Below are 57,671 nucleotides of genomic sequence, written 5' to 3' on the forward strand. Positions count from 1 at the left end.
CATCCACTTCGAAGGTAGGTTAGATGGTGTGCTAGATATTTAGCAACTTAGGCTGACACAGAATTCTGAACGCCCTCTTTTTCTTGATAGCCTTGCCCGTTTGAACGCATATATCCGTAGCTAAACTGTATGTAATTTATATCAGCTTTAGCCATAGTTATGTGTTGCTGTTTAGATAATGGCTCTGTAACGATAGTTAATTCATCTTTACTTACTTCAAACGCAGCTTTGTAATTAAAGCCATATCTTTGCCAAATTAACACCTTTCGTAAAAACCATAATCCCAAGAATAAAGGAATATATATAAAAAATAACCCGCTAACCCAGTCCTCTTCAACCCAAACATGACTATACAATGCAAGCGCACCCAATGCGATTGCAAATAAAAACTCAATGCCTAAATTTAGCCTAAATAATTTAGTCACTACCGGCATAGTGATTTTACTCGTAGGGGTTAGGGCGTCCTTTTCTGGTAAATTTACGAGCTTAAACCAAAACTTGTCATCTAATTGTATATCTAGCTTTTCGCTTTGCATTAATAATCTCAACAGTAAATTATAAAAAGAGCATGTAATATCAATTACATGCCCTTTTTTTAATATGCACGAACTAATCTTGCAGTAAATTAACCATATACCACTTGCCGTCTTTTAAACCAAAACGGCATTTGTTATACATTGTAGTTTTCTCATTATGTCGCTTATCATAAGTATCAAATTTATAATATATAAATACTTGCTCTGTATATCCCCACCTTTCATAAGTTTCTTCAACAACGCTATACTTAGTATCTAACAAGCTTTGATTCGACAAGACGAAAGTTTTTTATACCATCGTACTCTTTTCCGAAGTATTTTTTATGTGTACTGTCAATCAGTTTAGTGATTGCTTTATCTGCATTAGGAATATGATCAACGGGTGTAAATAGTTGCCTAAATAACTATTCATCTTTATTTTTTACTATTTCTACCGCTTTTAAGCAGTTTTCTTTTGGGATTGTTAAATCAAGCTCTGCGTGACACGTAAAGCTTGCTAATAACGACAATGGTATTAGGTATTTATTCATTATTTATCCTTAAAATATTAGGGTCTGAGCTATTCGATTGAGAAGCTAACCGTGTTACTTTTTCCAAACTGGTTACTTACCGAGTAGCGCCAGCCACTTAGTTGACGTGGCGTTTCAACTTTAATGGTTTTTTCATCTATATAAATGCTATTAACAGTCACATTTTTAAAATTAACAACCGTCTGCTCATTAAAATTTTCACCTATAAGAGTAATTGTTTCTCCAGCACTGATGCTTCGCTTTTCAGGTTTTAAAAGTGGGGATTTGCTCTTATTTACTTCAATTGGTTGGGCATCACTAATAACCTCATCATGAGCTAAATATACATAAGCCTCGCCTATCTTACTTGGCACCTCTACACTTATATATGTTTTGCTTGCTTCAATTTTAGCTATGGTAGGTTTTAAGTTAATAAGATCATCAGGGTATTGAAAAACAAGGACCAAATTTTTTGCATCTGCTGGTAAGCCATCTACTTCAAACTCTACTTTATCCCCAGCTCTAATAAAATCTCGAATAGAGTGCCCTTCAAAGGACATATTATAAACCCAGCGCACAAGTAAACGATTTTGATTAGGCCCTGTTAATTTAACAGTTTGAGATTTTTTACGACGTTGCGTATCGTAAATATCTAATATTAAATCGTCGTCATCATCTAAATCTAAGTGATCTAATTTTCCATCATCATCAAAATCAAGTGAATGGTTAAAATCACCAATTTCTATTTCATCATCTAAGTTATTACCATCAGCATCAAGGTCTATATAATTTGGGAAGCCATCTTTATCTAAATCTTCAATGCCTTCTATTTTATCAGAGAACGAATCATCGTCAGAGTCGACATCTTGCCAATTCGGTATTCCATCACCATCAAAGTCTATGTCAGTACTACTATTTAATAAAACGTGCTCTAAACCATCTAAAATACCATCTTGATCTTGGTCATTCTTAATAAGGTTACTGCCAAATGCACGTTCCTTCTCATCATCAAAAGCATCTACATCTTCGTCATAAAATAGAACCATACTGTAGATTAAATCAGGGCCACCACCGTAATTATTATCCATTACACTTAGTTGATAACGACCCGCCTCAAACATATGAAAATTAACAATATGCTTTCCAAATTTCTTATATTCGCTAATAACATACTTACTAATTACTCTGCCTTCTGAGTTTGATACATAAACTTGCGGGTCAAATCGTTTAGCTGCACTTTCGAATACAGCAGTGACCATAGTTCCATCATCAACGTTAAAACCATATAAATCACCTTTGTCTGTTCTTGATGAAATAACGCCCTTAACTTTAAAACCTTTACCAAGCTCTACTGCAGTAGCAACAGATGGGTTATCGTTAGGTTCTTTTTCAAAATAAACAGGGTATTGAGTTTTACTGGCATCAAACGGATAGTCATCTTGTTCATCAGGCACACCATCACCGTCTTCATCTTTATTTTGCCACGTACCTATATGGGTGGTTGGCTGAATGTTTTTTGCATGTGAATTTGGTGTATAGGTTAGCGTGCAAAAAGCACAGCTAACACTTAAAAGCGAAAGATATATTAGTGGTGTTTTCAAGAGTCCATCCTTGTTTAATTATCCAATTTTTATAATTTAGTGCTGATAACGCTAAAAGCTAAAAAAGATGTGTATTAAGTACTTATATAATAAATACTTACTTTACACATCCTTAAGATTAGCATAGTGCGCGTGGCTATTTTCCAACTAACTAAAACGTTATCTATTTTTAATTTTGGCATTGCAAAAATCACCAACTTAGCTTTTTGCATTACCTAAGTTGGTTATATTATATTTTTAAAATACATTAATTTGCATCAGACAGCCTTTCAACTAACTCAACACGACGGTTAAGCTCTCGCCCTAGTTCATTCTTATTAGTCGCTGCCGGAGAATAAGGCCCAACGCCTTGAGGGATTAACCTTGTTTTGGCAATGCCATAATCAGCTATTAACGCTTTAACTACCGCATTAGCCCTGCGTTTAGAAAGGTCTAGATTATATTCAGCAGATCCTTTGTCGTCTGTATGCCCAACTACATACAAGCTCAACTTTTTATTTTTTTCAAGAACTTGCGCTATCACATCTAGAGATTGCTTAGATTCAGGTTTTATAACAGCTTTATCATAGTCAAACAGTACACCATAAATAGACGCTTTACCCTTTTGCTTGAGCTGCTCTAGTACTTTATCGCTATTTGTTTCTATTAACCCTGTTATTAGTGGCTCGGTTCTCATAACTAAAAGCTGAATACGAGAATCACCTTTATAGTTGCCTATGAAAAACGCTACGTAAGTAGTCTGCCCTTCAAATGTGCTTTTCATAACTTGGTATCGAGGTTGACGCCAATAATTGTTAACACCTTTTAATGCAAGGATATCGCCTAATTTGCTTAAGTCCTCTCGAATTAATCTACTTCTGGTGTTATTACTGCAGGCACTTTTCTGGCAAGTGAAAACAGTTTCAAACCCTTCTTTTACCAGTGCACTCAGATAGTTGTGATAAATTTTAATAGTTGACACATTTTTCACAACATAAGTAATTTGTGTTAAATCGCCTACTACATCGAGCATTGGAAGCTTTCTGGTCTTTTTATCAGCAATACCAACAGGCAAGCTGAATTCTTCGTAATCAACTTGTTTGTAATCTTCAATATAACTACCTGGATAACGACTGATTAACGGGTGGTCAGCCGACCCAGTTTTATCTTTACGAGGAGACTTTGTTACTTTTTTTGAGTTGTTTTGTTTTTTAAAAGCATCAAAATCAGCGGTGATGAGGCCTGTTTCAATCTCTTTTATGTCCACAGTTGTTAATAATATTCGTGTAAGATTGTCATTTTGCCCTACGAATAATGAGATTGCGGCGTCAAGTTGTTCACCTCCCTTTGTTGCGAAAATATAATGCGGTTTATAGAATTGGCTACTGGGATCAAAATAACTAGATTTTTCAGCTAATCGCTTTTTATCGCTTCGTCTATCACCTGAATAACACTCACTTAAAGAACATCTGTAAATCACGTCAAAGCCAGCATCTTTTAATGCGCTTTCATAATTTTTTGTTACCTTCAACGAAGCAACGTTTCTTATCGTATATTCATAATGAGCTGTATCACCAATAAATTTTGCAAACTCAAACTGTTTAGATTTTTCTGCTTTAGGATCAAACTTTGTCATTAACTGAGTTTCTTCACCCGCTAGAGTAACTGAATCGTCTAGTTTTGCTTTTGGATACGGTGACAATAATGGCTTTGCTTGTACACTTGATGCACCAATTAGATAAATTATAAATACTTGGAGTACTTTTATTATTTTATTGTTCATTAAAATTCCTTTTTATAGTTTCTGCTCTAAAAAATTAGTTTATTTAGAATACGTTAAATATTCTGATACTTAAATTCGTAAATTAAAACTTACTATAGTCGTACGCATGAGTATATTTTTTCATATTATTGATAGATATTTTAATTTCATGCCTTTCCTTAGTTTTTTAAATAAATTAAACAATAAAGCCCAATAAAAACCCGATTGGGAAAAGGGATAAATAGGTTAATGTCCACCATGAAAAACGGTGTTTAGTTTTGACGTTATGCACTTGCGTTAAGTAATCAACAATTGCTCTATAGTCACTTAAATTAGAGGTATGTACTCCATAACGTTCGCCATTGACTGATTTAATTGCCAAATGCGTACTTATGTAAGGGCCAAATCAGAGCAGCGGCGTCAATGGAAAATAATTAATATATATCGCCTCTATATCTTTAAAAGCAATAAACACCTCACGCTCACCTTTAAAGTCCGGCATGGTTATAGCACTAGGCGTAACATAAACATCGGCGTTATAAAATGTTTTTTGTAACGAGGATTGCAATAGCACCAAACCAGAAAACAAAAACGGGGTAACGACAAACATGGTATTCAATGTTTGGTCAGCATTTGAGTAACTCGGTTGACCATCAATAAAAAAGGAGGCGACAAACGCCCCTAGTAACATACCTAAAAACGATTTTATTCGCGTATAAGGCACCCAGCGTTTGTGTGTAAAACATACTTGAAATGTATGCGTAAGCTTTTCAGATATAAAATTCATAATAGTCAAGCTAGTCTATGATATGAATAAGCGTCGAGCTCATCTGGCACACCGCCAGCGTCTTCATCTTTGTTTTGCCACGTGCCTACAAGTGGGAGTGATTGGATTGTTTTTGCTTGAACGGGCATTGTATAACTTAGCAAACTAAAGGCGCTGCTTACGTCCAAAAGTGAGAGATAAATAAGGGGTATTTTCAAGAATCCATCCTTGTTTTGTAATCCGTTGCTTAGCTCATAAACTTAAACTATTAAATGACTTAATACAAATAGCTTCAGAAAGAAAGGCTTAAAAACAAAAAAGCACCACTCAAGTGATGCTTTTTTATTAGTTAAATATCATCTAAACAACACGTCTTCGCGGTTAAACCATTTAACACAAAATGCCAATAGTGCACCGGCTATCAGCGCCGTAGCCAAAAATATTAATCCCACCAGCGTGTAATCGACTGTGCCTTTAATAATTTCTTTAATCGCTAAGGCGACGTTAGTAACCGGAATAAAGGCTGTTTTAGCGGTCAGTTCCATATTAGGCATAATAGAGATAATAATTGGGAAAAATACCACCATACTTAATGGCGTCATGTAATTTTGCGCTTCTTTAAACGAACGTGCATAGATTGATATAGCCAATGCTAATGCAGAAAAAATAGCTGCAATTGGTAATAATAATACAAAAATCATCAGTAAGTCAGAAATGCCTAATGTACTAAATGCGGCTTTAATAAACTCTAGATCAGCAAATGCCAGTGCTAATGCAATCCAACACCCCATACTAATGACGGTGATAGTAGTTGATGCGATTGAAGTTGTCAGTAGAGTAATAAATTTACCCAATACTAGCTCAGTACGAGTAATGGGGGTAAGTAGTAAGGTTTCTAAAGTACCACGCTCTTTTTCGCCAGCGCCTAAATCAATTGCTGGGTAAGTTGCCCCCATCAGTACTAACGGGATAAGTAAATAAGGTAAAAACCCACCTACTTTTTCACCTAAGTTTTCACGTTTGTCTGCAGTATCAACTTTAACCACATTAATTGGCTTTAAAATAGATTGCTGAGCGCTTTTATCAATACCAAAGCTCAATAGTTTACTTTCTTGAAGTGTATCGCTGTACTCTTTAGCAAGCTCTTTTACTCGCTCAAATAAGAAGTTAATTGATTTTGAATCATTAAATACAACTTGCCATTCACTTTGCTTTTTATCATCTAATGTTTGCACTGCATCGATTGGTAAGTATATGCCCATGTCGATATCGCCAGCAGTTACGCCTGCTTTTAGCTCCTCAACACTATTGAAGGTTTTATCGCCTTTATATAACTCAAAGCTTTTATGATAAAACACTTTATCAGTAAATTCTGGAGCAAAGTCGCCATTGATAATTGCATAGGTGTTTACCTTTTGCTCTGCATCAAGCGCGGCTTGTGAAGAAATAAACGCAACCACAGCAAATAACAACGGAAAAACCACTATCGGAAATACCACCACGAACAACAAGGTTTTTTTATCGCGTAGCAGCTCGGTTAATTCCTTTTTAAAAACTTCAAACATCTTGCTTCTCCGTTAATATGTTCATAAACGCTTGGTTCAATTCTTCGCTGTTACCCGCTTGTTTAAATTCAGCGAGGGTGCCATCAAAGCAACTTACACCTTCATTAATAACCGCTACACGATCACATAAAAGCGCAACTTCATCTAAATGGTGCGTAGAAAAAATAACCGGAGTGCCTTGTGCTTTTAAGCCTTTAATAAAGTTAATTACTGTTTGAGTGGTCATAATATCAAGCCCGGTAGTTGGCTCATCAAGAATAACAACGTCTGGATGATGCACCACAGCACGCGCAATGTTGGCTTTTTGCTTCATACCGGTTGATAAGTTTTCAGCACGTTTATCAATAAATTTATGCATATCGAGTAAGGTAAATAACTCTTCACAGCGTGCCTTGATTGCCTGCTTGCTCATGCCATGTAGCTTTGCAAAATATTCGATATTTTCTTTTACCGTTAAACGGCCATATAAACCAGTAGAGCCAGACAAAAACCCGATAGATTTACGCCCAATGAGTGGCTTTTTAATTATGTCATTTCCAGCAATAGTAATACTGCCATCATCCGGTTTTAATGCGGTTGAAATCATTCTTAAGGTGGTGGTTTTACCCGCGCCATTAGGCCCTAACAGCCCCAATACTTCGCCTTTTGCACAGCTAAAGCTGACATTTTTTACTGAATGAAAAAAGTCTTTATCTTCACGGGGGTCTATATCATCTATTTTATTTTTTTTATGATCTTTAGTGAGCTTAAACTTCTTCTTAAGCGCGGTGACTTCTATCATTTTCGTGTCCTTCGTTTCGGTCTAAAATAGTCCGTGTTGTCGTAAAATGATGAATTGTTATTCTCCTCACACCAACCAGGAACACCTAATAGAGGTAAGGGTGAAAGCTGTTTATTATCGGCTAAACAATCATCAGTTTTAATCATCTCATAAAGGCGCTGATCTAGGTACTGGTATTGAGTTACTAAATCTTTACAAAATATTTCATCCGGTACATTTACAAATAAGGCTTTGCCAGTCAGTCCAATATAAGGTTTGGTTAACATTTCATAATTGGCATGGCCAAATATGAAAGGTGCAATGGTTTTACCCCACTGCTCTCTATGTTCGATGAAGGCTGTTTTCCACTGGTGGTCTCTTAACCACTCTTTCCACTGTGATTCGCTAATAGCTAAAACCACACCGCATTCGTCAAACAAGGTCAGTGCGTTACGGTGTTTACTTCGTTGTTTTAACCCATGCAACGCTATTTCATCAACATGACGCTGATTAATAAGGGCTTTTGTTTTTGGAAATAAGCACCAAATAAAACCACCAAACAGATCATGCCAGTTTTGTTGTCGGGTGGGCACGTCCCCTGTTTCAAAAATGACTTGTTCATAATAGCGCTCAGCAAAATCAACCTTGGCATCATCGACAAAACGAATTGGCAGATTATTAGCATTGATGGCGTTTAAATACGGGGTAAAGTACGCAGGCTCAGGCCAGTCTGTTTGCTGATCTATTTTAAACAGCTGACGAAGGTGCTCAAATGCACCTCCATTTATACTCGTTACTTGAAATTGTTCTGGGGGAGTAAAACGCTTCATTGTTACCTTTACTGTACATTTTTATCAGCAACAGTTTACCGCAAAAACTGGTTCTAATTAACAGAAGTTCATATACTAACGCCACTTAGAACAAAAAAAGAGCCAATATGAAACGTTATTTTTCTTTGACCCTAATAACAACGGCAATTTTAGCCGGCTGTGCAACAACAAGTATCACATCTGATGATGTCGCTAAAGGCTACAACAGCATTCAAGCGGATGAAATTGCTAAGCATGTAAAAGTGTTAGCTTCTGATGAATTTGGTGGACGTGCTCCTTCATCTGAAGGTGAAAAGCTTACGCTTGATTACTTAACAAAAGAATTTACTGCTTTAGGCTTTGAGCCGGGTAATGGCGACAGCTTTTTCCAAGAAGTGCCGCTTGTATCGTTAGAAGCAGACTCTGATATGGTGCTTAATATTGGCGGTAAAGACTACCAATACAAAAAAGACATGGTTATGGGTAGTAGCCGTATTAGTGCGCAAGAAGGAATTGAAAACTCGGAGCTTGTATTTGTTGGCTACGGTGTTAACGCACCTGAATATAACTGGAATGATTACGAAGGCCTAGATGTTAAAGGCAAAACCGTTGTTATGCTGGTAAACGATCCGGGTTTTGCAACTAAAGATCCGGCTTTATTCACCGGCGATGCAATGACCTATTACGGGCGTTGGACTTACAAATACGAAGAAGCAAGCCGTCAAGGTGCTGCAGGCGCTATTATTATTCATGAAACTGCTCCAGCGTCTTACCCTTGGTCTGTGGTTGAGAACTCATGGAGTGGTGAGCAATTTGGTTTCGTAAAAGAAAACAATAATATGGACCGTGTTGCTGTTGAAGGTTGGGTTACTGTTGATGTAGCAAAAGAGCTTTTTTCTAAAGCAGGCCTTGATTTTGAAACCGCCAAAGCAAACGCTGCCAAAGGTGCTTACCATGTTGATATGGGCGATTTAACAGCCACTGTGAATGTAAAAAACACCATCAAAAAATCGGTATCTTATAACTTTATTGCCACTCTTCCTGGTAGTAAAACACCCGATGAGCATATTATTTACTCTGCGCATTGGGATCATTTAGGAACGGATAAAAACCGTAAAGGCGATCAAATTTATAACGGCGCACACGATAACGCAACAGGTACAGCCGGTATGATAGAAGTTGCCGAAGCCTTTACCAAACTAGGTAAACGCCCTGACCGTTCAATGACCTTTTTAGCGGTAACCGCTGAAGAGCAAGGTTTATTAGGCTCGAAATATTATGCTGCGAATCCAGTTATTCCAGCTAATAAAACCGTTGCAAATATTAATATGGACAGCTTAAACCTATTAGGTAAAGTAAAAGATATTAGTGTGGTGGGTATTGGTAAATCACAAATGGATGAGCTATTAGCAACTGCGGCCAAAGAGCAAGGCAGAACAGTATCGGGCGACCCTAAACCATCTTCAGGTGGTTACTACCGCTCAGATCACTTTGCCTTTGCTAATATGGGTGTTCCTGCCATGTATGCCGGTGGCGGTACACAAGCGTTTGATGAAGAAACTGCAAATTACCGTAAGCGTATGAGCTTAGTACTGCGTGGTTGTTACCATCAACCTTGTGATAGATACCGCGATGAGTGGGATTTATCAGGTGCGGTTCAAGATTTACAATTATTTTATAAAGTAGGTTTTGATATTTCACAACAAACTCAGTGGCCTACGTGGAATGAAAACTCAGAGTTTCAACGTAAAAAGTAACTACTGCGACAACACGTAAGTGATATTGATTATCATTTAATAAAATAGTACAGTGCGATCTCATTCTTTAATTAGGTCGTACTGTATGTTTTTAACATCCCATTTAGGAGTTATTTCGCCAGCTGCAAAACGTGTTTTTCATCAAAATAAACGCCTAATTTTACCTCTGTTAATTTTAGCCTGTTTAGTCCTGCCCGATTTACGCACCATAACAATTACTGCACTCAGTGATGCTTTTTTTCAAGTGAGTGTATTTGTTGCTGCGACCTTATTTATTTACTACTACGCGATTGATCATTTACCCCAACTAGAGCTTCGTTACCTAAATGCTAAGTCACCGGTATTAGAGGTCAGCTTTGCTGCTTTTTTAGGCATGTTACCAGGCTGTGGTGGCGCGATTATTGTGGTGACTCAATTTACAAAAGGCCAAGCTAGCTTTGGCGCAATTGTTGCTGTATTAACGGCCACTATGGGTGATGCCGCGTTTTTATTGTTAGCGACTCGCCCTACCGAGGGTTTAACCATCATGGCAATAGGGTTTGTGGTTGGCTCAGTAACGGGTTTAATCGTCAACACACTTCATAAAACAGGCTACTTATGCCCAACTGTTCAAAAGCACACACCACAGGTTACCCTTTTACCGACGAAAATAATTACGCTCAGTAAGCCTATTTGGTACATCGCTATTATTCCGGGGTTACTCATTGCCTTTTTACTCGCTTTTAATATTGATTTGAGCCAATTTGGGCAGTACACCACATTCACTGTTACTCATTTTGGCGCATTAATGGCGTTGTTTGTCGTATTTATGTGGGCGTTATCTTCAAAAGGTGAAAGCTATAAAGAAGTAACCTCAGAAGATGATATATGCAGTCCACCTTCAAAACTCACAAAAGTACTGCAAGATACTCATTTTGTAACCGCGTGGGTGGTTGCCTCCTTTATATTATTTGAACTACTGGTGACAGTGTTTGGCCTTGACTTAAAAACATGGTTTTTAAATTATGCTTATATGGCCCCGCTCATAGCGGTATTAATTGGTTTTTTACCTGGCTGTGGCCCGCAAATAATTGTTACCACTTTATATATTCAAGGGGTTATTCCGTTTAGCGCATTAGCGGCCAATGCCATTTCCAACGATGGCGATGCGCTTTTCCCAGCCATTGCCATGACACCTAAAGCGGCTATTATTGCCACGCTATATACCGCTATTCCCGCGTTATTAGTTGGTTATGGACTGTATTATTTTGTAAATTAATTTCTTACATAAAAAAGCTCAGCAATGGCTGAGCTTAAAATGTTTACAAGTTACTTAATTAAGCAGTGTGTAATTCAACTTCTTTTGGGTTAGTACCGTGATCGTTTTCACCTTCTTGCGAGTCTTGCGCTAAGAAGATAATTAGAATGATCCAACCAACCACAGGTACTAGCCAAAGTAATTGCCACCAACCTGAACGATTGGTATCGTGAAGACGGCGAGCACCTGCACTTAGTTGAGGGATCAATAAAGCTAGACTATAAATAGTTCCAATTATTGCTGTACTGGTCGCATAGTCAATTGCAGCAGTTACAAGCGAAAATATGAAGTTAAATAAGATAAACATCCAATAAGCCTTACGGCGGCTACGACCTGAAAAATCAGCATAGCTTCGCAATGCATTCATATAATGTTCCATAAAATTTCCTTAATGTTATTTTTTATATTCCCTAAAGGGCGTACAGCGTTACCTATTTGGTTACATTTGTATCTTAATTAAAAATATAAATTTATTAAAGAAAAAAACCAGCTTTATGCTGGTTTTTTAAATAGTTTTTTAAATAGTTTTTTAAATAGTTTTTTAAATAGTTTTTTAAATAGTTTTTTAATAAATCATCAAAAAGAATTAGCGCATTGCCATCATCATTTTAGCTGGCTGTTCTAGGTATTCTTTCCATAAATTATTAAAGCGCGCGATAGTGCCGCCATCAATTACACGGTGATCCCCTGACCAACTTACTTGCATAATTGCACGCGATACCACTTGCCCTTGCTCGTCAAAGCGCGGAAGGTGCTGTAATTTACCTAAGGCAACAATCGCCACTTCTGGCTTATTAATAATTGGCGTAGCTATAGTGCCACCAATTGCACCAATGTTCGAAATGCTAATAGTGCCGCCTTTCAAATCATCTGGCGCTACGCGGCCTTCTCGAGCTGAGTCAGTTAATTGCGTTAAATTATTAGCCACCTCTACAATACTCTTAGTTTGGCAGGCTTTAATATTTGGGACTAATAAGCCCACTTTAGAGTCCACTGCAACCCCAATATTGTGATCATCATAGTAGGTAATTTCACTGCAATCATCATTTACTTTTGAGTTAAGTACCGGGAATTCAGTCATTGCCAACGATAATGCCTTAATAAAAAACGGCATCATCGTAAGTTTAACGCTCTGTGCTTTATATTGCTCTTTAAGATCAGTTCGAAGTGCAATTAAATCAGTTAAGTCAATTTCATCACTGTAGGTAAAGTGTGGAATAGTAGAAACCGACGCCACCATTTGTTTTGCCATGGCCGCTTTAATGCCTTTAATCGCTTCTGTTCGCGTTCCACCTGTGCCCGCTGCATGCTCATCAGGACTGCTGATTTTTTTACTCTCAGTAGTCTGTGGCTTGTTAAGCTCAGAGGTATCCATGCCAGATGGCACTTCATTTTTTATAAACGCTTCAATATCTTGTTTATAAATACGGCCATTTTTACCACTGCCTGGTACGCAGGTTAAATCAACGTCAAGCTCACGCGCTTTACGCCTAACCGCCGGTGATGCAACCGCTTTTTCGTTAACAATCGCAGTTTGCGGTTGTGTTTGCTTAGCGGGTGCGTCTGACGTTGCGTTACTTTGCGCTTTTACAACTGCTTGGTTAACATCAACATCTTCTTTTGCGACTTGCCCTGCAATTGTCATTTGAAATAATGGGCTATGCACCTTTGCAATTTCACCTTTTTGATAATACAGCTTTTGCACTGTACCGGTATATTTAGCCGGTATTTGTACTAATGCTTTATCGGTCATTACATCACAAACGGCTTGGTCTTCTTCTATTTCATCGCCCTCTGCTACTAACCATTCAACAATTTCACACTCAACGATACCTTCACCAATATCGGGTAAAATAAAATCTTCTAAGTGATCACGAGTACTTGTTGGTGAAGAAGCTGTTTCAGTCTCTTCACTAGGCGCTTCTCCAGCCACATCCATTGCAAATAAAGGCGCATGTACTTTAGCAATATCGCCTTTTTTACAATGCAGCTTAGTGATCACCCCATCGTGTACAGCTGGAATTTGCACTAAGGCTTTATCTGTCATCACATCACAAATAGGCTGATCTTCTTTTACAGTGTCGCCCTCTTGTACCAGCCATTCGACTACTTCGCATTCAACTATGCCTTCACCAATGTCGGGTAATATAAAATCTTTAGCCATGGAAACCCCTAAAAGTTCACTGATTGTTTAATTGCGGCCATTACTTTTAATGCATCTGGAACATATTCTTTTTCGAGCGCCAGCGGATATGGCGTATCTAGACCACACACACGTAAAATAGGCGACTCTAAATGCAGGAAACACTCTTGAGCGATAGTTGCCGCAATTTCTGCGCCAAAACCGTTGGTAATAGGTGCTTCATGACTAACAATAAGACGGCCTGTTTTAGTCACTGATTTAGCAATGGTTTCAACATCCCACGGTAAAATACTGCGAAGGTCAATCACCTCACAGCTAATTCCCTGTTCACTGGCTTGTTTTGCCGCTGCTTCTATAATTTCCATTTGTGCACCCCACGCTAATAAAGTAACGTCTGTGCCCTGTTGTATTACTTCAGCTTTACCGAGTTCAATGCTGTAATCTTCTTCTGGCACTTCACCGGTTGAGGCACGGTATAAACGTTTGGGCTCAAAAAATATAACGGGGTTGTCATCTTTAATACACGCACGCAGTAACCCTTTAGCTTGATAAGGATTACGCGGCACGACAATTTTTAGGCCTGGTGTGTGAGCAAAGTACGCTTCTGGCGATTGCGAGTGATACAAACCACCAGCAATACCGCCACCGTAAGGTGTACGAATCGTTAGATTACCCACATTAAACTCATTACCACTACGATAACGAAACTTAGCCGATTCATTCACTATTTGGTCAAACGCAGGAAAGATGTAATCAGCAAATTGAATCTCTGCCAATGCAGGTGCACCAAAGGCAGCCAAACCATTAGCAAAGCCTAAAATACCTTGCTCTGTGAGCGGAGTATTGAATACGCGATGCTTACCGTACTTTTCTTGTAACCCTGATGTTGCTCTAAAAACACCGCCAAAATAACCCACGTCTTCACCAAAAATACACGCTTGAGGATGTTCATTCATGGTGATATCTAAAGCAGAATTAATTGCATGTAGCATGTTCATTTTAGCCATTACTTAATTCTCCCTGCTGTTGTGGGGTAGGCGTCTGGATGTGCTTTTATATGCGTTTTAAGTTCATCATATTGACGTTGTAAAGATGGAATTGGCGTATCGTAAACATCTGAAATTAGCTCTTCTAACGCCGGCTTATCAATTACTTCAGCGCGTTTTAGTGCCGCTAAAATATCATCACGAATTGTTTCTTTCGCTTTGATATCTTCTGCGTCATCTAACCAATTTTGTTTTACTAACCATTTTCTAAAGCGCTCAATTGGGCATGTTTTATAGTTTACTTCTTCATCTTTTGAACGGTAACCGCTTGGATCATCTGATGTTGAATGCGCACCTAAACGATACGCTATCGATTCAATTAATACCGGTTCACCTTGTGTTGCAGCAATTTCGCGGGCTTTTTTAGTAGCCGCGTAAACGGCGAGCGCATCACTGCCATCAACACGAATAGTTTTAATACCATAACCCACACCACGCGATGCAATCCCATCGCCTTTAAATTGCTCATCGGCTGGGGTTGAAATAGCATAACCATTGTTACGTGCAAAAAAGATAACCGGTGCTTTATGTACTGCAGCCATATTTAAGCCTGCATGAAAATCACCTTCTGAAGCAGCCCCTTCACCAAAATAACAAATAGTAACGTTATCAATAGTACTTGCTAGTTCACCTGTTTTAGCATCAATGTGTTTTACTTTTTGACCATATGCGTAACCCGTAGCCTGTGGAATTTGTGTTCCCAAAGGTGATGAAATGGTCATGTAGTTAAGTGCATTAGAGCCATAATGGATCGGCATTTGACGGCCTTTACCTAAATCTAATTCATTAGAAAACATTTGGTTCATAAATTGATCAAGGGTAAAACCACGATAGTGTAAGGCTGCTTGTTCACGATATTGCGCCATGATCATGTCATCTTGTTCAAGGGCTGCAGCAGAGGCTGTTACCGCCGCTTCTTCTCCTAAACACTGCATGTAAAAGCTAACACGCCCTTGGCGTTGAGCACCCTGCATACGTTCATCCAATAAACGAATAAAACGCATGGTTTCGTATAATTTAATAGCGGTCTGTTTAGAAATATCAGGTGCAGGAGCACTAGGATGAATGTCGCCGTCCTCAGTTAAAATACTCAGGGTTGGAATATTAAGTGCGTGGCCGTCAATAAACTCAAGCTCATGATTAATATTCAGCGATACGTTATTGGGATTACTCATAACCTACCTTCTTTTGTTGTCGGTATCACAGCGCCCCTTTGGATTATTATTATGGGTGATAGTTGCTGAATAAACTTTGCAACATCTGCACTGTATTTAATTAAAGCTGCCAACACTTTACGTTAACGTAAAGTGTTATTCAACAAAACTGTGACCAAACAAAAGTAAATAATGAGCAAAAAACTGGCAAGTTAACTATACATATAATTAACCACTTATTAATCAATTGGTTAAACTTTCACAACAAGTGGTCTGATGTGTTGATTTAGCTAAAGCGGCTATCCACTTGCATAGGGACTACTGTAAGTAATGCACGTTGCCCAATGGCAACCTGTGCGTTAGGAAAAATAATTGCTTCCCCTTCTACGTCGGCATATATGGCATTGTCGCCATCGGTGGCTAAAAGCTCACCCTTTGCAAACCCTGTAAAATTCTCGGCATCGTTAGAAAACGGAAAACTAAAGTTTTGCGCTGTGCGGTTAATAGTACGATGAACAGAAAACAACTCAAAGTCGCTTGCATTAAATTCTGGGTATTTTACTTCTTTTTGGCTAATTAATGCAGTTAGAGTTTGTTTTGTTTTTGCAAAACGTGACATGTCGTTTTCACCAAAGGGTTTCACTTGCCCAAGCTCTACAGTAAATGAGTCAGCCCCATGCACAAACGACGAATAGTAGCTAAACGTGGTGGCTGGAGACTTCATCATCAATACTGTATTTACACCACAGCTTAATAAGAACTGCAGTTGCGACTTTTTCCAAGGCTTGCCATGTAAGAATGGGTAAACAGCAAATTTTTCGTTTTTAGAACCGCGAATAGCGGTATGTAAATCATAATGACAGCGATACGTACCCTGCTCTGAACGGGCGTAAAAATCGCTAACATATTGCTCAAGTTTATCAGCGCGAACGCGTTCGTCGTTCATCGCTATACCATCAACAGTGTGGTGGCCGTTAAACAAGCGGTTTAAGTTCTCTTCTACAAATCGTTTACCAATATTAATTGACTGAGGATTACCAAAAATAAATAAAACACGTTGTTGTAATTCAAGTTGCCCACTAATAATGTGTTTAATGAGTTCATCGCAAATTTCAATGGGGGCTGTCTCATTGCCATGAATGGCACTGGATAGCACCACATCTTTTGAGGTAACACAATCAGGCTCAAACTCAATCACACCGGTGTCATGCACGGTTACTTTAGTCTGGTTGTTAAGCGTAAATTGACCTGCCTCTAAATGCCATTCATGGTTTCGCGAAAGCGTTAAAAAATCACCATCTTGTTTTAATTGATTAATATATTCTGCAGTGGCTGACATAACGATAAAAGCCCTTTTTTTGTAAATTATAGATACAAAAACGGCTGATAAAATCAGCCGTTTTTAGTTGTAATTGCATATTAGCTAATCACTGAATCAACCAGTTTTTTAGCTTCTTTTTCTAATAAGGCTAAGTGCTCTTCGCCTTTAAATGATTCTAAGTAAATTTTATAAATATCTTCCGTACCTGACGGACGCGCCGCAAACCAGCCGCTTTCAGTTACCACTTTTAGCCCACCAATAGCTGCATTATTACCTGGCGCATGAGTTAGCTTTTGTAAAATAGGCTCACCCGCTAAGGTATCTGCTTTTACGTCATCAGCACTGAGTGCTTTTAATCGCGACTTTTGCTCAGGCGTTGCTGGCGCATCTAGGCGTTTATAAAGTGGCGCACCAAACTCTTGCTCTAGTTCTTTATACAGCGCAGACGGGGTTTTACCCGTAACTGCAAGAATTTCAGCAGCAAGTAGCCCCATAATAAAGCCATCTTTATCTGTACACCAAACCGTGCCATCAAAACGTAAGAAAGCCGCACCTGCGCTTTCTTCACCACCAAAGGCCAATTTGCCTTTGTTTAAACCCTCAACAAACCATTTAAAGCCAACGGGTACTTCTTTTACTTTACGCTTGTTGCGCTCAGTTACCTTGTCAATCATTGAGCTAGAAACAAGGGTTTTACCGATTTCAACACTGGCATCCCAATCACGATGCGTTAGTAAATAGTCAATCGCTACGGCTAAAAAGTGATTAGGATTCATTAACCCATCTGGTGTTACTATGCCGTGACGGTCATAATCAGGATCATTACCAATCGATAAATCAAAATCATCTTTAAGGGCAATTAAATTAGCCATTGAATAAGGTGATGAGCAATCCATACGAATTTTGCCATCTTTATCAAGCGGCATAAATGCAAAACGTGGATCAACACTGTCATTAACGACCGTTAAATCTAAATTATATTTTTGCGCAATCACTGGCCAAAAGTTAATGCCTGAGCCACCTAATGGATCAATACCAATCTTGATGCCTGCATCGCTAATCGCTTTTAAATTAATAATGTTTTTTAAATCATCAATATAAGGCGTCATTAAATCTTCGTAGCGAATAAAACCAGAACGTGAAGCTTTAGCAAAAGGAAACAGTTCTACTTCAACTAAGTCTTCTAATAATAATTGATTGGCTCTGTCTTCAATCCATTTTGTAACGTCTGTATCTGCAGGACCGCCATTGGGCGGGTTATATTTAAAACCGCCATCTTCTGGTGGATTATGAGATGGAGTCACTACAATGCCATCGGCAAGCTCGTTAGGATGATTTTTATTATAACTAACAATAGCATGGCTAATAACTGGCGTTGGAGTAAAGTCACCATTTTCTTGGGTGATCACTTGCACTTCATTAGCAACCAACACTTCAATTGCTGAGTTAAAGGCCGCCTCGCTCAGTGCGTGGGTATCTTTACCTAAAAATAACGGACCAAATATATCGTTCTGTTTTCTGTAATCACAAATAGCTTGGGTGATTGATAATATGTGCGATTCGTTAAATTTTACATCGTAGGCACAGCCTCGATGCCCTGAGGTGCCAAATGCAACACAATGCTCGGGGTTTTGCTCTAAGTCAGGCTCATTTAAATAATACGCAGACACTAACTTTGGTACATTCACTAAAGCCGATTGTGGTGCAGTTTTACCTGCGCCGGAATGAATTGCCATGGTCTTTCCTTAAAGATAATCACGAATTTTTTCAGCTTGCTCGTTGCTATAGCCTAAACTAAGTGCAACTTCATGCAGCATCATTTTTTTACGCGTGGTATTAGAATTGGTCATCACCCAATATTCACTGTCAGTGATATTTTTTGGGTTCATACTACTACCGCTATTCACTAAGTCTTCTTTACTGGTCGCGAAGTAAACACGATCTCGACCTTTAATATCTAGCACCACAGAGAAGTCTGTTTTATGCGTTCGATAAAATGCACTTAAAATAAATAAGAAACGACCTACAACGCCTTTTTGCATTGCCAGCTCTTCTTTATTTAAAATATTAAATACGTTTGCATTTTTTTTATTTACCGGCGGTTTTGCTACTTGGGTTGGCTGTTCAACGTCTGCTATAGGTTGTTCTAGTGATGAATTAGACACACTAACGGTTTCATTTTTATGATCAGTGTCTAATTTAGTGGTGTTAATTTTTTCGCCGTTGAGATTTAATAAACGACGTAAAATAGTGGATGCACTCTCACCAATACTCTGTGTATTGCTTGCAATGTACTGATATAACTCGTCGTCTATGTCGATTTGTTTCATGTTCTTCCTGTCATTACGGGTCACATTTTTCTTTCTAGCTGATTATACCCAATCCAGTTAGAAATGCGAGTTACAACCCACGCGACTCTAAACATAGTAGTAATTAATAATGACCAAATAATCAGGAAGCTAGGTATTTTTGAGTCCAACATACAAATAATATCTGTATTTTTTGCTTTTTAGGGTAATGCTCGGCAAACTATGCGCAAAATTGAAGGAGACGTCTATGCAATTAAATTACAAACAAATTGGTCAAGGTCCAAATGTTATTTTGATCCATGGACTGTTTGGCTCTTTAGAAAACCTTAATGTGATTGCAAAGCCATTAAGCGAGCATTTTTGCGTAACCAATGTTGATTTACGTAATCATGGCCTTTCGCCCCACAGCGATGAAATGGATTATACTGCAATGGCCAATGACATTGTGGAATTAATGGCGAAATTAAAAATACAAAAAGCCCACCTTGTAGGGCATTCCATGGGCGGCAAAGTGGCGATGCAAATAGCACTGAGCCATACTGATTTAGTCGATAAACTAGTGGTTCTTGATATTGCGCCTGTGAGCTACCCTGCGCGCCATACTCAAATACTTGAGGCTTTAAATGCAGTAAAAAATGCAGATATTAGTGATAGAAAGCAAGCTGATTTAATAATGCAACCGTATATAGAGGAGTTAGGTGTACGTCAGTTTTTATTAAAAAGTTTATATAAAAATGATGATGGGCACTTTGTTTGGCGCTTTAATTTACCTGTGCTCGATGATAAATATTCAACTATTACCGCAAACATTAATGCAAATAATTCTTGTTTGTGCGAAACTCTGTTTATTAAAGGTAATGACTCTGACTACATTTTAACCGAGCATCGCGAAGCGATTAATGCGCTGTTTAAAAACGTCAGTGCAAAAATCATTCATGGTGCGGGTCATTGGTTACATGCTCAAAAACCACAGGCTGTAAACAAAGCAATCAATGATTTTTTAACTGCAGTTTAATGTTATTTTTATGGCGTGTTTTTGATTTATCACACTAAATAATTAAAGATTTATGTGCTATAGTACGCGCCGTTTAATTTAAAGGTTATACGTCGATGGTCAGTCAGTTTATTAACGAATTTGATACCTTAGGGTTGTATTTTGGCTTAGCAGGTATTTTTATTTTTATCGGCTTGGCAATTAAAGACGTACTGAAAAGCGGCAATGTGCCTAAATTTGGTCGTTATATTGTGTGGCTGGTACTCTTTTTAGGTTGCTCTGGCTTTATTGCCAAAGGACTTATTCAGGTATTTTGGCAAGGTGCGGGTGTAGGTTAAGCATGGCCAAGTCAGAAACAGATAGAACAACGCTTGATTTATTTGAATACGAGAAACGTCCAGGAAGACCTAAAACAAATCCCCTTCCTCGGGATATGCAGTTAAAGGTTAATAAACGTAATCAAATAAAAAGAGATAAGGCACGTGGTTTAAAGCGTGTTGAATTTAAAGTTTCGTCACAGCTGTATCAGGCACTGAGTGATATGGCAGATGCACAAAATATTAGCCGCAGTGCGTTGATCGAAACAATTTTACAAGAAAGATTGGCTATTGATAGATAAAAGGTTTAAATCCATGGCAAGTGTAGGCATTTTTTTCGGAAGTGACACAGGTAACACAGAACACGTAGCAAAAATGATCCAAAAAGAATTGGGTAAAAAGCTCGTTGCTGTGCATGACATTGCAAAAAGCTCTAAAGAAGAGATTGCTGAGTTTGATCTGATATTATTCGGTATTCCAACTTGGTATTATGGTGAAGCGCAATGTGATTGGGATGATTTCTTTCCTGAGCTTGAAGAAGTAAGCTTTGAAGGTAAACTAGTGGCTATTTTTGGCTGTGGCGACCAAGAAGACTATGCAGAATACTTCTTAGATGCTATGGGCATGATCAACGATATCGTAACAGAACGTGGCGCTATTGTTGTAGGCCATTGGCCTACAGACAGTTATGATTTTGAAGCATCAAAAGGCATGGCTGATGACAAGCATTTTGTTGGTTTAGGTATTGATGAAGACCGTCAGCCAGAATTGACTGAGCAGCGTGTTAAACAGTGGTGTGCTCAGGTGTATGATGAAATGTGCTTAAGTGAGTTAGCAGATTAATCCCCCCTTTTTAATGCTAACTGTTTAAAATATTATCAAACAGTTAGCATTTTCCGCGTTAATATTGATATAGATCAATTGTTCTTTGCACTTCCTGCTAAGGCACGTTATCCTAACTGTTATTGTGACGAGTACATCTTGCAAGATGTCTAGTATAACTAAATAAAATTGAGACAGATTTAATGACTGATCATAACTTGGAACTTAAAAAAGCCGGGCTAAAGGTAACTTTACCGCGTATTAAAATTTTAGAGATTCTTCAATCTCCAGATAACCAACACATAAGCGCTGAAGATGTTTACAAGGTTTTATTAGATCTAGGCGAAGAAATTGGTCTTGCGACTGTTTACCGTGTTTTAAATCAATTTGATGATGCAGGAATTGTAAGCCGTCACCACTTTGAAGGCGGTAAGTCAGTATTTGAACTTTCTGGCAGCACTCACCATGACCACTTAGTGTGTTTAAAATGTGGCAAAGTTGTTGAGTTTGAAGATGATTTAATTGAACGTCGTCAACTTGAAATAGCTGAAGAAAACGGTATTAAGCTGACCAATCACTCTCTTTACCTATATGGCGAATGTGAAGATAAAGACGCGTGTAAAGCGTTTGCGCAAAGCAATAGTTAAAAGCCTATTTAGTTTAATAAAAAAAAACCTGCGATTAAGCAGGTTTTTTTATAACTAAAAAATAGAGCAATATTATTTGTGCTCTATTTTAGCCCACGAATCACGTAAGCCTACCGTTTGGTTAAATACCAGGTTTTCTGATTTAGTATCACGTGAGAAATAACCGGTACGCTCAAACTGAAAACCTTGTGCAGGTACAGAATTAGCCAATGAAGGTTCAAGTTTAGCATTAGAAATAACCACTAATGAGTCTGGGTTTAACGTGCTTTCAAAGTCCTCTGCGGCTGCAGGGTTAGGCACACTGAATAAACGGTCATATAAACGTACTTCAGCTGTCACTGACTCAGGCGCAGATACCCAATGAATAACCCCTTTTACTTTACGACCATCGCTTGGATTTTTACCCAATGTTTCAGGATCGTAAGTACAGTAAATAGTGGTAATTTCACCATTGTCGTCTTTTTCAACACGCTCTGCCTTAATCACATAAGCACCACGTAAGCGTACTTCTTTATCAAGCACTAAACGTTTAAACTTATTGTTAGCTTCTTCACGGAAATCTTCGCGTTCGATAAAAATTTCACGCGTGAAAGGCACTTCACGGCGACCCATTTCTTCTTTATTTGGGTGATTAGCCACAGAAAGCGTTTCTACTTTATCGGCTTCATAATTCTCAATCACAATTTTCACTGGATCAAGTACAGCCATAGCACGCGGAGCATTTTCGTTTAAGTCATCACGGATACACGCTTCAAGCATACCCATTTCAACCATGTTTTCTTGCTTGGTAATACCGATACGCTGACAAAACTCACGAACAGATGCCGGTGTATAACCACGACGACGCAGACCCGCAATGGTTGGCATACGCGGATCATCCCACCCTTCTACGTGCTTATTAACCACTAAGTCATTAAGCTTACGCTTTGACATAATTGTGTATTCAAGGTTTAAACGTGAAAACTCAATTTGTTGCGGGTGACATTCAAGGCTGATGTTATCCAATACCCAGTCATATAAACGACGGTTATCTTGGAACTCTAGCGTACATAATGAATGAGTAATGCCTTCAAGTGCATCAGAAATACAATGCGTGAAGTCGTACATTGGGTAAATGCACCACTTATCCGCTGTTTGATGATGATTAGCAAAACGTATACGGTATATAATTGGATCGCGCAGCACCATAAATGAGCTGGCCATATCTATTTTAGCGCGAAGGACACATTCACCTTCTTTAAATTCACCGTTACGCATTTTTTCAAATAATGCGAGGTTTTCTTCAGGTGATGTTTCGCGGTATGGGCTATTTTTACCAGGCTCTTTTAATGTACCACGGTATTCGCGAGCTTGATCTGCAGTTAAAAAACAAACATACGCTAAGCCTTTTTCAATTAGCTCTACTGCATAGCCGTAAAGCACATCAAAATAGTTTGACGAATACTTAATCTCACCATCCCAATTAAACCCTAACCACTGTACGTCTTCTTTAATTGAATTAACGTAGTTAATATCTTCTTTTTCTGGGTTTGTATCGTCAAAACGAAGGTTACATAAACCGTTATAGTCTTTGGCGATACCAAAATTTAAGCAAATTGATTTTGCATGGCCAATATGTAAAAAGCCATTAGGTTCAGGTGGAAAACGGGTATGCGTTGTGGCATGTTTTCCACTTGCTAAATCTTCATCAATTCGGGTTCTAATAAAGTTATTTGGGCGATTCTCGATTTCCGCCATAGGATTATAAACCTCTGTATATTGCGTGATAACAAAACTACTGCATTATTACAAAAACCAACCTTAACATACAGTAATAGATGCGGGTTTATGCAGTTATTACCAAAGTTTGTTAGATAAGGGATAGTTTATGAGCAAAATTTGTTTTAGCGCAATATTAAAGTCATTAAAGCGATTTATAGTAAACGAATAACCCCAACTTAAAGGAACGAAGATGGCCTCATTAAATCAACACCGCATATATATTCCAAGTAATGCACGTGCAAATCATTACTTATTAGCCGAAATTACACCTAATGAAGATTTTTATAAAAACTTCAGTAATATTAATGCTTGCTATGAACGAATTGCGCGTCAGTTATTTGCATCATGTGATGAATATGAACTGCATAATGTCCATTTACTCGCAAATGATAAACTCCCCGTGGTGAGATTTCATGATGAGTCTTACCAACTTGAAACCGATAAGCAAATGTTGTTTTTTTATAACCCTCGTTACCATGAAGCGCATAAACTTCATCACACAGAAAATCAGCAAAGTAAAAAAATACGCCTATTGTTTTTAGCTACTGGTGAAGATATACGTGCCCACTCTGCGCAATTTCATACCAATGTACAAAAAGTATTGAGTCATTTACAAGATCAGTTATTCTTAGACCAGCCAAGCTTTAAGCTACGCGATCATCAACATTTAACCTATGATTTATTCGCTAAAGAAAAAGGTAATAAAGAAAGCTATGGATATAAACTAAGAAGTTTATACCCTCGTTATCAATCCAGACAATGCGCAATACCTAGTAGCCATGCTGAAATGACTTACGTCACCTTCTCTATTCCCGTGTCACGTAATATTAAAACGCAATTTCAAACACAAATTAATAGCCATACTTATAAACCGTTTTATAACCACTTTTTGCAGTTATTTACTCAACTTTGTGAAGATAATAAACTCACCCATGCAGCGATGGTTGCCAATGGGGCAATGCCAATAATTCGTAATAGTGAAGTAGATAGAAATGAGGGAAATGGTGAGTTACAAAAAATTAGTTTTGATATAGAAGATTCAGCGCCGCAAATAAAAGTATTTTTTGATGAAAATAAACTCGTAGAGACGCTACATTTTGTGATTGTTGCCGCCGCACATAACAAACATGAGATTGGCTATGGTCGCTTTATGAACCAAGTAGAGAAAACCGTTCATGCATTCTGTGATGAATTAGCTATTAATAAGCAGCGCCAAGATTTATCTCTGCGATTTTTTCAACATATTAGTTACCCGTTTTAAGATTAAGGGCAATACGCTCTAGCCATACATAACAAAAAGGCTCGCAATTGCGAGCCTTTTTAAAGAATAAACGCTGATTACCAGCCTGTTTTTTCTTTAAGTGCTTTACCAATATCAGCCAGTGAACGTACAGTTTTTACGCCCGCAGCTTCTAATGCAGCAAATTTCTCATCAGCAGTACCTTTACCGCCTGCGATGATTGCGCCAGCGTGACCCATACGCTTACCTTCTGGTGCAGTAACACCAGCAATGTAAGAAACAACAGGTTTAGTTACGTTAGCTTTGATGTACTCTGCAGCTTCTTCTTCTGCAGTACCACCAATTTCACCAATCATTACGATTGCTTCAGTTTGGTCGTCTTTTTCGAACATTTCTAAAACGTCGATAAAGTTAGTACCTGGGATTGGGTCGCCACCAATACCAACACACGTAGACTGACCAAAACCAGCATCTGTAGTTTGCTTAACCGCTTCGTACGTTAAAGTACCAGAGCGAGAAACAATACCTACTTTACCAGGCTTGTGGATGTGACCAGGCATGATACCAATCTTAGTCTCACCAGGAGTGATAACACCTGGACAGTTAGGACCGATCATACGTGTACCTGTTTGATCTAGTTTAACTTTAACGTCAACCATATCAAGTGTAGGAATACCTTCAGTAATACAAACAATTAGCTCGATGCCAGCATCGATAGCTTCTAAGATTGCATCTTTACAAAAAGGTGCTGGTACGTAGATAACTGATGCAGTTGCGCCAGTTGCTTCTACAGCATCACGTACAGTGTTAAATACTGGAAGACCAAGGTGCGTTTGACCGCCTTTACCTGGGCTTACACCACCAACCATTTGTGTACCGTACTCAAGCGCTTGCTCTGAGTGGAAAGTACCTTGACCACCAGTGAAACCTTGACAGATAACTTTTGTATCTTTATTGATTAATACAGACATTATTTGCCCTCCGCAGCAGCAACAACTTTTTCAGCCGCGTCTGTTAATGATTCAGCAGCGATGATGTTTAGATCAGACTTAGCAAGTACTTCACGACCTAGTTCAGCATTAGTACCTTCTAAACGTACAACTACTGGTACTGTTACACCTACTTCTTTAACTGCGCCAATGATGCCTTCTGCAATCATGTCACAACGAACGATACCGCCGAAGATGTTAACTAAAACAGCTTTAACGTTGTCATCTGAAAGGATAATTTTGAATGCTTCAGATACACGTTCTTTCGTTGCGCCGCCACCAACATCTAGGAAGTTAGCTGGCTTGCCACCGTGTAGGTTTACGATGTCCATAGTACCCATTGCTAGGCCTGCACCGTTAACCATACAACCTACGTTACCATCAAGGGCTACGTAGTTAAGCTCGAAGCTTGCTGCGTGAGCTTCACGCGCATCTTCTTGAGATGGATCGTGCATTTCACGGATTTTAGGTTGACGGTAAAGTGCATTACCATCGATACCGATTTTACCATCTAGACAGTGAAGGTTACCTTCATCTGTGATTACTAGCGGGTTGATTTCAAGTAATGCGAAATCGAAATCGTTGAACATATTACCAAGACCCATGAAGATCTTAACAAACTGTTTCATTTGCGTTGGGTTAAGACCCAATTTAAAACCAAGCTCACGTGCTTGGTAAGCTTGAGGACCTACTAATGGATCGATCTCAGCTTTGTGGATAAGTTCTGGTGTTTCTTCAGCAACAGTTTCAATTTCAACGCCGCCTTCAGTAGACGCCATGAACACAACTTTACGAGAAGCACGGTCAACAACAGCACCTAGGTACAGTTCGTTAGCGATGTCAGTACAGCTTTCTACTAAAATTTTAGCAACTGGCTGGCCTTTCTCGTCTGTTTGGTAAGTAACTAGGTTTTTACCTAACCAGTTAGCTGCAAACGCTTTAACTTCGTCGATAGTTTTAACTAGCTTTACACCGCCAGCTTTACCACGTCCACCTGCGTGAACCTGAGTTTTAACAACCCACATATCGCCGCCAATTTTTTCAGCAGCTGCTGCAGCTTCTTCAGGTGTATCGCAAGCGAAACCTTGAGAAACTGGTAAACCATATTCGGCAAAAAGTTGTTTTGCCTGATACTCATGCAAATTCATGATGCTTTATCCAATTTTTTATATTAAAAGAGCTGAATATTTATGCAAATAAACAACTATCCCAAATTGCGTGCCTAGTATAGATCTCATGGCGCTACATGAAAACCCCAGTATGACCTTAGGCGCAAAAAAAAAGCTGTGATTTTAACTCACAGCTTATATTTCATACTACTTAATTAAACATCTAGCAGTAAACGTGTTGGATCTTCAAGTAACTCTTTAATTGTTACTAAGAAACCAACTGATTCTTTACCATCGATTTGGCGGTGATCGTAAGATAACGCTAAGTACATCATAGGTAAGATTTCAACTTTACCGTTTACAGCCATTGGACGATCTTGGATTTTGTGCATACCCAAAATTGAAGACTGCGGTAAGTTAATAATTGGAGTAGATAGTAACGAACCGAATACACCACCGTTGGTGATAGTGAAGTTACCGCCGGTCATATCGTCAAGTGTTAGCTTACCATCACGACCTTTAAGCGCTAGCTCACGAATACCCTTTTCGATTTCTGCAACAGATAGCTTGTCACAGTCTTTAAGTACAGGTGTTACTAAGCCACGAGGTGTAGAAACAGCAATGCTGATGTCGAAATAGTTGTGGTAAACAATATCATCGCCATCAATTGATGCATTCACATCTGGGAAACGCTTTAACGCTTCAGTCACTGCTTTCACGTAGAAAGACATGAAACCTAAACGGATACCGTGGCGCTTTTCAAATACTTCTTGGTACTGCTTACGAAGATCCATGATTGGCTTCATGTTAACTTCGTTAAATGTAGTTAACATTGCAGTAGAGTTTTTCGCTTCAAGAAGACGATTCGCAATTGTTTTACGTAAACGTGTCATAGGCACACGTTTTTGTGTACGGTCACCCATAGGTGCTGCTGGCGCTGCTTCTGATTTTGCCGCTGGTGCAGGTGATTTTAAGAATTGATCAACATCTTCTTTAGTCACACGACCATTTTTGCCTGAACCTTTGATTTTTGATGCATCAAGGCCTTTCTCAGCAATTAAACGACGAACTGATGGCGTTAACACATCTGAACCCTCACTTGAGCTTTCTTCTTTGGCTGCTGGTGCGTCCGCTTTAGCGTCAGATTTAGCGGGTGCAGCGCCTGCTTTTACTTTACCAATTACTTGCTCACCAAGAACAGTGTCGCCTTCGTCATGAATGATTTCACCCATAACGCCGTCTTCTTGGGCAACCACTTCAAGTACAACTTTGTCTGTTTCGATATCTACCAAGTTTTGGTCGCGTGTTACCGCGTCACCTGGTTGAACATGCCAAGTAGCAATTGTTGCATCTGCAACTGATTCTGGAAGTACAGGTACTTTAATATCCACTTCTTTACCTTCTGATGCTGGTGCTGATTGCGCCGCCGGCGCGTCTTCTGATTTTTCTGATGCTGAGCTATCTTCTTTTGGCTCTTTACTTGGTGATGCTTCTTGCGCATCACCAATTAAACCGATCACTTGGTCACCAAGTACCGTAGCACCTTCTTCTTGTGAAATTTCAGTGATTACACCGTCATTTTGTGCAACCACTTCTAAAACCACTTTGTCTGTTTCAATATCTACTAAGTTTTGGTCACGGCTTACTTTGTCGCCAACACTTACATGCCATGTAGCAACGGAAGCATCTGCAACCGACTCAGGAAGAACAGGAACTTTAATTTCTGTGCTCATTGCTTATCCTTTCTTTTCTATAGTAAGCGCGTCGGCAACGAGCGCTTGTTGTTCTTTAGTATGTACTGACATATATCCACATGCAGGAGATGCTGACGCCTTACGACCTGCATATTTCAATTTTGCACCTTGAGGAATTGCATCAACAAAGTGATGTTGTGAGCAGTACCAAGCGCCTTGGTTTTGCGGCTCTTCTTGACACCACACAAAATCAGTAACGTGCTGGTAGCGTTCAATAATTGCTTTCATTTCGTCATGTGGGAACGGGTAAAGCTGTTCAACACGAACAATTGCAATATTGTCTTGCTCAAGTTTACGACGCTCTTGTAATAGTTCGTAGTAAACTTTGCCGCTACAAAATACAACACGTTCAACTTTCTTAGCATCAATCTCATCAATCTCATCAATCTCATCAATGATATTGTGGAACACACCTTCAGATAACTCTTCAAGTGTCGATGTTGCTAATGGATGACGTAATAACGATTTCGGTGTCATTACAATCAATGGACGACGCAGTGGTCTAACTGATTGACGACGTAGCATTGCGTACACTTGAGCCGGTGTTGATGGTACACACACTTGCATATTGTGATCAGCACAAAGCTGTAAAAAGCGTTCTAGACGAGCCGAGCTGTGCTCTGGACCCTGACCTTCATAGCCATGAGGTAACAAACACGTTAAGCCACATAAGCGACCCCACTTTTGCTCACCTGAACTTAAGAACTGGTCAAATACCACCTGTGCACCATTAGCGAAATCACCAAATTGTGCTTCCCACAATACTAATGAAGTCGGCTCTGCAGTTGCATAACCATATTCAAATGCTAATACCGCTTCTTCAGACAGTACCGAGTCAAAAACTTCAAACGTACCTTGATCTTCACTAAGGTTCTGTAATGGTAAATACGTTGCACCATCTTTTTGACTATGAACAACCGCATGACGGTGGAAGAAGGTACCACGGCCTGAATCTTGTCCAGTTAGACGAATATCAGTGCCTTCAGATGCAATAGTTGCATACGCTAAAGTTTCTGCCATACCCCAATCAAGTGGTTTTTCGCCAGCAGCCATTGCTTTACGATCATCGTATATTTTTTTAACACGAGATTGTGCTTTGTACTCTTCTGGGTAACTTGCAACTAAGTTACCAAGTTCTTTAAGCTTTTCTACCGAAACGCTAGCATCGTAATCAACACTCCATTCATGGCCTACATACTTAGCCCAATCTGAAGAGTGTGATGTTTCTGGCTGTATTTCTTCAACAACACAGTTGCCATCGTCTAAACCATTACGGTAATCATCAGCAAGCGCTTTCACTTCATCTTCTGTGAAAGAACCTTCAGAAATCAGCTGATCCGCGTAGATTAAGCGAGGTACTGGGTGTTTTTTAATTTTTTGGTACATAATTGGCTGTGTAGCGTTAGGCTCATCAGCTTCGTTATGACCATGGCGACGGTAACAAACAAGGTCAATCACAACGTCACGTTTAAACTGATTTCTAAAATCAAGCGCGAGTTGAGTTACAAAAGCAACCGCTTCAGGATCGTCAGAGTTTACGTGGAAAATTGGCGATTGAACCATTTTTGCGATATCAGTACAGTAATCAGTTGAGCGTACATCGTCTTTTTTACTTGTTGTAAAACCAACCTGGTTATTAACAACAATACGGATACTACCGCCACAACTAAATGCATTAGTTTGCGATAAGTTAAACGTTTCTTGAACAACACCCTGACCTGCAATTGCTGAGTCGCCGTGGATAGTGATTGGAAGTGCTTTGCTGCCTGTTTTGTCATTAAGACGATCAAGACGTGCACGCACAGAGCCCATAACCACCGGGTTTACGATTTCTAAATGCGACGGGTTAAACGCAAGTGCCATGTGCACGTTGCCACCTTTAGTCGCGAAATCTGATGAATAACCCATGTGGTATTTAACATCACCTGAGCTTAACGTTTCTTTGTGCTTGCCAGCAAACTCATCAAAAAGTTCTGATGGATTTTTGCCTAGCACATTAACAAGAACATTTAAGCGACCGCGGTGAGCCATACCAATAACGGCTTCTTTTTGGCCACTTTCACCGGCGCGGTGAATAAGCTCTTTTAACATAGGCACTAACGCATCGCCACCTTCAAGTGAGAAACGCTTAGCACCCGGGAACTTAGCCCCTAAATATTTTTCAAGACCATCAGCCGCCGTTAATCCCTTGAGGATTCGTAGCTTTTCATTTTTATCAAATTTTGGCCTAGACTGAACAGACTCTAAACGCTGTTGTAACCAACGCTTTTCTTCTGTTGATGTGATGTGCATATACTCGGCGCCAATAGAACCACAGTAAGTGGTTTTTAGTGCTTGGTATAACTCACCTAAAGGCATAGTATCGCGGCCAACGGCAAACGATCCTACGTTAAATTCGCGGTCAAAGTCAGCATCCGATAAGTCGTGGTACTCTAGCTCTAAATCTCGTACACGTTCTCGTTGCCAAATACCTAGTGGATCTAGGTTTGCATTTTGGTGTCCACGAAAACGGAAAGCATTAATAAGTTGCAGTACTTTAACCTGTTTAAGGTCGCCACCACTGCCCTCTGCTACCACTACTTCTCTATGCTTGTTTTTAGCAAGCGCCGCAAATTGTGAACGAACTTCTGAATGTTTTACTTCAACATCCACACCATCTACTTTTGGTAACTGTTCGAACACTTCTCGCCATTCTTCTGGCACCGAAGTCGCATCGTCTAAATACGCTTCATAAAGCTCTTCAACATAAGCAACGTTACCGCCGTTTAAATGTGAAGATTCTAGCCATGCCTTCATCACACCTTCGTGCATTTATAAGCCCTTTTTTTTAGCGCAGAAATTAATAGTTATATAACAAGATGGCTAATAAATTATTAGCCATCTTTCGTCTACTAGAAATTAAACCGAGCGGTTTAATAACATAGATTTTATTTGTCCAATTGCTTTGGTCGGATTAAGACCCTTAGGACAAACGCTAACACAGTTCATGATACTGTGGCAACGGAACACACTGAATGCATCGTCTAAGTCAGCTAAACGCTCTTCTGTTGCTGTGTCTCGGCTATCAGCTAAGAAACGGTAAGCATGAAGAAGGCCTGCTGGACCTATAAACTTATCTGGATTCCACCAGAAAGAAGGACACGATGTAGAACAACATGCACATAAAATACACTCGTAAAGCCCATCTAATTTATCACGTTCTTCGATAGATTGAAGACGTTCACCTGCAGCAGGCTCATCATTAATTAGATACGGTTTTACTTTTTCGTATTGAGTGTAGAACTGACTCATGTCAATAACAAGGTCTCGAACAACAGGAAGTCCAGGTAATGGACGCACTACGATTTTACCTTTGCCATTTTTTTGCAGCGTAGATAAAGGAGTAATACATGCTAAACCGTTCTTACCATTCATGTTTACGCCGTCTGAACCACACACGCCTTCACGGCATGAACGACGAAACGATAGTGTAGGATCTTGCTCTTTTAATAGTAAAAGTGCATCCAATACCATCATGTCTTGGCCTTCCTCAGTTTGCAAAGTGTAATCTTGCATACGAGGTGCGTTATCAACATCCGGATTGTAACGATAAACTGAAAATTGTACTTGTGCCATCGTCTCGCTCCTAGTAGGTACGTGCTTTAGGTGGGAAAGCTTCACGTGTTTTAGGCTCGTAGTTTACTTTACGCTTGCTCATTTCATCCGTTACCGGATTAAATACTGAGTGACATAACCAGTTTTCGTCATCACGATCTGGGAAGTCAAAGCGAGAGTGTGCGCCACGGCTTTCAGTACGGAAGTTTGCAGCTACTGCAGTTGAGTAAGCTGTTTCCATTAAGTTGTCTAGTTCTAAACATTCAATACGCATGGTGTTAAAGTCTGATGATTTGTCATCAAGACGCGCGTGCTGTAAACGTTCACGGATTTCTTTAAGTTCAGTAAGACCTGTAGCCATTGAGTCACCTTCACGGAATACCGAGAAGTTAAGCTGCATACATTGTTGTAGGTCTTTCTTGATTTGAACTGGGTCTTCGCCTTGACCAGCTGTTGAGTTTTCCCAACGGTTAAAGCGCGCAAGAGACGCTTCTAGGTCAGACTCTGAAGCTGCTTTAGAAATTTCAACGTCATTTAGGTATTTACCTAAGAAGTTACCTGCTGCACGGCCAAATACAACTAAGTCAAGTAATGAGTTACCACCTAAGCGGTTAGCACCATGTACAGATACACAGGCAATCTCACCAACAGCAAATAAACCTTGTACTACTTTTTCGTTGCCAGCAGCATCGATATTAAGTACTTGACCATTTACGTTTGTTGGCACACCACCCATCATGTAGTGACATGTTGGGATAACTGGAATCGGTTCTTTTGCAGGGTCAACGTGAGCAAATGTTTTAGCAAGATCACATACACCTGGAAGACGTAAGTTAAGCGTTTCTTCGCCTAAGTGGTCAAGTTTCAACTTAAGGTGAGGACCCCAAGGACCATCACAACCACGACCTTCACGAATTTCTGTCATCATTGAACGAGCAACAACGTCACGAGACGCTAAATCTTTAGCATTTGGTGCATAACGTTCCATGAAGCGTTCGCCATCTTTATTTAAAAGATAACCACCTTCACCACGACAACCTTCAGTTACTAGCGTACCAGCGCCAGCTATACCTGTCGGGTGGAACTGCCACATTTCCATGTCTTGCATAGAAATACCAGCACGTGCAGCCATACCAACACCGTCACCGGTATTGATGTGAGCATTGGTTGTTGATGCGAAAATACGACCTGCACCACCTGTCGCTAACACAACTGCTTTTGATTTGAAGAAAGTGATTTCACCTGTTTCAATTTCAATCGCTGTACAGCCTACTACATCGCCATTATCGTTTTTAACTAAATCAAGTGCATACCATTCTGAGAATACATTGGTTTTGTTTTTAACGTTTTGTTGATAAAGAAGGTGTAATAATGCATGACCCGTACGGTCAGCTGCTGCTGCAGTACGCGCAGCCTGTTCACCACCAAAGTTTTTCGATTGACCACCGAAAGGACGTTGGTAAACACGGCCATTTTCAAAACGCGAAAATGGTAAGCCCATGTTTTCTAATTCAGTAATAGCTTCTGGGCCAGTTTGACACATGTATTCGATAGCGTCTTGGTCACCGATAAAATCGGAACCTTTAACGGTATCATACATATGCCATTCCCAGTTATCTTCATGCGAGTTACCTAACGCTACTGTAATACCGCCTTGAGCAGATACAGTGTGTGAGCGTGTCGGGAAAACTTTAGAGATTAGCGCACATGTTTTGCCAGATTCAGTAATAGCAAGAGCAGCGCGCATACCTGCACCACCGGCACCAATTACTACGGCGTCAAATTCACGAACAGAATATTTCACTTAAACACCCCATAAAACGATTAAACCCACAGCTACGTAAGCAACAGCCATTAGGTTTAGTACAAAGCCTAAAAAAGCACGCAATTTAGCGTTCTTTACATAGTCGGTAAGAACCTGCCAAAGGCCGATACGGGTATGAACCATAATGCAAACTAGGGTGATTAACGTTGCCCCTTTCATTGCTAGGTTTGAGAATAGGCCTGTCCAGGCTTCATATGTGACTTCTGGCATTGCTAAAAAATAGCCAATAATAAAGATTGCATACGCGCTGATTATTAATGCCGTTGTGCGTAAAGATACAAAATCTTGTACGCCATCACGTTTAAGAGTTGCTTGATTTAAGACCATATCCACACCCCTGCCAATACAGCAAACACAACGCCAAGTGCCATCGCAATTTTAGCGCTAGTATTGCCTGATTCAAGTTCTTCCCAATGCCCCATATCCATAATAATGTGACGGATACCACCGATAAGGTGATAACCCAATACAGAAAGGGTGCCCCAAGCTATAAATTTGGCAATGAATCCGTTAAACAGACTCTTGACGAATTCAAAACCTTCAGCTGAAGAAAGAGACTCTGACCAAGCCCAAATGACAAACGTTAAAGCAAAAAATAATGCAACACCGGTGACGCGGTGAAAAATTGAAGCTTTAGCCGTTGCCGGCATAGATATAGTTGTTAGATCTAGATTTACAGGTCTTTGCTTTTTCACAGTTACTTGCCCATCTTGCCCGCAGTGGGGCTCATCTACTTGTTTTTCTAAAACCCACCAAATGTTTCTGGTGGAACTATCAAAATAAACGTATTGATACTAATAAAGTTCACTTTTTATGAAAATTATTATGTAAAAAAAAGTTTACCCAAATACAAATTGGTTAAAAACCTCCGTTAGTATATATAGCCGGAGACTCTTTTACAATTCTTGTTTACTTTGAGTCGTTTGCGAATTAGCCAATGGTATAATATTCAATCTATACCGAATATTTATTATACATATGTGCATAATACTTATAAAAATTGACTTTATACCCCTCTTTCACGTTAAAATGTAAAGATGTGCTTAGAATAGATTTTAGAATATAAAAATCAGAATAGTTATCTTAATAGGAGATACATAGATGGCAGATAAGAAAGCCACAGTCCATATTGATGGGCTAGATCCAATCGAACTTCCAATTTATCAAGGTACTGCTGGCCAAGATGTAATTGACGTACGTACACTCGGCTCACATGGTCACTTTACTTATGACCCAGGTTTCATGTCGACTGGTTCTTGTGAATCTACCATCACTTACATCGATGGTGGCAAGGGTGTTTTATTACACCGTGGTTACCCAATCGAACAGTTAGCAGAAAGCTCTAACTACGTTGAGTTATGCTACTTACTATTAAATGGTGAGTTACCAACTAAAGAGCAATACGATGATTTCGCTACAAAAATCACTCGTAGCACTATGCTAGATGAAAAAATCGCAAACTTCTTCCAAGGTTTCCGTTTTGACGCTCACCCAATGGCGATGCTATGTGGTGTGGTTGGTGCTTTATCTTCTTTCTACCATGAAGATCTGGATATCACTGATGCAGTTCAACGTAAAACAAGCGCTATTAAATTAGTTGCTAAGTTACCAACAATTGCAGCAATGGCGTACAAAACAAACATCGGTCAACCATTTGTATACCCACGCAATGACTTAAGCTATGCAGAAAACTTCTTACACATGATGTTCTCTGTGCCTGCTGAAGAATACAAAGTAAACCCTGTCACAGCTAAAGCAATGGATAAAATCTTCATGCTTCATGCTGACCATGAGCAAAACGCATCAACCTCTACAGTACGTTTAGCAGGTTCTTCTGGTGCTAACCCTTATGCATGTATTGCTGCGGGTATTGCATCACTTTGGGGCCCTGCTCACGGCGGTGCTAACGAAGCATGTTTAAACATGTTAGAAGAAATTGGCTCAGTTGATCGCATTGACGAATACGTAGCAAAAGCTAAAGATAAAGCGGACCCGTTCCGTCTTATGGGCTTTGGACACCGTGTTTACAAAAACTTCGATCCTCGTGCAACAGTAATGCGTCAAACATGTCATGAAGTGTTAGCAGAGCTAAACATTCAAGATCCATTGCTTGATATCGCAATGAAACTAGAGCAAATTGCACTAGAAGACCCGTACTTTGTTGAGAAGAAACTTTACCCTAACGTAGATTTCTACTCAGGTATTATCTTAAAAGCAATTGGTATCCCTACCAGCATGTTCACTGTAATCTTTGCAATGGCACGTACTGTAGGTTGGATCTCACACTGGGACGAGATGCTTTCTCAACCTGGCCACAAGATCAGCCGTCCACGTCAGCTTTACACAGGTGAAACACACCGTGATTATAAAGCAACTGACAAGCGCTAAGCATTAAGTTAGTTTAAAAGGCCGCCTCTGCGGCCTTTTTTATTACCTGCTACTTGAGAATTATCTTAAACAGATTACAATTCCTGCCCACTTGATTAACTTTATGAGCCTATGTCTGTGTCCTCGTTTGATCCTAAAAAAATCCGTAATGACTTTCCTACTCTAAATCAGACAATCAATGGCTACTCTTTGGTTTATTTAGACTCAGCTGCAACAACACAAAAGCCACAATGTGTGATTGACGCCACCACACACTTTTACACCTCACAGAATGCAAATGTTCACCGCGGACGTCATACGCTGAGTGAGCAAGCTACAGCGGCTTATGAGCTAGTACGTCAACGCGTTGCTGATTACTTTCAGGTAAGCGGTAATGAAATCGTCTGGACTAAAGGCGCTACTGAAGCGATTAACTTAGTTGCACATGGCCTAAGAAATACATTAACAACAGACGACACCATTTTAATTAGCCCAATCGAGCATCACGCGAATATTGTGCCGTGGCAAGAACTCGCGGCATACACTGGTGCAACGTTAAAAGCGTTGCCACTTAATGACAATGCCACTTTTGATATCAAACAGTGCTGTGACGTGATTAAACACACCAAACCTGCACTTCTTGCAATCACTCACGCCTCTAATGCGCTGGGCAATATTACCGATTTAACCCCGCTAATAACTGCTGCGAAGGCTGTAGATGCGCTAACTTTAGTCGATGGCGCACAAGGCGCTCTGCATTTAAGACCTAATTTAACAGCGCTTAATTGTGATTTTTACGTGTTTTCAGCTCACAAAATGCTGGGGCCAACAGGATTAGGTGGTTTATATGGCCGCTACAGCGCACTTAATGCATTATCGCCTTACCAAACAGGCGGTGAAATGATTGAAAAAGTGACTTTAACTCATAGCACTTATCGTGGTGCACCCGCTAAATTTGAAGCAGGAACCCCAAATATAGCCGGTGTTTTAGGCTTTGGTGCGGCACTTGAGTATTTAATGGTGCTCAATAAGCAAGAATTAAAAGAGTATGAACAGCATGTGTTTATTTATGCAGCAAACGCACTGATGGAAATAGATGGTATTTGCATCTATAGCGACCTAAAATCGAACATTGGTACATTATGCTTTAATTATAAAAATGAACATCCGTATGATCTGGCAACTTTACTTGACGGTTATGGTATTGCAGTACGAAGTGGTCATCATTGTACGCAGCCATTAATGACTCATTTGCAACTAAATGGCTCACTAAGAGCAAGTTTTGCATTTTATAATACGACCAAAGATGTAGACCATTTTATTACTGCGCTCAAAGAATGCATCGCTTTATTAGACTAAATTGGATAAATAATGACACTCACATACCAACTGGTAAGTAAAAAAATTGAACACAGTACAAGCTGGCAACAGAAGTATCGTGAAATTATGTTACTTGGCAAAACACTACCGCCGTTAGCCGATATACTAAAAACAGATGATGCGCTAGTCCAAGGCTGTGAAAGTAAAGTATGGATGTTTGTTGAGTTTGATTTGACAGAAAATGCATTGGTTGTGATTGGTGATTCTGATACGCGAATAGTAAAAGGATTATTAGCGTTAATTTTAGCCCTGTATAACGGTTTGACACCTGAAGAGGTATTAAGCGTTAATGCCTATGAAGAACTTGAAAAGCTCGGCTTAATTAGCCACTTAAGCGCTTCTCGCGGCAATGGGATAAACGCCATGGTGGAAAAAATACAAACTTTAGCTAAACAAAAAGCGCGTTAAGCGCTTTTTTAACAATATGATGTGTAATCTGTAATTAAATGTTCAAGCGTGTACGCTTATCTAAATATTTTCTTACTGCTTTAGCGGCAACAAAAAAACCAAAACTACCGGTGATCATCGTCACCGAACCAAAGCCATTATTACAATCCATATTCATACTGCCATCTGCATTTTGTTTCGCATGGCACACACTGCCATCACTGCCAGGATAAACAAGCTGCTCTGTTGAATACACACAGTCAATATTAAATTTACGTTTTGGATTAGAGCTGAAATTATACTGCTTACGCAAAATATAGCGCACCTTTGCAAGCAATGGATCTTGAGTCGTTTTTGCCACATCTCCAAATGTAATTTGACTTGGATCAGTTTGCCCACCTGCACCGCCCGTGGTAATTATAGGCATTTTATTACGCTTACAGTGCGCGATTAACGCCGCTTTTTCTTTTACCGCATCAATGCAGTCAATAACATAATCAAAACCTTGAATATGCTGTTGAATATTTTCTAGTGTTATAAAATCGTCAATAACATTAACTATACACTCAGGGTTGATAAGCTCGCAGCGTGCCTTCATGGCATCCACTTTTGCTTCCCCAATAGTGCCTGTTAACGCATGAATTTGACGATTAACATTGGTTGCGCATATATCATCTAAATCTATTAGAGTAATTTTGCCCACGCCGGTGCGCGCTAGTGCTTCAGCAGTCCAACTGCCTACACCACCAATACCCACAATACAAAAATGTGCTTGCTGTAACCACTCAAATTGCTGTTGACCATACAGTCGTTTAATACCACCAAAGCGGATATCAGTTACTTGTTCACTCATTTACCAATCCAGTTTCCACGGCGTTTGCCAAGAATTAAAATCTTGATGTTTTATCAATTGCGCATACTCTTCACCAGATTCTGGCAACAGGGTATGTTGTATTTTTTGCCCTTTCCATAAAAAATCCAGCGCAAATGCATGTAAATAGGTACGCTCTGCAGGGCTGCCTGCATAACTCGCATCACCCATTATGGGGGCACCCAAACTCTTTAAAGCAACTCTGAGCTGATGGGTTTTACCCGAATAGGGTTTTAATAGGTAAGCTCTAAAACCACTTTTAAAACTAAATGAATAAAACCGCGTTATAGCGGGATTTATTTGCGAGTTTAATAGTTTAAAAGTACCCCGACGTGACTTCGCCATGTCTCCTTTAACCCAACCTTGCTTTTTTTTAGGCTTAGAATCACTTACAGCTAAATAAAATTTATTAATAGTATGCTCAGTAAACATCTGGGTAAACTTTGCCGCAGCGTCTTTATGCCGCGCTAATATGATCAGCCCTGAAGTCACTTTGTCTAGACGGTGAACCGCAAACAATTTTTCGTTTAGTTGTTGCTCAGCAAGAAACACAAAACCAGGGCTTTCTTCTGAATGAAAATTAAGCCCTGCAGGTTTAGTTATAATATAAAAATCATCGTGCGTGTATTGCACCTTTAACACAGGCGTATCTGCTTTATTCACGCGCTTTACTTTGAATATGCGCAACGACTTTAGCTAAATCCTCTGGTGTATCAACCCCAGCATGAGGGATCACCAGCGCTTGCTCTATTTTAATCGCATAGCCATGGTAAAGCACCCTTAGCTGCTCTAGTGATTCTAAAACTTCTAATGGTGATACCGATAATTGAATATATTGCTTTATAAACCCTGCGCGATACGCGTAAATACCCACATGGCGTTGAAAAGGCGCTAAATTAAGTGGTTGCTGCTCAGCCATCATGGCACTTCTATCAAATGGAATGCTGGCTCTTGAAAAATATAAGGCATTTTTATTAATATCGCTGACCACTTTAACCGCGTTAGGGTTAAACACCTCATCACGCTCTTCAATGGCAACACTTAGGGTTGCCATAGGCGCGGTTGATTGCGCTAATAATGTAGCCACTTGTGACACGTTATCAGGGGATAATAATGGTTCATCGCCCTGCACATTAACTACGATAGTATCTTCTGATAAGTTTAGTAAATCAACGACTTCTGCTAACCGTTCAGTCCCTGATTGATGATCTTCTCGAGTCATCAATACATCATTGGTAAAGTGTTTAGCCACATCAAATACTTTTTGATGATCGGTGGCAATAACCACTTTACTCGCTCCCGACAAACACGCTTTTTCATAGACATGTTGGATCATTGGCTTGCCACAAATATCAGCAAGTGGTTTACCTGGCAAACGAGTAGAAGCGTAACGCGCAGGAATAACAACTACGAATTCCACTTTTCTACCTCTTCAAGAGACAATTCTCGGGCTTCATTTTCAAGTAATACCGGAATATCATCGCGTACAGGATAAGCAAGCTTTGCAGCTGTACTGATCAGCTCTTGGTTTTCTTTATCAAAGCGCAACTTACCTTTACACACGGGGCAAGCAATAATTTCGAGTAACTTCGTATCAAAGGCCATGATGGATCCCTTTTTCTTTTAATAGTAAATTTAATGTGTTTATTACCGCCGCTGTTGGTTTAGCATCAACAGGCAAGTAATACCAATTAGGCTTTGCAAAATCACGGCATTTAACCGCATCTTTTTCTGTCATTAATACACAGTCATCGCCAAATTGAGCGAAATCATCAGCGCTATAAGCATAATGATCGCGAAAATGATGTGTAGACAGTAATTTAATACCTTGTGCTTGCAGTGAAGCCTCAAAACGACCTGGATTACCAATAGCACTCACCGCATGCGCAGCCTTTAAAGGCGTCGCTATATCCGTGTTATCGGCAACGCGTTTAATAACCGATGGCTGCAAGCGATAACTAAACTCATCCTCAGAGCCATTTTCAATTACTAGGTCTACGCTCTTTAATCGAGAGACGGTTTCGCGCAGTGGCCCTGCGGGCATTAGCAAACCATTACCAAATTTTCTTTCGCTATCAACAATACAACATTCTATGCTGCGTGCCATTTTGTAATGCTGCATGCCATCATCAGAAATGATCACATCAAGCTTAAAGTTTGCGTTGAGCTTTTCTATATTGTGTTGCCTATTAGGGCCAACCACTAATGGGCACTGTAAACGATTAAATAAAAGCACCGGCTCATCACCAGCCTCTCGTGTAGTCGTTTGTGCAGTAACCAATAACGGGTAATGAGCTGCTTGCCCGCCGTAACCTCGACTAATTAAACCAACAGATAAACCTTTAGCAGTTAAATAATCATAAAGCCACAATACAAACGGCGTTTTACCATTACCGCCAACGCTTATATTACCAACCACAATAACCGGTGTTTTGCTGATAAACGATTTAAAAATGCCGAACTTATAGCAATATCTACGCAGCAAAGATATACAGCCAAAAATAGCGGACAGTGGTAATAGCAATAATGTAATTAAGCTAAAAGGTTTATACCAGCTTTGCTCTATTTTACTCACCCTTGCTCACCAAACTGCATTTTGCATAACGCAGAATAAGTGCCATCGTTAGCAAGTAAATCTGTATGGGTACCACTTTCAATAACTTGACCACTGTCTATTACATAAATGCGGTCACTATTTTCAATAGTCGATAACCTATGCGCAATTACAATAGACGTTTTGTCTTTCATTAATGTATCGAGGGCATGTTGAATGAGTTTTTCTGATTCAGTATCCAGCGCCGAGGTCGCTTCATCTAAAATTAAAATTGGTGCATCTTTTAATATTGCGCGAGCAATCGCGATACGTTGACGTTGACCACCTGAAAGCATCACCCCATTTTCACCAACCATAGTGTTAAGTTGTTCCGGTAAATCTTTAACAAACTCCCAGACATGAGCTTGTTTAGCCACAGCATGAAGCTCTTCCATCGATACATCGCGTTGGAGGCCATAACAAATATTATTTGCAATCGTGTCATTAAAAAGCACCACTTGCTGCGATACTAAAGCAAATTGACGACGTAAATCGGTGAGCTTATATTCATTTAAAGCAATACCATCCAGTAATATTTCACTGGGCGCTTCTAAATCATAATAGCGAGGTAATAAGTTTGATATGGTGGATTTACCCGAGCCTGAGCGGCCAACAAGCGCAATGCTCTCGCCCGCTTTAATAGTCATAGACAAATTATTTAATACCGGCTCGTCTTTAGTTGGGTATTTAAAGGTGACATTTTTTACCTCAATATGACCTTTAACTTTATCAACCGATAAGGTGCCTGTGTCTTTTTCTATTTCTTCATCTAGCACTAAAAATACACTCTGCGCAGCTGAAATACCGCGTTGTAAATCGCTGTTCACATTGGCAAGCTGTTTTAACGGGCGTAGTAACATCATCATCGAAGAAATGAGCACTACAAAATCCCCAGAGCTAATACTGTCTATCATTGAGGGCATAGACACCACCCATAAAATAACGGCCATTGCACTGGCGGCTAAAATTTGAATGATAGAGACACTTAACGCCTTAGTCGCATCCATTTTGATACGTTGCTGGCGATTATGATTATTAATTTTAGAAAATTGATCGATTTCTTGAGTTTGACCACCAAAGCCGTGGATCACTTTGTGACCACTGAGCATTTGCTCTGAGCTGCGGGTAACTTGCCCCATCGCAGACTGAATATTTTTAGATATATGACGAAAACGTTTAGATACCACCGCCACTATAATAGCCACTAATGGAATAATAACTAAAAAGATTAACGATAATTGCCAGCTGGTATAAAACATAACTGCAAGTAAAAACACCACAAAAGCGCCTTCACGAACTACAATAAGCAATGCTTTGGTAATCGCTTGCTGTACTTGCTCTGTATCAAAGGTAATTTTTGAAATAAGGTCGCCAGTCGAGTTTTTATCATGAAACGATACTGGCAAATGTAATATATGCTCAAATAGTTCTTGGCGAAGCGCACGCACTACCTGCGAACCAACATAGCTTAAACAGTACGATGACATAAAATTAAATACGCCACGCCCGATCACCAACGCAATAACCACAAATGGCGCATAAGTAAGTACCTGACTATTACGCTCATTTAAACCTTCATCGATAAACGGCTTCATCAGTTGGATGAATAATGCATCCATACCTGAATAACCTATCATTCCAATAATTGCGACGATGGCAACCGACTTATAGGCACCAACGTAAGAAACAAGCCGTTTATAAATTTGTGTAGTACTTTGATCCATAACACTCTCTAAAACCACTGACAGCCTCTATTGTATCCTTAGCAACAGCAAAACAAAACGTCAATCTTTGATAAACCAATAACTTTCCTGCGCCCTCGCTGTAGTAAGCTCAAGGTGCTTAGCATAAAAATCAACTCTAACTTGTCCTACATCACCGGTGCTATATTGTTTGGCGTTTATTTTATTGTAACGCTCAACTACCGCTTTACTTGGAAATTGCCACTGACCTTGATAGGCACTTGAATGAATCACAATCGTTGGGTTTACTGCCTTAATAAACTCGTCACTCGAGGAGCTGTCACTGCCGTGGTGTGGGCTTATCAAAACGGTACTTTGTAAATCATCTTCCTTTTTAATTAATTGAGACTCTCGCGTCTTTGATATGTCACCGGTAAGTAGCACACTATAGTTTGCAGCTGAGATTTTAACGATACAGGAATTATCATTACTATTATTAAATTCCTCTTTAGTAAAGGTTTTAATACTCAACCCATGAAAATCGCGTGTTGTTGCTATACAGTCGTTATATACACCATTTGGATGAAAATAATCAAAACTCCATGCATAACCGGCCGCTTTAAAATGCGCAACACCTCCGGCATGATCGTTATCTTGATGACTGACAATCGCAGTACTTACCGTTAGATTATGGGCGTCAATATAGGGTAGTAATACACTAGGCACACGACTAAAGCGATTAAAGTAACTCGGGCCAAAATCATAAATAAACGCATGTTTGTCTTTTTTTATCAGTACCATTAGGCCATGGCCTACATCAAATACGTTCAACTGCCAAAGACTAGATTGCGTAAAATAATAATTAGACAGTAAAGTCAAAAGCGGAATACACGCCAGTACGCGAAGCTCAATAAAATAAAGTAAAGGAACGACACTATAAAGCAGCACCACAGTGGTTATACTTACCTGACCAACATTAAGCCAACGTATGTGCTGCGGTATTGCCAACAACATTTGATAAATATAGGTCAGTGGAAAATCATACAACACAATAAACGCATGCCAGTCGGTTAATAACCCCAGCAACACACTTAAAAATAAAGCAGGCATTAATACAAAAGATAAAATGGGAATAGCGACAAGATTTAAAACTAAACCTGCTAAACTCACGCCATTAAAAAAGTATAATGACAGCGGTAATAAGCCAATAAATAATCCCAGTTGAATAATAAAAAGAGTGCGAATGTTGGCTAACAATGAATTACCTCGCAGCGGAAACTGTTTTAAAACCATAAAAATAATACATACCGCTAAAAAGGAAAAATACAAGCCAGGATTAAGCAAACTAAATGGATTAACCGCTAGAATAATAACCAACGCATATAAAATACTTCGCGATCTAAGCGCTTGCTTCGCTAAATAATAAAGCAACAAATAACAACCCAACATAATTAAGGCGCGGGTTGCCGAAATAATGAAATCACTCAAGTAAACATAAATAAAAGCGGCAACAAAGCCAGCAGCGCTATAAAAAATAGCAATATTTAATGATTGATTTAGTTCAGGCTTAATCAACTTAAGTAAACAGCGCACTGCAAAATAACAAAAGCCGAAAACCAAAGAGATATGCAATCCAGAAATAGCCAGTAAATGACTTAACCCAAGACTTTGCATTAATTGTTTATGCTCAAAGGTCATTAACGACTTGTCTCCGGTTAAGAGCACGTAATATAGCCAATTAAGCTCAGCACTACTTACGAGCTTTTTGACATAAGTGCGATAAGCCGCGATATGATTATTTTGTGGGCGGTTGTAAATCGCTAACTGCTTATTTAATACTGTGCCTTTAAACGCTATTTTTTGTGTAAAGGCATAGAGTTGACTGTCGAACACAGTAAAATTTTTAATCCCCCTAAAATTTTTTAACCTAACTTGAGCAGTAAAAGCATCACCTGGCTGAATAGGTTGTGTTGAATTAATACTTAATAAGGCATTAGGTGCTCTAAACTGACCATATTCGCTATCTTCCAAACGGGTTATTTTCACTTTTACGTATTGTGGAGGTGTTGAAGAAATAACCTCTTCGACAACAACATTGACAGAATAAGCATATTTTTCGTGCTCATTAGGTAATTCAAATGAATAAAACAAGATAAAATGTGCCGCTACACAGCAAATACCGCAAATAAAGCCTAACAATACAGTTAAAAACGGCTTAAAATACGTGCTCACAATGAGGATTGAAATTGTGATAACTGTAAATTCAAGGGTTTGGTAATAAAATACGGTAACAACAACTCCGATAACAAACCCAAGACTCATCCACACAGAAGTAAATGGTTGCTTTAAATGGCTAAAAAAACGATCCAACGGTTTTTACCCGATCCAAATAAAATTAGACATCACAAATCGCTAAGAATATTTGGCCGTCTTTTACATGATGCTAACCTTTGGCATTTAAATAGACGTTCGGCACGAGGTGCTTTTGCTGTTGGGCTCTTTTTTGCTTTCATCCCTGTTCCTTTTCAAATGGTGCTCGCGGCTGCCGCAGCGATAATTTTGAGAGTTAATTTACCCATTTCTGTTGCGCTAGTCTGGATCACTAATCCACTGACTATGCCGCCAATTTTTTACGGCTCCTACCTTGTTGGTACATTAGTACTTAATCAACCAGAACAACACTTTGCGTTCGAAGCCAGTTGGGCATGGTTTATAGAAAGCTTAACGACAATTGGCCCTGCATTCTTAGTCGGTTCTTTGGTATGCGCCTCTATCGCCAGTGTTATTGGCTACTTTGGAATAGATCTAATTTGGCGCCGCTCTGTAAGACGGGCATGGGGAATGAGAAATAATTAGCCTCTCTTCCTTTAAATGCTTACATTACTATAGACAAAAAAAACCCAACATAACAAGTTGGGTTTTTTAGTCGTTCTGTTTAACGATTTAAGCTCATTTAAAATCTAAATACACGTCTTAAACCAACAAGTGGTAGTAATAATAAACCAAACCAAGAAAAACTCGCTGAACTGCGTTCGTAAAATTCAGCATCTGGGGCTTTACAATTCTCAACTTCACCATTAGGGATAGGCGAAAGTTTTACCGCAACGGCTACACTTTCATATTCAATATTACCATTTACATCGGTAACAACTCCGCCCAATGAATTTCGTTTTTCAACTGTTTTAGTCGCAACACCAAATACTTCGTTGTTTTCATTAATCGATTTAGCTTCTACCATTTTATAGCTGAAACTGGTTTCACCATCACTGTCATAACAAGGCAGTAATTTATTTAGGTTAGTGATCTTGTCATCGCCAATTTTATAAATGAAGGCTTCTGAACGGCGGGTGTTCTCAGATTCACCAATTTCACCCTCACCAACAATGTAACCTTGATTATTAATGTCATTTGCATATGAGCTTGAACTTATAAAGTAACCTTCTGGAAACGCGGTCGTGTTTGTATTTATATCATGGTAAAAAAGTTTGTTTCTTAGCGTGCCTTCTATTCGCTTGGTCGCATAACCTACAACAATATCGTTATCGTTGATAGCAAATGCTTTACCACTTTGCCAGTCATCTCTTTGTTCAATAAAATCAACCACTTCACCATCTTTAAAGTAAACTGGCATCGTTAAAATTGTGGAATCTCTATCAAAGTAACGGGTATTAGAAAAACCGGCCGCAACGCCATTTTTATTAACCGCTAATGCATTACTAATAAATGGGTTACTGTCTTCATCTTCTTTTGGTGTCAGCGCTAAACCTAACAATTCTGTTGAGGTTACATTATAGGCACTATCTAATGTCCACTTAACCGCTGTTTTATTAAATAAACCACGTGTGTTACGACTATTAATTGATTCAATACAGGTCATTACAGGTTCATCAAGACCATCACAATTATCAGCAATTAAGGTTTGTCTCTCTGTAGGGATACTCACTGATACATTACCAACAACAACGTAACCCGTGTCAGTGGCAACAATATCAGACGCTTTACTCGTCCCACCATGTTCAGTAAATTCTGGAACAAGCGGCACTTCTACACCGCCTTCAGAAATTAAAATACCACGTTCTATAAACTCTCGGGTAAACCAAGTTTCTTCTTCAGTTTCACCATCTGGTGTAAAAGTGATTTTATCAAACGGTGCACTGCCCCAACCTACGGTCGTACCGTCCTGTGCAACAGCATTATAAAAATTGCTGGTCGATCGCGTTAACCCATCATAATCAACCGAAGCCACATCAAACAAAGATTGCTCTGTAATTACACCACTGTTGTAATTTGTAGCAACAATTGAGCTAATTTTTTGATATTCAAAGTTAGCAGATAAGTTTGACAAAAAACGAACCATAAAAGTATGCGCATCAGCATTGGTATAAATAGCGTCGTTGTTTTCGATGTCATCAAGTGTAAACGTAATTTCTTTGTCACTTAGTTCAAATGAATTTACTTCATTAGTATAAGCGTTCTTAATTAAACTATCGGTAAAATCAATATAACTAATATCAATTGGGATATTGTATAAGCCATTAGCAAGCCCAATGACATGTCCGTTTTCACTCACATCGGTAACATAAGTATGTTTTGCGTTTTCAAAGTTACCTAACTCCGTTAACGCATAGGTAGCACTTAATGCCGATGTACTCAGTGTTGCTAAAACACTGGCCGCGAGTAATTTATATTTCATTTTATTCCTTACTACTGATTCTTTAATTCTTCAAGTTCTTCCCAACGCTCAAAAGCGGCTTCAAGGTCAGACTCAAGTTGGGCTAAATGGTTCAATTCCTTAGCTGTTACATCACTGTCTTGCTTGAAAAAGTCTTCGTGACTTACTCGTTCTTGTTGTTTTTCAAGCTCAGCTTCAAGTTGTTCCATTTTATTAGGTAGTTGCTCTAGTTCAAGTTTTAATTTGTAAGAGAGTTTATTTGCTTTGTTATTACTTTTAACGGGTGCCGGCTCTGGTTTTTCAACCTTTTTAACTGGCTGCTGTTGCTGCTTCTTTTCTTGCTCTGCTAAATAGTTGGTATAGGCTTCATAATCGCTGTAGCCGCCAACGATATCTGTTACCTTGCCGTTACCCTCAAAGGCCCATACACTCGAACACGTATTATCAATAAACTCACGGTCATGGCTAACTATCAGCACAGTACCTTGGTATTGATTGATGATATCTTCTAGTAACTCTAACGTTTCTATGTCTAAGTCGTTGGTAGGCTCATCAAGAACCAATATATTGGATGGCTTTAAGAATAACTTAGCCAGAAGTAATCTATTTTTTTCACCACCTGAGAGCGCTTTTACGGGGGTACGAGCACGTGCTGGCGGGAACAAAAAGTCTTGTAAATAACCTAATACATGGCGAGAACGCCCGCCCATCATGACCTCTTGCTTACCCTCAGCTACGTTATCTTGAACGGTCGCTTCTTCATCAAGCTTTTCACGGTACTGATCAAAATACGCAAACTCTAAATTAACACCTTGCTTTATTTCGCCACTGTCTGCTTTTAAATCTCCAAATAGAAGCTTTAATAAGGTCGTTTTACCAATGCCATTGGGGCCGACTAATCCAATACGATCACCACGCATAACCAAAGTAGAGAAGTCATCAGCAATTATTTTATCTTTAAATGCATGGTTTAAGTGTTTTGCTTCAAACACTAATTTACCTGAACGATCAGCCGTTTCAATATTGAAATCGGTTTTGCCTACTTGATCAACGCGTTTTTTACGCTCATTACGTAATTGTTTAAGCTCACGAACTCGCCCTTCATTACGAGTACGACGCGCTTTAACACCTTGGCGGATCCACGCTTCTTCTTCCGCTAAACGCTTATCGAACAATGCATTTTGCGTTTCTTCCACTTTTAAATCATGCGCTTTTTGTTCTAAGTAAGTGGCATAATCACCTGGATAAGAAATTAGTTTACCGCGATCTAAATCTAAAATACGTGTTACAACGGCGCGAATAAAAGCACGGTCATGCGATATAAATACAATCCCGCCTTTAAACTCTTTTAAAAATTGCTCTAACCACATTACACTTGTCATATCTAAGTGGTTGGTAGGCTCATCGAGTAATAATAAATCAGGCTCGCTCACTAGCGCACGCGCAAGTGCAACTTTACGTAACCAACCACCAGAAAGTGATTCTAGTTTTGCATCGGGGGTTAATTCTAGTTGGGTTAAAACCAGTTGAATACGGCTATCAAAACGCCAGCCATCAGCTGCTTCTAACTTATTTGATAAGCGCTCTAGTTTGTTGAGTAACTGATCAGTACAATCTGTTTGCAATTGTGTACTTACATGATGAAAATCAATCAGTAAGTTAGCAATTTCAGGCATACCTTGGGCAACATAATCAAATACAGTGCCGCTTGCGCCTTTAGGCGGATCTTGTTCTAAACGCGATATTTTTAAACTACCGACTTGGTTTATTTCGCCGTCATCGAGTATTACTTGGCCATCTAAGACTTTTAGAAGCGTTGATTTTCCTGCACCGTTACGCCCTACAATACACACACGTTCACCGCTTTCTATAACCGCATCGGCATTATCTAATAATGGGTGCGTACCGTAGGCTAATTGTGCTTTTGAAATTCTAATTAAATCCATAATTAATCTTTACTCTTATTCTGCTTGCGCTAAAAACTGCTGCGCCTGAGGTGCAGTAAATGGCCAAAACAATTGCTGACCTTGTTGATTTTTTAAAACCGGAATACTGATTTGATACTCTAAAATTAATGAGTCATCGCTCATAATATCAATAAGTTGTAATTCATCAGCTGATGAAAGTAACGGTTTTAACAGTTGCTCTGCTTGCTCACACAAGTGGCAACCGTCTGTGTGATATAAAACCCACTTAGCCATGTTTAATTAACCAGCTATTATGAATTTTTTTATTACGTTTAAAATCGGGAGATAAGGTTTTTTCTGAAATATTTTCCGCTTTTAAGCCTAAGCCCATTAACCCTACTTCGTCCATCACAAAGCCGCGTTTATTGTTAGAAAATATAAGCGTACCCGATGGGCTCAATATTTTTTTAACCCAAGTTAACAGCTTAATGTGATCATTTTGTACATCAAACGCATCTTTCATTCGCTTAGAGTTAGAGAATGTTGGAGGGTCTAAAAAGATCAAGTCGTATTGGCCTTGTGCATGCTCTAGCCATTTTAAACAGTCGGCTTGCTCAAACCGATAACGTGTATTGCTAATATCGTTAAGTGCAAAGTTATCTTGCCCCCATTTTAGGTAGGTTTTAGATAAATCAACGGTAGTAATTGCTTTTGCACCGCCTAATGCAGCATGAACCGACGCTGTTCCCGTGTAGGCAAACAAATTTAAAAAGCGTTTATCTTTTGCATTTTCTTGAATGTAACGACGCGCAAGACGGTGATCTAAAAATAGTCCGGTGTCTAAGTAATCAAATAAGTTAACTTTAAACTTAGCACCAAACTCCTCTACCACCATGGTTCTGTTTTGCTTAGCCATCGGGGTATATTGTTCTTCACCTTTTTGCTTTTTACGTACTTTTACCGCAATGTTTTCAGGTGCAATATCCAGTTGTTGCGCTGTTAAGCTAATAACATCTTGCAAGCGTTTTTCTGAGGTTTTTTCATCAATTTCTTTTGGTGCTGCGTATTCAAAAATAACCGCTGAATCACCATAAATATCAACCGCAACGTTATATTCAGGAATATCCGCATCATACACGCGATAGGCATGTACTTGATTTTGTTTAAGCCAATTTTTTAAGCCTTGCTTATTCTTTTTCAAGCGATTAGCAAAAGCCATTGAGCCTTCAAAGTTTAAAGCCGGTTTGTCATCCGTGGTAAGACTCACTTGCTTGTCATCAAGTTGATACAAGTTTAATTCAACATCAAGTGGACCATTTTTAAATTTATAACGTTTTTGCTTCACCAATTTAAGCAGTTTAAACAAGCTTTCATCCATGCCTAATAAAGCTAGTTTCCAGTGGTTGAAGTGTTTTTTAAAGCCAACACCTAAACTGCGATGTAAGTTAACCAGCTCAGCCATAGAGCCAATTCGCTCACCATAAGGTAAATTAGAAATAACAACACCCGGCAATTTAGCAACCGCAGTCAATTTAGTTGCATCGCTTTGTTTAAACTTAATTACCGTATCAAGTTCTGCGCGCTGCGCATTGGCAATGGCTTTATCAAGGACATTTGCGTCGTAATCATGGCCAATCAACCACAATTTAGGATCGGTAATATTTGCTAAAAGCTGCTCTTTTAGTTCTTTAAACTTTGCTACTCTAAAGCTAGGTAAACGTTCAAACGCAAAGCCTTCACGAAATAGACCTGGCGCTTCATTACGCGCCATTCCAGCGGCTTCAATTAAAATAGTTCCAGCACCACAACAGGGATCAAATAAAGGCTGATTAACATTTTCAAGCCAGCCACTGCGCTTAATAATTGCTGCAGCTAAATGTTCTTTAATTGGTGCTTTACCTTGACCTTGACGGTAACCACGCTCTGATAAACGCGGGCCTGAATAATCAATATAAAGTGAAACACCATGGCGATTTAAACGTGCAACCACTCGTACATTCGCATCTTGCTTATCAACATTTGGGCGCTGTTCATACAGATCATTAAAATAATCAACAATCGCATCTTTAATCACTAACCCTGAAAACTGGGTATTTTTAAGCGAGTCGTTTGTGCCATTAAAGTCAACCGCAAAGGTTTGCGTAGGCCCAAACCACTCTTGCCAAGGTTGTAAGCGTGCAAATTTATACAAGCTGTCTTTGTCATTTACGCCTTCTTTTTCTTCAATAAGCATAAGTACACGCGTAGCAAAGCGTGTTGATAAACACACCTTTTGCGCTAGCAATGAGTCAGCCTCAAAGCGAACAGAACCCACAGTTTGTTTTGACACCGTAGCGCCAAGCTCTGTAAGTTCATCAACCAATAAATTTTCGATTCCGATAGAAGTAAGTGCGATAAATTGCAAAGTAAAAACCCTTAATAGCTAATTGCGCGGGATTATAACATAGGTTTGCGTACAAATACGCCATAAACACGGTGGGAAAACTAAATTAGATTAAGCGGTTTGACTATCGTACTGTGAGATAATAAGCGGGTGAACACGGTTGTTTAATACGCGGATCACTTCAAACTGTGAGAGTGATAAATTATCGTCAAGCGCAAAGGTTTCGCTTAAATTAATACACACAGAAGCATCAGGGCAATGCTCCACAATTAAAAACTCGCCAGTTTGAGATTCAGAGCTCAAGTTGATAACGGCTTCAGTACTAGGTGTTGTACCCGTGTAGGGTTTAAAAAACCAACTTTTAGCTAAAACGGGCTTTAATTGAAACTTAACCGCGGTGGCATTGAGCGCTATTTGACATAATTGCGCAGGATTCCATAAGTTAAACTGCTCGAGGTAATAATATACCTGCTCATAAAAAGCGGCGTCTTCTAAACTAAAGTAAGGGTTTTTAAAGGTGCAATCTGTTAATTGCCTTAGTTTATAAGGGGTGCATAGTTGCATATCGTCATTTAAATCAAGCAGTAAGCGGTTTTTTTCAGCACACGCTATCCACTGCCATTGCTTTGACGCTTGTAACATTTGCTCCTCCCTACTTAGTACTTAAAAAAATAAAATAAGACAATAAGCTTAGAGTATAGCTGCTTTTGACCATTTTTAAAACGTCTTTTTAGAACATTTATCGAACGATCAAAAGCTTACATAACTGATCCTTATAAGTCGTTAATGATCGACTTGACCAATTGTGGTCCTTTATAAATAAATCCAGTGTAAACTTGAATCAAATCAGCCCCTGCGTTCATCTTCTCTTTAGCCGATTGAACGTCATCAATACCGCCTACACCAATGATAGGTAATTGATTATTAGTTAAACGTTTTAGTTCAGAAACAATATGAGTTGAACGCTCTCTAACCGGAGCACCCGATAACCCTCCTGCTTCATCAGCATACTGCTGACCTTGCACTAGGCTACGCTCAAGGGTGGTATTTGTGGCAATCACACCATCAATTTTATTCGTTAATAGTGATTCGCTCACTTGTTCAATTTGAATAGGATCTAAGTCTGGCGCAATTTTAACCAGCATAGGTACATTTTTATTATGCTTGGCAATTAAATCTAACTGCTCATTTTTTAAACTTTGCAATAGGTCATCTAATGCTGCGCCATATTGTAAGTCACGCAATCCTGGTGTATTCGGCGATGAAATATTGACGGTTATGTAAGATGCATACTCAAACACTTTACGCATACAGTGAATGTAATCATCTTTGCCCTGCTCATTTGGTGTATCTTTATTTTTACCAATATTGATACCTAAAATACCATCGTATTTAGCTGCTTTAACATTGTTAACTAAATTATCAACACCTTTGTTATTAAAGCCCATGCGATTAATAATTGCATTCGACTGTGGCAATCTAAACATACGTGGCTTATCGTTCCCCGCTTGAGGACGCGGTGTTACTGTACCCACTTCTACAAAACCAAACCCCATTTGGGCGAATGCATCAATACACTCGGCATTTTTATCAAGACCAGCGGCAAGCCCTACGGGATTTTTAAATTCGAGGCCTAAAAAGTTCACAGGCTTATTTGCCACGCTTTGTGACCACGCGGCACTTAACGGTGTATTAGCAAAGCGACGTAAGTTATTAAGAGCAAAATCATGGGCCCACTCCGCATCACGGGTAAACATAAAACGGCGAGCTAAATCGTAAAACATGAATATAATCCTCTTAAAGTTGTAGACAAAAAAATACCTCAGACAAGGCTGAGGTATTATATAACAAAAAACTGTTTAACGATTAATTTTAATCAGTTGCAGTTTATTACTTTGCAGAGGTATCACAATTGTGGCCTAGTAACATAAGCTCTCTAAGTGCAACTGAGAATTTTGCAAAGTCATGACTTTGCGATGTTTTAAATTCAGTTAGCATTTGTTTCCAGCGCTGTAATAACAGATCTTGGCTATCCATCCACTGTTCAATTTGGCCATCAACATCACTATTATCACCTTCAAAGCTGTTTAACACTACTTCAGATAATGTACGTTGTTGCCAATCTAACTCTTCACGATATGAAGCACGCGCAAGTGCTTGCCAATGGTTTGAAACAGGTTGATTAGTAATTTGGTCTAAGAACCAATGTAGCCCCATTTGCGCACCAAGTTTGAAGTAAGTGTGCGATACCATATCGATTTTACGATTAGAGTTTTGCGCAATTTGTGTCAAGTCCATTACAGAGAACAAGCTTGATAACGATACAATACGCTGAGCAATCTCAACCGGAACACCGCTTTGCGTTAGCTCTTCACGTGCACTTTCTATACGATCGCTTTCTGTTTTCACGATGTATTTAGTTAAGTTTTCACTTAAATCGGCAAACGTTGGTGCAAATGCTTCAATTGATTGCTTAATGGTTTGTGCTTTCGTACGATGACGTAAGAACCAACGAGTTGCACGACGAACAGTACGACGTAACTGGTACAACATTTCTGTTTGTACGTTAGACGGTATCTTGTTATCTAAATCACTAATCGATAACCAAGTGTCACGCATTTGGAATATTTCACTTGCGATTGAATAACATAATGCAATCTCAGCTTCGTTTGCACCTGTTTCTTCATTCATACGCACCATAAAGTTTAAGCCCATATCGTTAACAATATTATTTGCTAACTTAGTGGCAATGATCTCTTTGCGTAGTGGGTGATTATTCATAGCATCGTTAAACTTCTCACGTAATGGACGTGGGAATGATTTAACCAATAACTGACGATAGTAAGGGTTTTCGGTAATTTCGTCGGTTACTAATGACTCTTTAAGAACCATTTTCGCATAAGAGACCAACACTGAAAGCTCAGGACGTGTTAAATCTCTGCCTGCGGCAGCACGCTCTGCTAACTCCTCATCCGTCGGAATAAACTCAATCGTACGGTCTAACTTGCCCTCTTTTTCAAGCGCATGAATAAAACGAATTTTTTCTTTAAGCGTTGAAGTCCCTTTTGATTGGGTAATCGATAAAGTGTGTGTTTGACGATAACAGTCTTTAAGCACTAATTCAGATACTTCGTCGGTCATTGAGTAAAGTAACTCATCACGTTGCTTACGTGTTAAATCACCTTCGGCAACTAAACCATTAAGTAAGATTTTAATGTTTACTTCGTTATCTGAACACGCAACACCGCCTACGTTATCGATAAAGTCAGTATTAACACGGCCACCTTTAGCTGCAAATTCAATACGACCTAACTGGGTTGCCCCTAAGTTACCGCCTTCGCCAAAGACTTTAGCGCCAAGGTCTTTACCATTAATGCGCAGTGCATCGTTTGCACGGTCCCCTACATCCGCATCTGTTTCTTTAGAGTGCTTAATGTATGTACCAATACCGCCATTCCACAATAAATCAAACTCCATCATAAGTGAGGCTTTGATCAATTCATTAGGCGTCATGCTGGCTTTTTTAGTGCCCAACATTTTTTTCATTTCTGGGCTTAGCGTAATCGACTTGGCTGCACGAGAGAACACACCACCGCCGCTTGAAATTAACTCTTTGTTGTAATCTTCCCATGATGAACGCGGCAAATTAAATAAACGCTCGCGCTCTGGGTAAGAAGCAGCTGCATCGGGGTTTGGATCCACAAAAATATGTAAGTGGTTAAACGCCACTTGCAAACGAATGTGCTTTGATAACAACATACCATTACCAAATACATCACCGGCCATGTCACCAATGGCAACGGCAGTAAAGTCTGTGGTTTGACAGTTAATATCCATTTCACGGAAATGACGCTTAACAGACTCCCATGCACCACGCGCAGTAATACCCATTTTCTTATGGTCGTAACCTACTGAACCACCTGATGCAAACGCATCACCTAGCCAGAAGTTATATTCGATTGCGATACCGTTCGCAATATCAGAGAAAGTCGCAGTTCCTTTGTCCGCTGCAACCACTAGGTATGCATCATCTTCATCATGACGAGTAACATCAACAGCAGGTACAACTTCGCCGCGCTCAATATTATCTGTGATATCTAATAAGCCACGAATGAAGATTTTGTAACATTCTTGGCCTTCTTTGATAAACGCTTCGCGCTCACTAGGCAGTTGTTTACATACAAAGCCACCTTTTGAACCAACCGGTACAATTACGGTGTTTTTAACCTGCTGCGCTTTTACCAAGCCCAAAACTTCAGTACGGAAGTCTTCACGACGGTCTGACCAACGTAGGCCACCACGCGCAACTTTACCAAAGCGTAAATGCACACCTTCAACACGCGGCGAGTAAACGAAAATCTCAAACGCAGGAACAGGCAGTGGTACTTCTGGAATTAAACTTGGTTGAATTTTAAGTGAAATATATGACTTAAACTTACCTTCACCATCTTTTTGGAAGTAGTTTGTACGCAGCGTTGCAACAATCATATCAACGTATAAACGGATAATACGGTCATCATCAAGATTCGCTACGTTTTCTAACTCTGCATAAATTTCTAAGCCTAGTTTTTCAAGTGTTTTAGCACTTGCAGGACTTTTAACTGAGAATTTTTTAGCAAATAAATTAACGATTTTAGCCGCGATGTGTGGGTAATTAGCAAAGGTACTTTCGATGTACGTTTGCGAGAAAGTTACCCCAATTTGGCGCATGTATTTAGCGTACGCACGTAAAATTGATGCTTCGCGACCGGTTAACCCACCCATTAACACTAAACGGTTAAAACCATCGTTTTCTAAACGATTTGCCCACACACTGGTTAGTGCGGCACGAAAACGTGCGGAAATTTTATCAAAATCGGCCATCCCTTTGCTATCAATCAGCATTGAGAAGTCCATGATCCAATTAATGCCACCATCACTGGTTTTAACTGAGTAAGGTGTTTCACCTACAACACGTAAACCAAAGTTTTCCAGCATTGGCATCACATCTGATAAGTGAATTGGCTCATCTTTGTGGAATAAGCTTAAACGAACAATATTGCTGCTCGCCTCTTCTTGTGGAC

The 57,671-nt window shown here is 39.4% G+C and carries 52 protein-coding genes (1 of these 52 running past the window's edge); 12 read left to right on the forward strand and 40 right to left on the reverse strand.

The features are described 5' to 3' along the window. Positions 1–47 precede the first annotated feature (47 nt). The 10 genes from AAEY57_RS04105 to AAEY57_RS04150 all read right to left on the reverse strand — a co-directional run bounded on the left by AAEY57_RS04105 (position 48) and on the right by AAEY57_RS04150 (position 8,308). Positions 48–536, reverse strand: coding sequence for a hypothetical protein (locus tag AAEY57_RS04105; protein WP_350606513.1), 489 nt, complete (start codon positions 534–536; stop codon positions 48–50). A gap of 404 nt (positions 537–940) precedes the next feature. After that, positions 941–1,066, reverse strand: coding sequence for a hypothetical protein (locus AAEY57_RS04110; protein WP_350606516.1), 126 nt, complete (start codon positions 1,064–1,066; stop codon positions 941–943). A gap of 29 nt (positions 1,067–1,095) precedes the next feature. After that, entirely contained in the window at positions 1,096–2,646 is a 1,551-nt protein-coding gene (locus AAEY57_RS04115) for an IPT/TIG domain-containing protein (protein WP_350606518.1), read from the reverse strand. Between the two features lie 247 nt (positions 2,647–2,893). Continuing rightward, positions 2,894–4,408, reverse strand: a complete 1,515-nt coding sequence (locus AAEY57_RS04120) for an OmpA family protein (protein WP_350606521.1) — start codon at positions 4,406–4,408, stop codon at positions 2,894–2,896. A 175-nt stretch (positions 4,409–4,583) separates the two neighbouring features. Next, positions 4,584–4,769: a hypothetical protein gene (locus AAEY57_RS04125; RefSeq protein ID WP_350606523.1), complete on the reverse strand. Its 186-nt coding sequence runs from the start codon at positions 4,767–4,769 to the stop codon at positions 4,584–4,586. Between the two features lie 24 nt (positions 4,770–4,793). After that, positions 4,794–5,174 (reverse strand): hypothetical protein, encoded by a 381-nt coding sequence (locus AAEY57_RS04130; RefSeq protein WP_350606526.1) that lies wholly within the window; start codon positions 5,172–5,174, stop codon positions 4,794–4,796. Between the two features lie 5 nt (positions 5,175–5,179). Beyond that, positions 5,180–5,302: a hypothetical protein gene (locus AAEY57_RS04135; protein WP_350606529.1), complete on the reverse strand. Its 123-nt coding sequence runs from the start codon at positions 5,300–5,302 to the stop codon at positions 5,180–5,182. A gap of 207 nt (positions 5,303–5,509) precedes the next feature. After that, the gene (locus AAEY57_RS04140) at positions 5,510–6,718 is read right to left on the reverse strand and encodes an ABC transporter permease (protein WP_350606532.1); all 1,209 of its coding nucleotides are present in this window, start codon (positions 6,716–6,718) and stop codon (positions 5,510–5,512) included. Beyond that, positions 6,711–7,499, reverse strand: coding sequence for an ABC transporter ATP-binding protein (locus AAEY57_RS04145; protein ID WP_350606534.1), 789 nt, complete (start codon positions 7,497–7,499; stop codon positions 6,711–6,713). Before AAEY57_RS04145 ends, AAEY57_RS04140 begins: the two co-directional genes overlap by 8 nt. After that, positions 7,496–8,308: a DUF3025 domain-containing protein gene (locus AAEY57_RS04150; protein WP_350606536.1), complete on the reverse strand. Its 813-nt coding sequence runs from the start codon at positions 8,306–8,308 to the stop codon at positions 7,496–7,498. Before AAEY57_RS04150 ends, AAEY57_RS04145 begins: the two co-directional genes overlap by 4 nt. A 107-nt stretch (positions 8,309–8,415) precedes the next feature. Between AAEY57_RS04150 and AAEY57_RS04155 the strand changes: the two genes are divergently transcribed. Both AAEY57_RS04155 and AAEY57_RS04160 read left to right on the forward strand, forming a co-directional pair. Continuing rightward, positions 8,416–10,044 (forward strand): M28 family metallopeptidase, encoded by a 1,629-nt coding sequence (locus AAEY57_RS04155; protein WP_036982626.1) that lies wholly within the window; start codon positions 8,416–8,418, stop codon positions 10,042–10,044. 85 nt (positions 10,045–10,129) lie between these two features. After that, complete coding sequence (locus AAEY57_RS04160) at positions 10,130–11,302, forward strand: putative manganese transporter (protein WP_350606539.1); 1,173 nt, start codon at positions 10,130–10,132, stop codon at positions 11,300–11,302. A 58-nt stretch (positions 11,303–11,360) separates the two neighbouring features. Here AAEY57_RS04160 and AAEY57_RS04165 read toward each other — a convergent pair whose 3' ends face one another. The 7 genes from AAEY57_RS04165 to seqA form a co-directional block, all read right to left on the reverse strand. Then, positions 11,361–11,720 carry a DUF805 domain-containing protein gene (locus tag AAEY57_RS04165; protein ID WP_350606541.1) on the reverse strand — a complete coding sequence of 120 codons (360 nt, stop codon included), beginning with the start codon at positions 11,718–11,720 and terminating at the stop codon, positions 11,361–11,363. Positions 11,721–11,927: 207 nt separating this feature from the next. After that, positions 11,928–13,505: a dihydrolipoyllysine-residue acetyltransferase gene (locus AAEY57_RS04170; protein ID WP_350606543.1), complete on the reverse strand. Its 1,578-nt coding sequence runs from the start codon at positions 13,503–13,505 to the stop codon at positions 11,928–11,930. Between the two features lie 8 nt (positions 13,506–13,513). After that, a complete protein-coding gene (locus AAEY57_RS04175) occupies positions 13,514–14,491 on the reverse strand; it encodes an alpha-ketoacid dehydrogenase subunit beta (RefSeq protein WP_350606545.1) in 978 nt (325 codons plus the stop codon). Further along, positions 14,491–15,705, reverse strand: a complete 1,215-nt coding sequence (locus AAEY57_RS04180; protein WP_138627008.1) for a thiamine pyrophosphate-dependent dehydrogenase E1 component subunit alpha — start codon at positions 15,703–15,705, stop codon at positions 14,491–14,493. The genes AAEY57_RS04175 and AAEY57_RS04180 overlap by 1 nt, the downstream gene beginning before the upstream one ends. A 265-nt stretch (positions 15,706–15,970) precedes the next feature. Continuing rightward, positions 15,971–17,023 (reverse strand): succinylglutamate desuccinylase, encoded by a 1,053-nt coding sequence (gene astE, locus AAEY57_RS04185; protein WP_350606548.1) that lies wholly within the window; start codon positions 17,021–17,023, stop codon positions 15,971–15,973. Positions 17,024–17,103: 80 nt separating this feature from the next. Continuing rightward, positions 17,104–18,741, reverse strand: a complete 1,638-nt coding sequence (gene pgm, locus AAEY57_RS04190; protein ID WP_013465002.1) for a phosphoglucomutase (alpha-D-glucose-1,6-bisphosphate-dependent) — start codon at positions 18,739–18,741, stop codon at positions 17,104–17,106. Positions 18,742–18,750: 9 nt separating this feature from the next. After that, on the reverse strand, positions 18,751–19,335 hold the full coding sequence (seqA, locus tag AAEY57_RS04195; protein ID WP_138627010.1) for a replication initiation negative regulator SeqA: 585 nt from the start codon (positions 19,333–19,335) through the stop codon (positions 18,751–18,753). A 226-nt stretch (positions 19,336–19,561) separates the two neighbouring features. Here seqA and AAEY57_RS04200 point away from each other — a divergent pair, with 226 nt between their 5' ends. From AAEY57_RS04200 to fur, 5 genes are all read left to right on the forward strand, one after another. Beyond that, positions 19,562–20,329 carry an alpha/beta fold hydrolase gene (locus tag AAEY57_RS04200; protein WP_350606552.1) on the forward strand — a complete coding sequence of 256 codons (768 nt, stop codon included), beginning with the start codon at positions 19,562–19,564 and terminating at the stop codon, positions 20,327–20,329. Positions 20,330–20,424: 95 nt separating this feature from the next. After that, positions 20,425–20,646 (forward strand): DUF2788 domain-containing protein, encoded by a 222-nt coding sequence (locus tag AAEY57_RS04205; RefSeq protein WP_008113777.1) that lies wholly within the window; start codon positions 20,425–20,427, stop codon positions 20,644–20,646. 2 nt (positions 20,647–20,648) lie between these two features. Continuing rightward, complete coding sequence (ybfE, locus tag AAEY57_RS04210; protein WP_008113775.1) at positions 20,649–20,927, forward strand: LexA regulated protein; 279 nt, start codon at positions 20,649–20,651, stop codon at positions 20,925–20,927. A 13-nt stretch (positions 20,928–20,940) separates the two neighbouring features. After that, positions 20,941–21,468: a flavodoxin FldA gene (fldA, locus tag AAEY57_RS04215; RefSeq protein ID WP_008113772.1), complete on the forward strand. Its 528-nt coding sequence runs from the start codon at positions 20,941–20,943 to the stop codon at positions 21,466–21,468. A gap of 182 nt (positions 21,469–21,650) precedes the next feature. Beyond that, positions 21,651–22,094 (forward strand): ferric iron uptake transcriptional regulator, encoded by a 444-nt coding sequence (gene fur / locus AAEY57_RS04220; protein WP_013465004.1) that lies wholly within the window; start codon positions 21,651–21,653, stop codon positions 22,092–22,094. Positions 22,095–22,166: 72 nt separating this feature from the next. Here fur and glnS read toward each other — a convergent pair whose 3' ends face one another. Then, complete coding sequence (gene glnS / locus AAEY57_RS04225; protein WP_350606557.1) at positions 22,167–23,831, reverse strand: glutamine--tRNA ligase; 1,665 nt, start codon at positions 23,829–23,831, stop codon at positions 22,167–22,169. Between the two features lie 214 nt (positions 23,832–24,045). Here glnS and AAEY57_RS04230 point away from each other — a divergent pair, with 214 nt between their 5' ends. Further along, the gene (locus AAEY57_RS04230) at positions 24,046–25,116 is read left to right on the forward strand and encodes a DUF3083 family protein (protein WP_024603035.1); all 1,071 of its coding nucleotides are present in this window, start codon (positions 24,046–24,048) and stop codon (positions 25,114–25,116) included. Between the two features lie 77 nt (positions 25,117–25,193). Here the strand turns inward: AAEY57_RS04230 and sucD are convergent, their stop codons facing one another. From sucD to sdhC, 8 genes are all read right to left on the reverse strand, one after another. Further along, a complete protein-coding gene (gene sucD / locus AAEY57_RS04235; protein ID WP_024603036.1) occupies positions 25,194–26,066 on the reverse strand; it encodes a succinate--CoA ligase subunit alpha in 873 nt (290 codons plus the stop codon). Beyond that, positions 26,066–27,232, reverse strand: coding sequence for an ADP-forming succinate--CoA ligase subunit beta (sucC, locus tag AAEY57_RS04240; protein ID WP_008464053.1), 1,167 nt, complete (start codon positions 27,230–27,232; stop codon positions 26,066–26,068). Before sucC ends, sucD begins: the two co-directional genes overlap by 1 nt. A gap of 176 nt (positions 27,233–27,408) precedes the next feature. Further along, positions 27,409–28,926, reverse strand: a complete 1,518-nt coding sequence (odhB, locus tag AAEY57_RS04245) for a 2-oxoglutarate dehydrogenase complex dihydrolipoyllysine-residue succinyltransferase (RefSeq protein ID WP_350606560.1) — start codon at positions 28,924–28,926, stop codon at positions 27,409–27,411. A 3-nt stretch (positions 28,927–28,929) separates the two neighbouring features. Beyond that, on the reverse strand, positions 28,930–31,758 hold the full coding sequence (sucA, locus tag AAEY57_RS04250; protein WP_350606563.1) for a 2-oxoglutarate dehydrogenase E1 component: 2,829 nt from the start codon (positions 31,756–31,758) through the stop codon (positions 28,930–28,932). Positions 31,759–31,845: 87 nt separating this feature from the next. Further along, positions 31,846–32,562, reverse strand: a complete 717-nt coding sequence (locus tag AAEY57_RS04255; RefSeq protein ID WP_008112091.1) for a succinate dehydrogenase iron-sulfur subunit — start codon at positions 32,560–32,562, stop codon at positions 31,846–31,848. Positions 32,563–32,572: 10 nt separating this feature from the next. Continuing rightward, positions 32,573–34,345: a succinate dehydrogenase flavoprotein subunit gene (gene sdhA / locus AAEY57_RS04260; RefSeq protein ID WP_013465011.1), complete on the reverse strand. Its 1,773-nt coding sequence runs from the start codon at positions 34,343–34,345 to the stop codon at positions 32,573–32,575. Beyond that, positions 34,346–34,693 (reverse strand): succinate dehydrogenase, hydrophobic membrane anchor protein, encoded by a 348-nt coding sequence (gene sdhD / locus AAEY57_RS04265; protein WP_013465012.1) that lies wholly within the window; start codon positions 34,691–34,693, stop codon positions 34,346–34,348. Further along, the gene (gene sdhC / locus AAEY57_RS04270; protein WP_076916082.1) at positions 34,684–35,061 is read right to left on the reverse strand and encodes a succinate dehydrogenase, cytochrome b556 subunit; all 378 of its coding nucleotides are present in this window, start codon (positions 35,059–35,061) and stop codon (positions 34,684–34,686) included. Before sdhC ends, sdhD begins: the two co-directional genes overlap by 10 nt. 406 nt (positions 35,062–35,467) lie before the next feature. On the opposite strand from sdhC, the gene AAEY57_RS04275 reads away from it, so the two are divergent. The 3 genes from AAEY57_RS04275 to AAEY57_RS04285 all read left to right on the forward strand — a co-directional run bounded on the left by AAEY57_RS04275 (position 35,468) and on the right by AAEY57_RS04285 (position 38,521). Beyond that, positions 35,468–36,754 (forward strand): citrate synthase, encoded by a 1,287-nt coding sequence (locus AAEY57_RS04275; protein WP_013465014.1) that lies wholly within the window; start codon positions 35,468–35,470, stop codon positions 36,752–36,754. A 111-nt stretch (positions 36,755–36,865) separates the two neighbouring features. After that, positions 36,866–38,092, forward strand: a complete 1,227-nt coding sequence (locus tag AAEY57_RS04280) for a SufS family cysteine desulfurase (protein ID WP_350606566.1) — start codon at positions 36,866–36,868, stop codon at positions 38,090–38,092. Between the two features lie 12 nt (positions 38,093–38,104). Next, entirely contained in the window at positions 38,105–38,521 is a 417-nt protein-coding gene (locus AAEY57_RS04285; protein WP_055012089.1) for a SufE family protein, read from the forward strand. Positions 38,522–38,555: 34 nt separating this feature from the next. Here the strand turns inward: AAEY57_RS04285 and tcdA are convergent, their stop codons facing one another. From tcdA to AAEY57_RS04320, 7 genes are read right to left on the reverse strand one after another with little or no spacing between them, the layout of a single operon-like run. Then, the gene (gene tcdA / locus AAEY57_RS04290) at positions 38,556–39,353 is read right to left on the reverse strand and encodes a tRNA cyclic N6-threonylcarbamoyladenosine(37) synthase TcdA (RefSeq protein ID WP_350606569.1); all 798 of its coding nucleotides are present in this window, start codon (positions 39,351–39,353) and stop codon (positions 38,556–38,558) included. Then, on the reverse strand, positions 39,354–40,034 hold the full coding sequence (locus AAEY57_RS04295) for a TIGR01621 family pseudouridine synthase (RefSeq protein ID WP_058154677.1): 681 nt from the start codon (positions 40,032–40,034) through the stop codon (positions 39,354–39,356). It abuts the gene before it with no gap. Further along, complete coding sequence (gene kdsB / locus AAEY57_RS04300) at positions 40,027–40,791, reverse strand: 3-deoxy-manno-octulosonate cytidylyltransferase (RefSeq protein WP_350606572.1); 765 nt, start codon at positions 40,789–40,791, stop codon at positions 40,027–40,029. The genes AAEY57_RS04295 and kdsB overlap by 8 nt, the downstream gene beginning before the upstream one ends. Next, entirely contained in the window at positions 40,779–40,976 is a 198-nt protein-coding gene (locus AAEY57_RS04305) for a Trm112 family protein (RefSeq protein ID WP_008112074.1), read from the reverse strand. Before AAEY57_RS04305 ends, kdsB begins: the two co-directional genes overlap by 13 nt. Then, complete coding sequence (gene lpxK / locus AAEY57_RS04310) at positions 40,966–41,946, reverse strand: tetraacyldisaccharide 4'-kinase (protein ID WP_350606576.1); 981 nt, start codon at positions 41,944–41,946, stop codon at positions 40,966–40,968. The genes AAEY57_RS04305 and lpxK overlap by 11 nt, the downstream gene beginning before the upstream one ends. Next, positions 41,943–43,688 (reverse strand): lipid A export permease/ATP-binding protein MsbA, encoded by a 1,746-nt coding sequence (gene msbA, locus AAEY57_RS04315; RefSeq protein WP_013465021.1) that lies wholly within the window; start codon positions 43,686–43,688, stop codon positions 41,943–41,945. The genes lpxK and msbA overlap by 4 nt, the downstream gene beginning before the upstream one ends. A gap of 60 nt (positions 43,689–43,748) precedes the next feature. Further along, entirely contained in the window at positions 43,749–46,016 is a 2,268-nt protein-coding gene (locus AAEY57_RS04320) for a DNA internalization-related competence protein ComEC/Rec2 (protein WP_036954649.1), read from the reverse strand. Here AAEY57_RS04320 and AAEY57_RS04325 point away from each other — a divergent pair. After that, the gene (locus tag AAEY57_RS04325; RefSeq protein WP_013465022.1) at positions 45,996–46,502 is read left to right on the forward strand and encodes a DUF2062 domain-containing protein; all 507 of its coding nucleotides are present in this window, start codon (positions 45,996–45,998) and stop codon (positions 46,500–46,502) included. The genes AAEY57_RS04320 and AAEY57_RS04325 overlap by 21 nt on opposite strands. A gap of 97 nt (positions 46,503–46,599) precedes the next feature. On the opposite strand, the gene AAEY57_RS04330 is transcribed toward AAEY57_RS04325, so the two are convergent. The 7 genes from AAEY57_RS04330 to AAEY57_RS04360 form a co-directional block, all read right to left on the reverse strand. Beyond that, a complete protein-coding gene (locus AAEY57_RS04330) occupies positions 46,600–48,339 on the reverse strand; it encodes a DUF3466 family protein (protein WP_036954646.1) in 1,740 nt (579 codons plus the stop codon). 11 nt (positions 48,340–48,350) lie between these two features. Beyond that, positions 48,351–50,264 carry an ATP-binding cassette ATPase Uup gene (gene uup / locus AAEY57_RS04335; protein ID WP_350606581.1) on the reverse strand — a complete coding sequence of 638 codons (1,914 nt, stop codon included), beginning with the start codon at positions 50,262–50,264 and terminating at the stop codon, positions 48,351–48,353. A 15-nt stretch (positions 50,265–50,279) separates the two neighbouring features. Further along, positions 50,280–50,519 (reverse strand): glutaredoxin family protein, encoded by a 240-nt coding sequence (locus AAEY57_RS04340; RefSeq protein ID WP_016900376.1) that lies wholly within the window; start codon positions 50,517–50,519, stop codon positions 50,280–50,282. After that, positions 50,512–52,629: a bifunctional 23S rRNA (guanine(2069)-N(7))-methyltransferase RlmK/23S rRNA (guanine(2445)-N(2))-methyltransferase RlmL gene (gene rlmKL / locus AAEY57_RS04345; RefSeq protein ID WP_024603050.1), complete on the reverse strand. Its 2,118-nt coding sequence runs from the start codon at positions 52,627–52,629 to the stop codon at positions 50,512–50,514. Before rlmKL ends, AAEY57_RS04340 begins: the two co-directional genes overlap by 8 nt. Positions 52,630–52,719: 90 nt before the next feature. Beyond that, entirely contained in the window at positions 52,720–53,250 is a 531-nt protein-coding gene (locus AAEY57_RS04350; RefSeq protein ID WP_013465028.1) for a cell division protein ZapC, read from the reverse strand. A 131-nt stretch (positions 53,251–53,381) separates the two neighbouring features. Next, positions 53,382–54,392: a quinone-dependent dihydroorotate dehydrogenase gene (gene pyrD / locus AAEY57_RS04355; RefSeq protein ID WP_024603052.1), complete on the reverse strand. Its 1,011-nt coding sequence runs from the start codon at positions 54,390–54,392 to the stop codon at positions 53,382–53,384. 106 nt (positions 54,393–54,498) lie between these two features. Beyond that, positions 54,499–57,671 carry the 3' portion of an NAD-glutamate dehydrogenase gene (locus AAEY57_RS04360; protein WP_350606586.1) on the reverse strand. 1,669 nt of this gene lie beyond the right edge of the window, so the window shows 3,173 of its 4,842 coding nt (coding positions 1,670–4,842); the start codon falls outside the window, past its right edge; its stop codon occupies positions 54,499–54,501.

The sequence above is a fragment of the Pseudoalteromonas sp. MER144-MNA-CIBAN-0113 genome (genome assembly GCF_040308965.1).
Lineage (GTDB): Bacteria > Pseudomonadota > Gammaproteobacteria > Enterobacterales > Alteromonadaceae > Pseudoalteromonas > Pseudoalteromonas tetraodonis.

Coding starts and splice junctions, on each gene's coding strand:
- astE (WP_350606548.1), bottom strand. CDS start 17,023: ATGTCAGCCACTGCAGAATATATTAATCAATTAAAACAAGATGGTGAT.
- AAEY57_RS04145 (WP_350606534.1), bottom strand. CDS start 7,499: ATGATAGAAGTCACCGCGCTTAAGAAGAAGTTTAAGCTCACTAAAGAT.
- AAEY57_RS04340 (WP_016900376.1), bottom strand. CDS start 50,519: ATGGCTAAGTGGGTTTTATATCACACAGACGGTTGCCACTTGTGTGAG.
- AAEY57_RS04230 (WP_024603035.1), top strand. CDS start 24,046: ATGGCCTCATTAAATCAACACCGCATATATATTCCAAGTAATGCACGT.
- AAEY57_RS04275 (WP_013465014.1), top strand. CDS start 35,468: ATGGCAGATAAGAAAGCCACAGTCCATATTGATGGGCTAGATCCAATC.
- fur (WP_013465004.1), top strand. CDS start 21,651: ATGACTGATCATAACTTGGAACTTAAAAAAGCCGGGCTAAAGGTAACT.
- AAEY57_RS04205 (WP_008113777.1), top strand. CDS start 20,425: ATGGTCAGTCAGTTTATTAACGAATTTGATACCTTAGGGTTGTATTTT.
- AAEY57_RS04200 (WP_350606552.1), top strand. CDS start 19,562: ATGCAATTAAATTACAAACAAATTGGTCAAGGTCCAAATGTTATTTTG.
- AAEY57_RS04180 (WP_138627008.1), bottom strand. CDS start 15,705: ATGAGTAATCCCAATAACGTATCGCTGAATATTAATCATGAGCTTGAG.
- pyrD (WP_024603052.1), bottom strand. CDS start 54,392: ATGTTTTACGATTTAGCTCGCCGTTTTATGTTTACCCGTGATGCGGAG.
- AAEY57_RS04105 (WP_350606513.1), bottom strand. CDS start 536: ATGCAAAGCGAAAAGCTAGATATACAATTAGATGACAAGTTTTGGTTT.
- AAEY57_RS04330 (WP_036954646.1), bottom strand. CDS start 48,339: ATGAAATATAAATTACTCGCGGCCAGTGTTTTAGCAACACTGAGTACA.
- glnS (WP_350606557.1), bottom strand. CDS start 23,831: ATGGCGGAAATCGAGAATCGCCCAAATAACTTTATTAGAACCCGAATT.
- sucD (WP_024603036.1), bottom strand. CDS start 26,066: ATGTCTGTATTAATCAATAAAGATACAAAAGTTATCTGTCAAGGTTTC.
- uup (WP_350606581.1), bottom strand. CDS start 50,264: ATGGATTTAATTAGAATTTCAAAAGCACAATTAGCCTACGGTACGCAC.
- AAEY57_RS04160 (WP_350606539.1), top strand. CDS start 10,130: ATGTTTTTAACATCCCATTTAGGAGTTATTTCGCCAGCTGCAAAACGT.
- AAEY57_RS04350 (WP_013465028.1), bottom strand. CDS start 53,250: ATGTTACAAGCGTCAAAGCAATGGCAGTGGATAGCGTGTGCTGAAAAA.
- AAEY57_RS04110 (WP_350606516.1), bottom strand. CDS start 1,066: ATGAATAAATACCTAATACCATTGTCGTTATTAGCAAGCTTTACGTGT.
- AAEY57_RS04170 (WP_350606543.1), bottom strand. CDS start 13,505: ATGGCTAAAGATTTTATATTACCCGACATTGGTGAAGGCATAGTTGAA.
- AAEY57_RS04135 (WP_350606529.1), bottom strand. CDS start 5,302: ATGCCCGTTCAAGCAAAAACAATCCAATCACTCCCACTTGTAGGCACG.
- seqA (WP_138627010.1), bottom strand. CDS start 19,335: ATGAAACAAATCGACATAGACGACGAGTTATATCAGTACATTGCAAGC.
- pgm (WP_013465002.1), bottom strand. CDS start 18,741: ATGGCAATTCATTCCGGCGCAGGTAAAACTGCACCACAATCGGCTTTA.
- fldA (WP_008113772.1), top strand. CDS start 20,941: ATGGCAAGTGTAGGCATTTTTTTCGGAAGTGACACAGGTAACACAGAA.
- sucC (WP_008464053.1), bottom strand. CDS start 27,232: ATGAATTTGCATGAGTATCAGGCAAAACAACTTTTTGCCGAATATGGT.
- AAEY57_RS04175 (WP_350606545.1), bottom strand. CDS start 14,491: ATGGCTAAAATGAACATGCTACATGCAATTAATTCTGCTTTAGATATC.
- AAEY57_RS04325 (WP_013465022.1), top strand. CDS start 45,996: ATGGCTAAAAAAACGATCCAACGGTTTTTACCCGATCCAAATAAAATT.
- AAEY57_RS04120 (WP_350606521.1), bottom strand. CDS start 4,408: ATGAACAATAAAATAATAAAAGTACTCCAAGTATTTATAATTTATCTA.
- AAEY57_RS04150 (WP_350606536.1), bottom strand. CDS start 8,308: ATGAAGCGTTTTACTCCCCCAGAACAATTTCAAGTAACGAGTATAAAT.
- AAEY57_RS04130 (WP_350606526.1), bottom strand. CDS start 5,174: ATGAATTTTATATCTGAAAAGCTTACGCATACATTTCAAGTATGTTTT.
- AAEY57_RS04155 (WP_036982626.1), top strand. CDS start 8,416: ATGAAACGTTATTTTTCTTTGACCCTAATAACAACGGCAATTTTAGCC.
- odhB (WP_350606560.1), bottom strand. CDS start 28,926: ATGAGCACAGAAATTAAAGTTCCTGTTCTTCCTGAGTCGGTTGCAGAT.
- AAEY57_RS04140 (WP_350606532.1), bottom strand. CDS start 6,718: ATGTTTGAAGTTTTTAAAAAGGAATTAACCGAGCTGCTACGCGATAAA.
- sdhD (WP_013465012.1), bottom strand. CDS start 34,693: ATGGTCTTAAATCAAGCAACTCTTAAACGTGATGGCGTACAAGATTTT.
- AAEY57_RS04305 (WP_008112074.1), bottom strand. CDS start 40,976: ATGGCCTTTGATACGAAGTTACTCGAAATTATTGCTTGCCCCGTGTGT.
- AAEY57_RS04165 (WP_350606541.1), bottom strand. CDS start 11,720: ATGGAACATTATATGAATGCATTGCGAAGCTATGCTGATTTTTCAGGT.
- AAEY57_RS04280 (WP_350606566.1), top strand. CDS start 36,866: ATGTCTGTGTCCTCGTTTGATCCTAAAAAAATCCGTAATGACTTTCCT.
- ybfE (WP_008113775.1), top strand. CDS start 20,649: ATGGCCAAGTCAGAAACAGATAGAACAACGCTTGATTTATTTGAATAC.
- AAEY57_RS04255 (WP_008112091.1), bottom strand. CDS start 32,562: ATGGCACAAGTACAATTTTCAGTTTATCGTTACAATCCGGATGTTGAT.
- sucA (WP_350606563.1), bottom strand. CDS start 31,758: ATGCACGAAGGTGTGATGAAGGCATGGCTAGAATCTTCACATTTAAAC.
- msbA (WP_013465021.1), bottom strand. CDS start 43,688: ATGGATCAAAGTACTACACAAATTTATAAACGGCTTGTTTCTTACGTT.
- tcdA (WP_350606569.1), bottom strand. CDS start 39,353: ATGAGTGAACAAGTAACTGATATCCGCTTTGGTGGTATTAAACGACTG.
- AAEY57_RS04285 (WP_055012089.1), top strand. CDS start 38,105: ATGACACTCACATACCAACTGGTAAGTAAAAAAATTGAACACAGTACA.